The following is a 40,721-nucleotide window of genomic DNA, read 5'->3' as shown; positions in this document are numbered from 1 at the left end:
GGCTCAAGCCGATGCCCCGCTACGAGCACGGTGCCGTCGTGCACGCCGCGCCGGGCCGCTCCGATTCGCCGGTCGGAACGCTGTTCATCCAGCCGCACGTGGACACCCGAAACCGGCAGAACGTGTTGCTCGACGACGTACTCGGCGCATGGTTCGCCGTGCTGTGCTGGAACAACAACCCACGCAAAATTCTCGGCGACGTAGCGTTCGCCAACTGGAAAGCGCTGGGCGCCCGATTCTTTGCACTCCGACCGGCGAATCGGAGCGGCCCGGCGCGGCGTGCACGACGGCACCGTGCTCGTAGCGGGGCATCGGCTTGAACCGCATCTCCAGCACATATCGCTTGAGCGACGGCACGATTGACGCCGAGCGAACCAGGAGGTCTCGCGCGCCGGCCACCCGGCGGTTGGTCGGCGAGATCACCCGGCCCACCATGGTGGACAGGTCGATCATTGCGCGGGCGTGCTTGCGACGTTCGACGTCATAGGTGTCCAGCAGCTTGTCGTCGGCGCGGCCGCTCACCACCGCCGCAAGCTTCCAGCCCAAGTTCGCCGCGTCCCGAATCCCGCTGTTGTACCCCTGCCCCTGCCATACCGGCATCAGATGAGCGGCGTCCCCGGCCAACAGCAGCCGGCCTTGGCGGAACGCCCCGGCGATCCGCGAGTGGTGGGTGTACACCCGGCGCCGAATCACGTCGACCCGGTCGGGGTGGGGAACCATCCGGGCCAGCATCTGGGTCAAGAACGCGGGATCTTCCGCCTGCTCATCGGTCTCGTCGGCATGAATCATGAACTCGAAGCGGCGAATTCCGTGGGCGATCGAAATCGAGGCGTACGGGCGTTCGGGGTCCGCGCCGACTTCGCTGTTCGGGTGCCCGAGCGGATCGTTGGCGATGTCGACCACCAGCCAACGCGTCGACGACGTCGTCCCGTCGAACGACACACCCATCGCCCGTCGGGTCATGCTGCGGCCGCCGTCGCACCCGACCACATAGCGTGCGGTCAGTTGTGAGGTGTCGCCGTCGTTGCCGGCCCCGCCGCCCAACTCGACGGTCACCCGGTCGGCGCTCTCCTGACACGAGACCATCGGACGTCCCCACCGAACCTGGACGTGTTCGAATCGATCGAGGCCGGCGAGCAATTCGGCATCGACGAGCGGTTGCACGAAGCCATTTCGCTTCGGCCAACCGAAACGCGCGTCCGGCGGGGCCATTTCGGCGAGCACTCGACGCTTGGCGTCGACGAAGCGCAAGATCTGGTTGGGCACGGTGTGTGGCAGCACCCGGTCGACGAGCCCGATCGACTGAAAGGTGCGCAACGCCTCGTCATCCAGACCCACCCCGCGCGGGTAGTCGATGAGGGTATCCCGCTCGTCGACCACCACCGTGCGAATGCCCTGCAGGCCAAGGATATTGGCCAGGGTCAGGCCGACCGGGCCCGCGCCCACCACGAGAACATCGGTCTCGACGTCAGATACCTCGTGCCCCGATGCGACCATTACCGGCCCAACAGGAAGTCGAGATGGAGGCGATTGAATGTCTTGGCGTCTTCGTACTGCGGCCAGTGGCCACAGCCGGGCATCACTTCGAAACGCGCGTTGGGAATCATCGACGCCATGCGGCGGCCTTCGGTGACATCGGCGGTCGGGTCGTCGCTCGTCCACAGCACCAGCGTCGGTGCGATGATTGCGCCGTATTCGGCCGGCCCGAGAATGTTGCGCGCCCGAATCTCGGGATCCTGCAACGCCATGATGTCGCGCATGGCGCTGACGAATCCTGGTTGGCGATAGACGCGCTGGCGGCTGGCGACCAGGTCGTCGTAGTCCTGGGACTTGTCGGCCATCAGCCATTTGATTCGTGCCTGAACCGTCTCCCAGGTCGGGTTTTCTGCGGCGGCCATGGACAAAGTGATGATCCGTTGCATCACAACGGGATCGGCCTGGGAGCCGCCCGCGGTGTTGAGGACCAGGCGGTCGACCACGTCGGGATGGTCGACGGCGGCGCGCGCGGCCACCCAGCCCCCGAGCGATTCGCCACTGATGCACGCGCGGTCGACGCCGATGGTGCGCAGCACCGCCATCAGGTGCTCGACGTAGTGGCGGACTTCCAGCGGGTGGCCCGGCTTGTCGGTGTAGCCATGGCCCAGCATGTCGATCGACCAGGTCCAGAAGTGATCCGCGTGTGCCGCCAGGTTGCGGACATAGGCCTCGGCGTGGCCGCCGGATCCGTGCAGCAAGACCAGCACCGGCTTTCCGGGGTCCCCGGCGCGCAGATACCGGGTACGTACTCCTCCGGCGTCGAGGTAGCCCTGCTCAAACGCGACGCCTTGGAGATCGCTCCATATGCTCTCGAACTCCGCCACGGTGCTGTCCGGCCTCCAGATCGGGAAATCTCGTTCTCGTTTTCGGCTTACTTGATGTGCTAATATCGCACACTGATGTGCGTTATATATAGAGCTTCGCTCTCGCGGGAAGGTCTGTCAAGGCTGTGAAGGGGACCGGTACCGGTTCGCAGACCCTGGCCAGGGGTCTGACGGCGCTGCAGATGGTGGCCGACTCCCCCAGCGGACTGACCGTGCAACAGCTCGCCGATCAGGTCGGCGTGCATCGCACCATCGCCTACCGATTGCTGACGACGTTGGCCGAGTTTCGGCTGGTCGCCAAGGGCGAAGACGGCCGCTATCGTCCGGCCGCCGGCCTAGCGGTGCTCGGCGCGTCCTTCGACCGCAACGTGCGCCAACTGAGCCTGCCGACGCTGCGGGCGCTCGCCGACGAACTCGGCACCACGGTGTCCTTGTTGATCGCCGAAGGCGACCAGCAGGTGGCGATCGCGGTGATCGTGCCCAGCCATGTCGCCTACCAACTCTCCTTTCACGAAGGCAGCCGATACCCGCTCGACCGCGGCGCCGCCGGGATCGCCCTGCTTGCGTGCATGCCTCCGCGCCCAGGGGAACGAGAGCTGGTTTCCCGTGCGCGCGAACGTGGTTGGGTGACTACCTACGGCGAGATCGAACCAAATACCTACGGCCTGGCGGTGGGGGTTCGCCGCCCGGTGCCGTCTCCACCAACGTGTATCAACCTCATCTCGCACCGAGAAGACGTCGTGATGCGGGGGAAAGACGCGGTCGTCAAGGCCGCCAAGCAGTTGTCGGAGCTACTGAGCTGAAGGGATAGCAGTCCATGCCATGGGACCACGAAGTCGATGTCGTCGTGCTTGGCAGCGGCGGCGCCGGCCTCACCGCCGCACTGACCGCAGCCGTAGCGGGCGCCTCGGTGGAGGTCTACGAAAAGGCCCCGACTGTCGGCGGGACCACCGCCGTGTCCGGCGGCATCGTGTGGATCCCCGCCCATAACCGCTCTCCCGACGGCGAATTGACGCCTGCCGATGCGCTGCGGTACCTGCGTGCCCAGTCGCTTGGGTCGATGGACGACGAGTTGGTCGAAACGTTCGTGCGTACCGGTCCGGCGATGCTCGATTTCATCGAGGCACACAGCGGTCTGCAATTCGAGATTGCAACCGGCTTCCCCGACTACCGTCCCGAATTGCCCGGCGGGCAGCCGGCCGGGGGCAGATCGCTGAGTGCGGCACCGTTCGATCTGGCTCAATTGGGCGAATGGGCAACCCGGATCACATCTTTCCCGGCTGACTGGTCCAACGTCGGATTCGACGCCGAGACCAGAGCACGCCTGCACGCGGCAATCGACGAGCGGACCAGCCACCTGTGCGTCGCGGGCACCGCGCTGATCGCGGGTCTGCTCAAGGGCCTGCTGGATGCCGGGGTAACCCCACACACCAACGCGCGCGCCGAAGGACTCATCGCCGAGGACGGAGAAATCACCGGTGTGCGGGTGGCTCTGCCGGATCGGGCCGTCAGCGTTCGAGCCCGGCACGGGGTCATCCTGGGCACCGGTGGCTTCGAGTGGGATCCCGCTCTGGCACAAGCATTTCTGCGCGGCCCCATGCATGGCGCGGTCTCTCCACCCAATAACACCGGCGACGGTTTGCGCATGGCGATGGCGCACGGAGCCGACCTGGCCAACATGGGCGAAGCGTGGTGGGTGCCGATCGTGCAGATCCCCGGCGACACCATCGAGGGCAAGCCGCGCAGCCGCAGCGTGCGACTGGAAAGAACGCGGCCGCGCAGCATCATCGTCAACTCGGCCGGGCGACGTTTCGTCAACGAGGCGTGCGACTACAACTCGATGGCCGGCGCCTTCCATTACCTGGACCCACGCGGCGGCTACGTGAACGATCGCGGTTGGATGGTATTCGATTCAGTTCACCTGCAGCGCTATGGATTTCTCGGTATCGAACCCGGACAGCCCGTCCCGGACTGGTTCTGCGAGTCGGCTGACCTTGCCGAGTTGGCCGCCAAGACCGGTATCGACGCTGACGGACTGACCCGCACCGTCGAGAGCTGGAACCGTCACGTGGCCGCCGGCGCTGATCCCGACTTCGGGCGCGGCTCCAGCGCCTACGACGGCTACTGGGGTGACGACAGCGCGACCACGCCGGCCGGCAAGACCCTGGGCCCGATCGACACCGCGCCGTTCTATGCGGTGCCGGTAAGCATCGGTGCGATGGGCACCAAGGGCGGCCCGCGCACCGATCACGACGCCCGCGTTCTGCATGTCGGCGGCGAGCCGATACCGGGCCTGTTCGCCGCGGGCAATGCGATGGGCGGGGTAACCGGACGGGCCTACGGTGGTGCCGGCGGAACCCTGGGCCCGGCAATGGTTTTCGGTTACCGGGCCGGCCACGCGGCGGCCACCGGAAAGTCGGTCGACCTGAAGTAGCCAGGGTGGAGCTCGCACCCGCGTCAAACCGCTGCGGGACCAACCAATAGGTGAGTTTCATCCGTGGTAGCGCCGGTGCTAGCGCATTTCAAACTCGCCTTATGCCCGGCTGCCGGTACTGATGGGGAAAGCGTGATTCCGAGGATGACGGTCGCGCTGCGCGTCTGAGGAACCGTCAGTCCGTTTCCGGTGAAGGCGGTGCGATCAGCTGATCGGCGGCCGTATACGGGTCCTGGTCGCCGTCGACGACCGCTTCGGCGAGCCGGTCGAGATCGGGCTGGGTCCGCAGCCGCGATTGCGCCAGCGACAGAATCTGCGCTCGGGCGCGAGCCAGCCGGCGGGCACGACTGTCGCTGCGGCGGTGGTCCTCGATGGCGGCCATCAGGTCCTCGATACCTTCGCCCCGGGCCGCGATCAACGAAACGATGGGGGCGCTGGTTTCGGCCCGAAGATCCCGAACCGTCTGCTCGGCACCGTCCCGGTCCGCCTTGTTGACCGCGACGATGTCGGCGACCTCCAACACGCCCGCCTTGGCAGCCTGAACCGCGTCGCCCGCCCCGGGATTGAGGATGACCACCGTCGGATCGGCAACGGCGGCGATCTCGATCTCGGACTGCCCCACCCCCACCGTCTCCAGCAGCACCACGTCGTAACCGATCGCACCGAGCAACCGGATGGCGGCCGGAACCGCTGCGGCCAGGCCGCCGAGGTGCCCGCGGGTCGCGACCGACCGAATGAGTACATCGGAGTCGTTGATATGCGCGGCCATTCGAATCCGATCGCCCAGCAGCGCACCCCCGCTGAACGGCGAAGACGGGTCTACCGCCAGCACCGCCACCCGGTAGCCGCGCGTTCGGTAGGCGGCGACCAGCGCGGCAACCGTCGTCGACTTCCCGGCGCCCGGCGGTCCGGTGATGCCGACGACCGGCCCCATGGCCTGTGGCGCGGGTCCGAGATTCGCCAACACCTCGTCGCGCTGCTCGCCCTCGACGAGGCTGAGGAGCCGGCCGGCCGCGCGGGGAGATCCGTTGCGCGCACGGGCAATCAGATCAGCGATGATCATGTACGCATTATGGAGCCGCGACCTCGATCACTGTCGCCGAACCCATTCCGCCCCCCGCACACATGGCCGCGACGCCGATGCCGCCGCCGCGGCGGCGCAATTCGTGAACCAGGGTGACCAGCATCCGGGCTCCGGTCGCCGCGACCGGGTGCCCCAGCGAGCAGCCACTGCCACTGACGTTGACCTTGTCGGGGTCCAGCTCGAGCAGTTTGATGGTGGCCACGCACATGGCGGCGAAGGCCTCGTTGATCTCGTAAAGGTCCACGTCGGCGATCGAAAGCCCAGCTCTTCCAAGAGCTTTCGGTATCGCTTCGACCGGCGCCAAGCCGGTGATCGCCGGGTCGACGCCGACGGATGCCCAGGACCGGATGGTGGCCAGTGCGGGCAGCCCGAGCGAATCGCTGGCGATCGTCAGCACCGCGGCGCCGTCGTTGGCGCCGCAGGCATTGCCGGCGGTGATCGAGAAGCCTTCGATTTCTGGGTGTAGCGGCTTGAGTGCGCCGAGCTTCTCCATGCTGGTGTCGCGGCGCGGGTGCTCGTCAACCGAGAACAATCCATGCGGTGTATCCATGGAAACGATCTCTTCTTTGAAGCGGCCTTCGTCAATGGCGGCGATCGCGTTGCGGTGTGACCGCAGCGCCCACGCGTCCATCTCCTCGCGACTCACCCCCGCTTTGACCGCGGCGTTCCATCCCACGGTGATCGACATATCCATGTTCGGCGCGTCCGGCCGGTCCGGGTGGGTCGGAGGGAACCAGTCGACCCACTCGCCGTCCACCTGCATCCGCGACCGCGGCGACGTCGACGCCGAGTTCACGCCGCCGGCGATGATGAGTTGATCCATGCCCGCGCGCACGCTCGCCGCCGCGGACTGCACGGCCGCCTGACCCGCCGCGCAGTGCCGATTGTTCGCCAAGCCGGGCACCTGGGTCAGGCCTGCGGTGACGGCCGCGTGGCGGGCCAGCACACCACCGCCGTAGAGGCCTTCACCCAGGATCACGTCGTCGACCTGCGCCGGATCCAGATCCTTGGCCGCTTCGCTGACCACGTGGTGTGCCAGATCGAACGCACTGGTGTCGCGCAGCGTGCCTTTGCGGGCGGTACCGATGGGGGTGCGCAGGGCGGACACGATGACGGCTTCAGACACGGTGCTTCTCCAGTTCAATAAGCAGATCGTTGAGAGCGACCCGCACATTCATTGAGAACACTATTCTCACAGTAGGAGAGTGCGAGTTGCAAGGAGGAGCCGTCGGCCGCGGTCCCTCTGCCCGGGCCGAAACTGCCTACACTGCTGCTGATGGCGAACGCGACGACTGCGGCGGAGGGGATGATCGACGTCCCCGGCGGACAAATTTGGTTCACCCGGACCGGCGGCGGGCCGGGCCTTCCGCTGCTGGTCATCCACGGCGGGCCGGGCTTACCGCACAACTACTTGCGGTCGCTGGGCCGGCTTGACACCCAACGCGAGGTCATCTTCTGGGATCAGCTTGGTTGCGGTAACTCCAAATGTCCGCCCAATCCCGGGCTTTGGACGATGGATCGCTCGGTAGCCGAGGTGGACGCCGTGGTGCGTGCCCTCGGCCTGGACCGCTTCCATCTGTTCGGCAACTCCTGGGGCGGAATGTTGGCCCAGCAGTACATGCTCGACGCGGCGCCTTCCGGCGTGGCGAGCCTGACGATTTCGAACAGCATCGCGTCCATCCCGGAGTTCGCGAAGATGGTGGCGCGGTTGAAGTCCGCATTGGGTCCGCTTACCCAAGCCGCCATCGACCGTCATGAAGCCGCCGGCACGACGTCCTCCCCCGAATACCAGGCCGCAATCCGGACCTGGAATGAGACTTACCTGTGCCGGGTCCGTCCTTGGCCGCGAGAACTCGAGGATGCGTTTCGTAACATGGGCGCCGAGGTCTTCGAGACCATGTTCGGCCCCAGCGACTTTCACATCGTCGGGACCATCCGGAACTGGGACGTGGTCGACCGGCTCGACGAAATCGCCGTGCCGACACTGGTGCTTGCGGGTAGGTACGACGAATGCGTACCCGAGCACATGTGGGAAATGCACCAGCGCATAGCGGGATCACGATTCGAGCTGTTCGAGTCCAGCGCTCACATGCCCTTCATCGAAGAACCGGACAAGTTCGATTCGGTAATGCGTGACTTCCTGCGCCGGCACGACTGAGGCCGTCGCGCGACGACCACCTCAGTTTTTCTTGGCGGCGTTGAATTTCGCGACGTTGGCGCGGAAGTCCTCGGTCAGGAATGACTGGCTCTCGGCCGACAGCGCATAGTCCAGACTTGCGAGCACCGCCCGCTCCAGATGAATGTTGAGCACCCGCTTGGTGCTCTCGACCGCCTGTTGCGGCAACTCCAGAATCTTCTTGGCGGTGGCGATCGCCTCTGAAACCGGATCGTCCGCAATGTGATTGGCCAATCCCAGTTCGACCGCCCGGTGTGCACTGATGCGGGTGCCGGTGAGAGCGAACTCCTTGGCCAGCAGCAGGCTGATGTGGAGCGGCCAGGTCAGCGGCCCACCGTCGGCGGCCACCAGCCCCACCTGCACGTGCGGGTCGGCCAGATAGGCGTTCTCGGCGATGTAGACGATGTCGCTGAGCGCCACCAGACTGCAGCCCAACCCGACAGCGGGGCCGTTGACCGCCGCCACCACCGGAATTCGGCATCGCGCCATGCCCAGCACGATCTCGCGCCCGTCCCGGATGGTTTTGGCGCGCAACTCGGCATCGTTCGCCAGCTCTTCCAAGTAGGTGAAATCGCCGCCGGCCGAAAACGCCCGGCCGGCGCCGGTGATCACCGCGGCCCTAGCCGTGGGGTCATCGGTCAATCGCTGCCACAACCGGGCGAGCCCGACGTGCAGGTTGTCGTTGACCGAGTTGAGCGAATCCGGCCGGTTGAGCGTGATGATGCGCAGGGCACCGTCGGCCTGGACGTCGATTTCGGTAGGCATGTCGTACACGTCAGACTCCTTCGATGGTCGTGACCCGCTTCACCCGGGCTTCGCCCGCGTTCGCGATCACTCCTACAATCCCAAGATTCGTGAAGCGATGATGTTCTTCTGTATTTGTGAGGTGCCGCCCATCACGCTCTGCGCCCGGCTGTACAGGTAGGCGCTGAGCAGGTCGGGATCGCGCGTTCCCGTCACAGCCAGAGCGGCATGCCCGACGGATTGCTCTACCCAGGTCATCAGCAGTTTGTCCAGCGAGCCTTCCGAGCCGTGCGATACCCCGTCGAGCTGTTCGGACAGCCGCCGCCGCACGTGATGGGTCAGCATATCCGACTGAACTGCAGCCCACGCCAGCTCTTCGGGGACTTCACCGTCGTTGCGCGACAACAACTCTCGAACGAGCTTGCCGTAGCGGGCTGCGTAGCCGAGCGTTGAGGGCTCGCGTTCGTGCCCGACGACGGTCATCGCCACCGCCCAGCCGTCGCCGGGGGCACCGACCATCCGGTCCGCCGGCACCTTCGCGTCATCGAAGAACACCTGACCGAATTCGTTCGTCACCCCGTTGATCATCTGCAGCGGACGTTGTTGCACCCCGGGCTGTTTCATCTCCAGGACAAACGCCGACAGGCCGCGGTGGCGCTTGGCGTCGGGGTCGGTGCGGGCCAACAACAGACACCAGTCGGCAACGTCGGAGTAGCTGGTCCAGATCTTGTGACCGTTCACCACATAGGTGTCGCCTTCGAGGCGAGCGGTCGTGGTCAGCGAAGCCAGATCCGAGCCGGCGCCGGGCTCGCTGAAGCCCTGGCACCAGCGCTCGGTTCCGTTGATGATGCCGGGCAGGAACCGCTTTCGCAGCTCGTCGCTGGCGTGCTCTCCGATGCCGTAGACAAGATAGCCGACGCTGGGGCGTGGCGGCGCGCCGGCCCGCACCAGTTCCTCGTCGACGATGACGTCGTAGACGGGCGCCAGGTCCTGCCCGCCCCAATCGCGTGGCCAGGACAGGCCGAAGAAGCCGTTGTCGTACAGGGCGCGATGCCAGTCGGCCATGCGAACCCAATACTCATCGCCTGAGCCGGAGAACTCTTTGGCATGTGCCGAGAGCCAAGTGCGCAGCCGCTCTCGGAAGGCGGCTTCGTCAGGGGAGTCACGAAAGTCCAAAATTGATCTCCTTCAACGCGACCGGCCACAGCTCGGTCGATGTCAGGGCCCGGCGCAAATAGACATGCGCCACGCATTCCCACGTGTTGCCGATACCGCCGTGCACCTGGATGGCCGTCTCGCACACGGTACGGGTGGCCCGGGCGCAGTAGACCTTTGCGATCTGGGCGGCCCGAATGGCCTCGGCGGGGTCCAGCTCATCGACGGCCCACGCGGCGTGCCGCAACACGCTCACCGAACCTTCAATCAGCGCAAGGCTTTCCGCTAGCAGGTGGGCGATGGCCTGATAGGACCCGATCTGCTTGCCGTACTGTTCCCGAATTTTGGCGTAGTCGCAGGCAACCGCGTGTGCGCCTCGGGAGATGCCGACCAAGTCCGCCGTCGTGGTGACCAGTGCGAGCGCCCGCCACTGCTCGGCAACCTCGGCTGACACCTTCCCCAGCGTGTCCGGGGATCCCACCGTGATCGCGTCCGCGCGGGTCAGATCGACACTCTGTGAGCAAGCCTGCACGTCGACGCCGAGGACGGTGTCACCTGAGAGCAATAGGGCGCGCCGAGCGCCACGGGCGTCGATCACTCGGTCGTCGACGGCCACCGTCGCCGCCGAAACGTCGGCGTCGATGTGGCGGCCCAGATCGTCGGCCAATACCGGACCGAGAAACGGTGTGTCGACCAGCCTGCGGCCGAATTCCTCGGCCACGAGGGCCACTTCCACACCCGAGGCCCCGTCGGAACGCAATGACCGCCAGCCGGTGTTCTGGATCTGCTTGTCCAAACGCGTGATCCGAGTTTGGTCATCGAGATCTTGGACCGCTGCCGGCCCTAGATCGTCGGCCAGCTTGGCGGCGGCATCACGTAATTGCTGTTGTTCAGCTGTCAGACGTACATCCATAGCGCTCCTTCAGCACTCGGCGCAGCACCTTGCCGGAAGGCAGGCGAGGAATGTCGGGGACGAACACCACCCGGCTCAGATGTTTATACGACGCAAGTTTCTCGTCCACCCGGGCGGTCAGTTCGGTGGCAACCGCCTCGGTGTCAAAGGGTTCGGCTGCCGCAACCGCGGCGACGACCGCTTCGCCGTTGAGTCCGTCGGGGATACCGAACACCGCGCAGTCCTTGACGGCCGGATGACCATGCAACACCGTCTCGATTTCGGCGGGCGCGACTTGGAAGCCGCGCACTTTGATCATCTCCTTAAGTCGGTCGGTGATCCGCAGCCAACCGCCGGTGTCGAGCCAGCCGACGTCCCCGGTCCGGTACCAGCCATCGCGGATCGCCTCGCCGGACGCTTCGGCCGGCAGGTAGCCGGCCATGAGCGACGTTGATCGGGCCTGAATCTCACCGACTTCGCCGGGGCCGGCCGGCTCACCGGTGTCCAGTGAGACGATCCGCACGTCCACACCGGGTACCGATCGTCCGACGGTGTCCAGGCGAGCGTTCTCGATCGGATTACACGCTATGACAGGCAATTCCGTCGTCCCGTAGGCCGGAAGCCATCGCACCCCGGTGCGTCGGGTCACCGTCTCAGCGACGTGAGTATTGACCGGTGTGGCTCCCCACATGATGTAGCGCAGCGACGACAGATCATAGGACTCTAGGTCGGGATGTGAGGCGATGGCCAGCGCGATGGGCGCGACCGCCATTTCCACTGTGATGCGGTCACTTTCGATGTGCCGCAGCACCCGGTCGATGTCGAACCGCGGATGCAGCCGCACACTGGCGCCGGTCTTGACGGCGGTCAACAGATTCAGCAGTCCGAGGATGTGTGACGGTGGCGTGGCCACTTGAATCCGATCACGGTTCGTCAGCTGCAACGCTTGGCGCCAGTGCCGCACCGCCTCATCCAGGGAAGCGTGGGTGTGACGGACGGCCTTCGGCAGGCCGGTGGTGCCGGAACTGAACACCAGGGCCGCGTCGGTCGCGGCCGGCGGCGAACCGGCAGTCGGCTCGGCGGGCGGGACCGGCTCGTCCAGGTGCAGCATCGGCATCAGGCCGGCCAGCACCGGGTGGTCGCCGATGGCGTGGTCAGGGTGGGTCAGCGCCAGCGCGTGGTCGACCTCGTAGCGCTTCCACGCGGGACTGATCAGGACCGCCGTGGCCGCCAGCCGCCAGATCGCGAACACCACGGCCAGAAACTCCGGCCGATTGGACGCCATGAGCGCGACCCGCTGACCCGCGGTCACACCGTCTTTCGCCAGGGTGGCGGCCCATCCGTCGGCCAACGCGTCGAGTTCGGGCGCGCTGAGTCGCCGTTCCTCGAACACGAGCGCCGCCGGCTCGGTCACGTCCCGTCCTTCCCTGACAGACCGGGCTGACCCGACTCCATACAGTCTTGAGAAGATGCTATCGCTTCGTGAGAATAGTATTCTCTATACTGAAGAATGCAAGTACGGGAGAGGGGGCGGTCTGCGTGACAGTCACCCGGATCATTGAGGGGACCCCAGGGGTGACAGATCCGGCAACAAACGGCTCCGGCGCCGGCACAGTGACGATCCATCTCAACCGCAAGAAGGTCTCGGTGCCCATCGTTCCCGGCGAGACGTTGCTGGAGAGCGCGCGGCGGGCCGGACTGGAGCCGCCGTTCAGTTGCGAGGCAGGCAACTGCGGTACGTGCATGGCCAAGCTCGAAGAGGGCCATGCCACGATGCGGGTCAACGACGCTCTCGAAGAGGACGAGGTCGCGGAAGGCTACATTCTGACGTGCCAGGGCGTTCCGGATACGGACTCGGTCACGGTGCGCTACGAGTAGCAGCCAGAGAGGTGGCGACGATGGCCAAGGGCATCATCCTCGTGGAGAGCCGACCCAGCTCGCCCGAGCGGGAGCAGGAGTACAACGCCTGGTACGACGAGGTGCACCTCGGCGAACTCTTGGCCCTGGACGGAATCGTCTCCGCACGCCGGCTGCGACCCGTTGACGGCGACGGGCCCTACGTCGCCATCTATGAGATCGAGGGCGACGACCTGCAGGCCATTCTGGACAACATGATCGCCAACGGCCCGCAGCTGCACATGTCCGACGCCCTGCAACTCGACCCGGCGCCGATTCCACGACTGCTCGAGACCACCACGGAGCGCAGCGGCTGACCGAGTTCTCACTCGAGTCGCTACGCCGGAGAGGACCGTTTGATGAATGTCGATGACCTGATCCTGGTGAGCATTGACGACCACGTGGTCGAGCCGCCGGACATGTTCCTGCGGCATGTGCCCGCCAAGTACCGGGACGAAGCACCCATCGTCGTCACCGACGACAAGGGCGTCGACCAGTGGATGTACCAGGGCAGGCCGCAGGGCGTCAGCGGACTCAACGCCGTGGTGTCGTGGCCGGCCGAGGAGTGGGGCCGCGATCCCGCCGGTTTCGCCGAAATGCGCCCGGGCGTCTACGACATCCACGAGCGCGTCCGCGACATGAACCGCAACGGCATCCTCGCGTCGATGTGCTTCCCGACGTTCACCGGGTTTTCGGCCCGGCACCTCAACATGACGCGCGAGGACGTCACCCTGGTGATGGTGTCGGCCTACAACGACTGGCACATCGACGAATGGGCCGGCTCCTACCCGGATCGGTTCATCCCGATCGCGATCCTGCCGACCTGGACTCCTGAGGGCATGTGCGCCGAGATCCGTCGCGTCGCCGCGAAGGGTTGCCGGGCGGTCACCATGCCGGAACTGCCTCACCTGGAAGGACTTCCGAGCTACCACGACGAGGACTACTGGGGTCCGGTGTTCCGCACGTTGTCTGAGGAGAACGTGGTGATGTGTCTGCACATCGGTACCGGCTTCGGGGCGATCAGCATGGCGCCCAACGCGCCGATCGACAACCTGATCATCTTGGCCACCCAGGTCTCGGCGATGTGCGCCCAAGATCTGCTGTGGGGTCCGGCCATGCGCAACTATCCGGACCTGAAATTCGCCTTCTCCGAAGGCGGTATCGGCTGGATCCCGTTCTACCTGGACCGCAGCGACCGTCACTACACCAACCAGAAATGGCTGCGCCGCGACTTCGGCGACAAACTGCCCAGCGACGTTTTTCGTGAGCATTCGCTGGCCTGCTACGTGACCGACAAGACCTCGTTGAAGCTGCGCCACGAGATCGGCATCGACATCATCGCCTGGGAGTGCGACTACCCGCACTCCGACTGCTTCTGGCCCGACGCACCCGAGCAGGTGCTCGCCGAGTTGAACGCCGCCGGTGCCGATGACTCCGACATCAACAAGATCACCTGGGCCAACGCCTGCCAGTTCTTCGGCTGGGATCCGTTTGCCCGGACCCCTCGCGAGCAGGCAAACGTCAAGGCGTTGCGCGCCAAGGGAAGTGACGTGGACGTGTCAATCCGGTCGCGCGCCGAGTGGGCGCGTCGCTACCAGGAAAAGCAGCTGGCCGGGCAGAGGTAGCGCGGCAGGTCAACCCGTCGGCTCAGCCCGTCGGCGGATTGACGAACCACACGTTCTCCTCGCGCAGGCTGCGGCTGCGCCAGCCGTCGGCGGTGCGCGTCAGCTCGTGGTGGTAGTAGCCGCCGCAGTAGCTCGGGTCCGCCATGCCGGGCAGTTGCATCGGGTTGTAGAACATCGCCCGCACCGTCGCTGAATCGCCGTCCAGCGTCAGGACTTCCACGTTGGTGATGTAGTGCATGGACATCGGGATCGCGCCGAAGCCCTGTTCCAACCATGTGGCCACTTCGTCGCGCGGGCCCGCCGCGGCACCCGCGGACGAGTAGTCGATGTGCGCATCGTCGGTGAAGACCGACCGGTACAGCTCCCAGTCTTTGGCGTCGACGGCCCGAGCGTATCTATTGAGTAGCGCGGCGATTTCGAGTTCATCAGCAACCCGCTGTGGATCCATCGTTGCACCCTATATAGGCAGCTACCTCTGGTACAAGTGTGTTGGCCGGCGGTCGCACGGCCGCGGGTCCGAATGTGCGGCTAGCTTCACGCTCGACCGCGAGTGTGCGGCTAGCTTCACATTCGGCGACGCAGGCGCCTACTCCGGAAGCTCTGGCGGCGAGCGGTACTCGGGCTGATAACCGGAGATGTGGATCGGGCTTCCCACCAAACGGAATTCCCCCGCTGTCACAACCACTTCCGGAGTGGCCTCGAGCGCCTCGGGCAGTGTCCTGACGGCGGCTGCCGGAACTCCGAGCGGGCGCAGTCGTTGTTCCCACCCGGCGGCACTGTCGGTGGCCAGCATCGCGGTGACGACCGCCAGCACTTCGTCACGGCGAGCGACCCGCTCGGCCATCGTCTCAAAGCCTCCGATGCCCGCTTCGGCGGCGAACGACTTCCAGAATCCGTCGTGGGTGATGAACAGCGCGAGATATCCGTCGGCGGTCGGGAATAGTTGAGCTGGCACGTAATACGAGTGCGCCCCGTGCGGGCGGCGCTGCGGCTCGACGCCGCTGTTGAGATAGGCCGACGCGTGATAGTTCAGCTGCGACAGCATGACGTCACGCAGCGACACGTCGACCTGTCCGCCGGTGCCGGAGACGATCTTGGCCAAAAGGCCTAGTGCCGCGGTCATTCCGGTGGAGTTGTCGGCTGAGGAGTAACCGGGCAGCGTCGGCGGACCGTCCGGGTCACCCGTCAGCGCAGCTGTGCCGACGCCCGCCTGGACCACATAATCGAAGGCCGGATCGTCGCCGCCATACAGCCCGAAGCCGGTGATCGCCACGCAGACGATCCGCTCGTTGTGGCGGCGCAACTCGTCGTAGGTAAGTCCCAAACGGCGGATCGCCGACGGCTTCAGGTTCACCAGCAGTGCGTGCGACTCGGCGACCAGTTGACCCAAACGTTGCTGTCCCACCTCGGAATTCAGGTCAAGCGTGACGCTGGATTTGTTGCGGTTGAGGCTGGCGAAGTAGGTGGCGCCGACGCTGCGCGAGATCTCGCCGCCGGCGGGTTCGATTTTGGTGACGTCGGCACCCAGATCGGCGAGCAGCATGGTGGCATACGGGCCGGCCAGCATGGTGCCGACCTCAAGGATGCGGATCCCTGCTAGCGGCCCGGTGTTGTTTCCAGTCAACGCAATTCCGCTGCGAGTGAGGCGATCATTTCACGGGTGCGGCGTTTGGACGCGACCAGCTCGTCACGGTTGTCGCCGATGGGCAGCAGTCGCACCGACAGATCGGTCACCCCGGCGTCGGCGAAAGAGCGGAATCGCGAGAGAATCTGATCCGAGTCGCCGGCCGCACATAGGTCACCGACATCGCGGGCATCGCCGCGGTCGAGCAGGCGCTGATAATTGGGCGACACCTCGGCCTCACCCAGGATGCGGTTGGCCCTCTCCTTGGCTTCGTCGACTTGTGCGGGCGCACACAGGCATACCGGAATACCCGCGACGATCCGCGGTGCCGGACGCCCGGCATCAGCGGCGGCCTTGGTGATCTTCGGCGCGATGTGATCACCGATCGCGCGCTCGTCAGCCATCCATAACACGGTGCCGTCGGCGAGTTCACCGGCAATCTGCAACATCACCGGCCCCAGCGCCGCAACCAGCACCGGCATCGGGGTGTCGGCCCCGATCGCCAACGGGTTGTGCACCGTGAACGAATCATTCTCGACGTCAACCGATCCCGGCCCGGCAACGGCGGCGTTGAGCACTTCCAGATAATCACGGGTGTAAGCAGCCGGCTTCTCGTACGGCAAGCCGAGCATGTCCCGGATAATCCAATGGTGCGACGGTCCGAGCCCCAGCGCCAACCGTCCACCGGCCACTGCATGCGTCGAGAGCGCTTGCCGGGCAAGGGCGATCGGGTGCTGAGCCTGCAACGGCACCACGGCAGTGCCCAGCTCGATGCGCGAGCTGTGCGCGGCCATCAGCGACACCATCGTCAGGCAGTCGAAGTCGTTGGGCACCTGCGGCATCCACGCGGTGTCCAACCCCGCGGATTCGGCCCATTCGATATCGGCGGCCAGCTTGTCCACCTTGCGCGCCATGTCGCCGCGCTCGGCGCCGATCATTACTCCGACGCGCATGGTTCCTCCGTGGCGGGTTCGTTCGAGTCAGTGTCCGCCGTGCCGGTCAGGGCGCGGATGTCGCGCACCAGGTTCTCCAGCGGTGTGCCGGTGGGGAATACCGCAGCAGCGCCGGCGGACAGCAGCTTGGGGACGTCGGCGTGCGGGATGGTGCCCCCGACGACGACGGCGATGTCGGCGGCATCCGCGGAGCGTAGTGCTTCCACGGTCCGCGCGGTGAGCGCCAGATGCGCACCCGACAGGATGCTCAGGCCCACTACCGCCACGTCTTCCTGGACAGCGATCGAGGCGATGTCTTCGATGCGCTGGCGAATGCCGGTGTAGATGACTTCGAATCCGGCGTCACGCAGGGTGCGGGCGACGATTTTTGCGCCACGGTCATGCCCGTCCAACCCTGGCTTGGCAACGAGAACGCGTACGGCCATTTAGAACACCACCGGTTGCCGGAATTCGCCCCACACCGCTTTGAGCGCGGAGACCATCTCTCCGACCGTGCAGTATGCGTTGGCGCAGTCGATCAACTTGTGCATCAGATTGTCGGTTCCCTCGGCAGCGCGCGAGAGCGCCGCAAGGCTGGACTGCACTGCGGCCGAGTCTCTTTCGGCCTTCACCTTGGACAACCGCTTGAGCTGGAGGTCGCGTCCTTCGGCGTCGAGCTCATAGGTGACGACATCGTGTTCGGGCTCCTCGGTCACAAACCGGTTGACCCCGACGACGGGGCGAGCGCCGGATTCGATGTCCTGGTGGATCTTGAAGGCCTCGTCGGCGATCAGGCCCTGTAGGTAGCCGTCCTCGATGGCTTGGACCATTCCGCCGTGTCGCTCGAGGTCGGACATGATCTCGATGATGCGCTCCTCGGTCGCGTCGGTCAGCGCCTCGACGAAGTACGAACCGCCCAGCGGGTCAGCGACGCTGGCCACGCCGGTTTCGTGGGCGAGGATCTGCTGGGTGCGTAGCGCCAGTGTGGTGGTTTCCTCGGTGGGCAGAGCGAACGGCTCGTCCCAGGCCGCGGTGAACATCGACTGCACACCGCCCAGTACGGCGGCCATGGCCTCGTAGGCAACCCGGACGATGTTGTTGTGGGCCTGCGGCGCATACAGCGATGCGCCGCCACAGACGCAGCCGAAGCGGAACATCGCCGCCTTGTCCTTGGTCGCCCCGTAACGCTCCCGCACGATCGTCGCCCAACGCCGCCGTCCGGCACGGTATTTGGCGATCTCCTCGAAGAAGTCACCGTGGGTGTAGAAGAAGAACGAGATCTGCGGCGCGAATTGGTCGATCGTCATCCGGCCGCGTTCCACCACGGTGTCGCAGTAGGTCACCCCGTCGGCCAGGGTGAACGCCATCTCCTGCACCGCGTTGGCGCCGGCGTCGCGGAAGTGGGCCCCTGCCACTGAAATCGCGTTGAACCTGGGAACCTCGGCCGCGCAGAACTCGATGGTGTCGGCGATCAGCCGCAGCGACGGCTCCGGTGGCCAGATCCAGGTCCCGCGCGAGGCGTACTCCTTGAGGATGTCGTTCTGGATGGTCCCGGTGAGTTTCTCTCGCGGTATCCCTTTTTTCTCGGCGGCGGCGACGTAGAACGCCAGCAGGATGGCCGCCGTCCCGTTGATCGTCATGCTCGTGCTGAGCTTGTCCAACGGGATGCCGTCGAACAGGATCTCGAAGTCGGCCAGGGTGTCCACCGCCACGCCGACCCGGCCGACCTCCTCGCCGAACTCGGGATCGTCGGAGTCGTATCCGCACTGGGTAGGCAGGTCGAGCGCCACCGACAGCCCGGTCCCGCCCTGCTCCAGCAGATAGCGGTAGCGGCGATTGGATTCTTCGGCGGTGCCGAATCCCGAGTACTGGCGGAATGTCCAGAGCTTGCCGCGATAGCCGGACGCGAAGTTACCCCGGGTGAAGGGGAACTCTCCCGGCTGCGGAGGCTCGGCGGTTCTCTCCGCCGGCCCGTATACGGGCCGCAGCGGGATACCGGACGGAGTGTGGGCCGTATTATCCATCGGTGAATAACGTACTTGCAAAAAAAGAGAATGCCAATACCACAGGTGTGACCAGGTAAAAGGAGTCTTTCATGCCGCACGGTTCACTCGTCGACCGCACCGTCGTCATTTCCGGTGGCAGCCGCGGAATCGGGCTCGCGATCGGCATCGGCGCGGCCCGGCAGGGCGCCAACGTGGTGCTGCTGGCCAAGACGGACACCCCACACCCCCGCCTACCGGGCACGGTGCACTCCGCGGCCGCCGAGGTGGAGGCTGCCGGCGGCAAGGCGCTGGCGGTCGTCGGCGACGTGCGCCGCGAAGAGGACGTGCAGCGGGTGGTCGATGCGGCGGTGCAGCGGTTCGGCGGCATCGACGTCTGTGTCAACAACGCCAGTGCCATCGCGACCGAACCGACCGCCGTGCTGTCGGCCAAGAAGTACGACCTGATGCAGGAGATAAACCTCCGTGGCACCTTCCTGCTGACCAAGGCGTGCGTGCCGCACCTGGAGAAATCGGCCAACCCGCACGTGCTCACCATCTCGCCACCGGTGAACATGAACCCGCACTGGCTGGGCGCGCACCCGGCCTACACGCTGTCAAAGTACGGGATGACGCTGCTGTCACTGGGCTGGGCGGCGGAATTCGCCGACGCCGGGATTGGAGTGAATTGCCTTTGGCCGCAAACGTATATCGCCACTGCCGCGGTGGCGAACATGGCCGACGGGGAGAAGTTGGCCCAGTCGTCGCGCAGCCCCGAGATCATGGCCGACGCCGCCGTCGAAATCATCTCGAGCCCCAGCCGCGAAGCAACCGGCAACTGCTACATCGACGCTGAGGTGCTGCATTCCGCCGGAGTCGCGGACCTGTCCCGGTACGGCGGTGGCGACAAACCGATTCCGGATCTCTTCCTGGACTGAAGGCTATGCGCGGCAGATGATCTCGCCGTGCGGTACGGCGATCCAGCCATCCGGGGCGGCGGCCCATTCTCGCCAGCCGGCCGAGATCTCCTCGAGCTGCGCCGTGGTCGCCAGCTCGAGGCTCACCAGGTCACGCGTCACGGTTGAGTGCAGAATTCGGTCGGCCCACATTCCGCCCCACCAGTCGCGCGTGGCGGCGGTGGCATAACACCACAGGCTGCCGGTCGGGGTGATGTCGCCGAATCCCGCCTGCTGCGCCCACGACAGCAGTCGCCGGCCCGCATCCGGTTCGCCGCGGTTGGCGCGCGTGACGCGTTGGTAGAGGTCTCGCCACAAGTCGAGCGCCGGGGGCTGCGGGTGCCAGATGAAACCCGCGTAGTCGGCGTCGCGGGCCGCTACGATGCCGTCCGGCGCACACACCCGCCGCATCTCCCGCAGGGCCGCAACCGGATCGGCGACATGTTGTAACACCTGATGCGCGTGGACGACATCGAAAGTGTCGTCGGCAAACTCGAGGTGGTGCACGTCGGCGGTAGCGAAGGAGACGTTGGACAGATCGCGTTGCTCGACTTCGGTGCGGGCAACATCGAGCACGTCGGCGGCCTGGTCGACGGCGGTGACCGGTCCGGGCGCCACCCGGGCGGCCAGATCGGCGGTGATGGTGCCGGGACCACACCCGACGTCGAGCACCGACATCCCCGGTTTCAGGTACGGCAACAGATACGCCGCGGAGTCCTCCGCGGTGCGCCGCTGATGTGAGCGCAACACCGACTCGTGGTGCCCATGCGTGTAAATCGCTCGATGTTCCTCGTTCACCATGCCCCTCGGTTGCCGCGCCCCGTTCGCAGCCTACGCCGGCCTTATCATATTCTGAAATCTCTGTCTCAGATTTTGAGATGGCTAGTCGACAGGAACATCGAGGATGGGACGATCAACACCGGCTCCCGGGCCGTCGAAATGCCACCACTCGCCCGAATAGACCTTCAAACCGCCATAGTTCATCGCATCCCGCAGTGCGGCTCGATTCGCCACGGCGTCAGGGCTGAGGCCCTGAGTGTTGAAAGCCGTTGCCCGAGAAGTGAAGTCGTCGAAGTCGGTACCCATGTCGGCCAGACAAAGGCCGCTCGCGTGCAACCCGGACGAGCACGGCTGCTGGGTCGTGCTGAAGGTCACATCGACTGACCGCCCCGATTCGTGACTACGCGCGAACTGGCCCGGGCGCGCCACCCAAGCGGGGTTGGGTACCAGGTTGAACATCTTGACCTGAACGTCGTGTGGCCGATAGCAGTCCCAAAACACCAGCAGATGACCCTGCGGGCGTAACGCGCCGGCCGCGGCGGCGAGCCCGGGGGCCATCGATTCGTGCACAAGGCATCTGGCGTCGGAGGGATACAGCTGGGTATGAGTGAAATTGTTCGTCGTTGCGTAGCGCAGATCGAGCACCGCGTCGGGCACGACGGTGCGGATGTCGACGAAACCGGCCGCTCGCGCGGCGTCGCTGACCGGTGGGACGTCGGGGACGGCCGACGCCCGCGAAGTGACCAAGACGCCATTGCTTACCACGGCCAGTCCCGCAGCGAGCACCATCCTGAACACCCACGCCTGACGCATTCGACCATTCTGGCGGTTGATCGGCCCGCGGCGGGTCAAGTTCGCGGCGATGTCGGCGGAGAAGTGCCGGCCATTGATGAACGCCGATCGGCGAGTCTCTGGCCGCCGACGTGCACAGTGCGGTGTGCGCCGCGGCCGGAGTCGGCCCACAGGGCTCAGGGGCGATTCATGTATGGACGCTGATCCACAAGATGCCCGAAGGGGATTGGGCCGGCGGCGGCAACATCGTCTACTACCAACAGGTGAAGGGCCTTTCGGCGCAGGACTAAATTCTGTTAATCGACCGGGCTGAACTCGATGTGCAGCTCCGTGAGCCCGCGCAGCAAGAAGGTGGACTCGTAGCCGTACTCGCGGTTGACAGGCGTTCCGTGCTTGGCTTCGTTGATCCTGATCTCGCGGGTTCGGTCCAGCAGGCGGTTGATGGTGACCTGGCCTTCCACCCGTGCAAGCGGTGCGCCCGCGCAGGTGTGGATGCCGCGACCGAAGGCGATGTGCTCACGAACATTCTTGCGGTCCACCTGAAATTCGCTGGGATTATCGAACTTTCGTGGATCACGGTTGGCCGCTCCCAGGCACAGCATGATGACGGTGCCGGCCGGGATGTGCACTCCGCCCAGACTGGTGGTTTTACGCGCCAGCCGGAAGTCGACCTTCGTCGGGCTCTGCATGCGCAGCGACTCTTCGATGAACGACCCGACCAGGCTGCGGTCGGCGCGCAGCCGCGCTTGAAGCTCGGGCTGGTCACCCAGAACCTGGACAGCAGCGCTCAGCAACTTGGTCACGGTCTCCTGTCCGGCCGCGAACAAGAAGGTGGCCGGTCTGACTACCTCCAACAGGGGCGGGGTCGAGCCGTCCGGATACGTGGCGGTGGCCAGGCCGGTCAGGACATCTTCGCGGGGCCGTTCCCGCCGGTCGGCGATGTACGCGCTGAACAGATCGTCGAGGTACTGCAACGGGTTGCTGCCCACCGGTTCGTGATCCAGTGCACCCACCCTGGCGCCCGGCGCGTTACCTGCGCCGAGGTTGCGGCGGATCTCCGGCCGATCCTCGTCGGGAACCCCGAGCAGATCGGCGATCGCCAGCGTCGCGAACGGCTTCGCGTACTCGCCGAGGAACTCACACTGACCGTTGGCGATGAACTCGTCGAACTGCCGATCGGCCAATTGCCAGATGTAGTCCTTGTTTTCCTGCAGCCGCCGCGGCGTGAGCAGCCGCCCCAGCAGCGAGCGCGCCTTCTCGTGTTCGGGCGGGTCCATGACGACCATGTGCTCGAAAATCGGAAACTCGTGGCGATGTGCCTCGATCTGGTCGCTGATGTCGTCGCCCTCGGGAGTGAACGGCAACGGCGGGAACGGACCGCCGATCGCGTTGACCGCGGAGAACGAATCGACGTCTTTGAACGCGGCCTGGACTTCCTGATAACCGGTCACGGCCACCACCCCGTAATGCGGCTCGCGGAACACTGGACCCTGCGTGCGCAGATAGTCCCAATAGGCATAGGGATCTTGCGCGACCTCCGCGTCGGTGAAGTAGTCGACGTCGGCGAGTTCAGTCATGAGTTGGCTTCCTCTTCTTCAGGCATCCCCACATCGCGGTCGACTCGCGCTCAAGCTGTCAAGAAACTGATCGATCGACCAATTGCTAGGATGCGGTATGCCTACCACGGATCGCGCGGGCCGGTCAAGCAAAGCTGGTGCCGCCAGCGCGCCGAGGACTCGCCCCAACAAGAGGGGCGCCGACGCGGGAGCACGCGGCAAGCTGATCGAGGCCACCGCCCGAATCATGCGCAATGAGGGCTATGCCGCGGCCACGTCGCGGCGGGTGGCCGCCGAGGCCGGCGTCAAGCAGGCTCTGGTTTATTACTACTTCCCCACCATGGATGATCTGTTCATAGAGGTGTTGCGCGCCGGCGCCGAGGCCGCACTCGCGCGCATGCGGTCCCTGCTCACCAAGGATGACCCACTGCAAGCGCTGTGGGTGATGAACAGCGATTCCGCTGTAACGACGCTGAATGCCGAGTTCATGGCACTTGCTAATCACCGCAAGGCAATTGGTGCCGAACTCAAGGCCTACGCCGAGCGGGTGCGTGACATCGAGACAGCGGCCGTGACGATGGTGCTGCGCGCGAACCACGTCGACCTCACGGAGTACCCGCCGGTGGCGATCTCGATGCTGATCGCGCAGGTGGCCCGCAGCCTGTGCAACGAGAGCGCCGTCGGCGTCACCCAGGGCCACGACGAGTTACGTGCGTTCGTTGAACGCCAGATGAACCTGCTGAAAACACCTGCGGCGGCGCCGACGCCGACCGGCTAGGACTGACCGGCTCTCCGACGACAGCGGCTACTGCGCTTTTGCGGTCGAGCATCCATTTCGCCAGACCGCTGACCGTTCGGTTGACACCGCAGCCAAATGGTGCCACCCTTCCTGATCGATCGACAAAATAACTGAGGTCGGACCACGTGGGTGCCGAGCCGTCGTCATCCCGGCCTCTCGGATCAGTGAGGTGCAGCCATGGGCGGAAGAGTCGAGGGCAAGGTCGCGTTGATCACCGGCGCCGCGCGAGGTCAGGGCCGCAGCCATGCGGTACGACTGGCGCAGGAGGGTGCCGACATCATCGCCGTCGACATCTGCACGCCGATCAGCACCAACAGCGAGATACCGCCATCGACGCCGGATGACCTGGCCGAAACCGCCGACCTGATCAAGGGCCTGAACCGGCGCATCGTGACCGCCGAAGTCGACGTACGCGACTACGACGCCCTGAAAGCGGCGGTGGACAGCGGAGTCGAACAGCTCGGCCGCTTGGACATCATTTGCGCGAACGCCGGAATCGGCAACGGCGGACAGACTCTGCACAAAACCCGGGAAGACGACTGGCGAGACATGATCGACGTCAACCTGTCGGGCGTCTGGAAGACCGTCAAAACTGGTGTGCCGCATTTGATTTCTCAGGGACAGGGTGGATCGATCATCTTGACCAGCTCGGTCGGCGGTCTCAAGGCCTACCCGCACACCGGTCACTACATCGCGGCCAAGCACGGTGTGGTGGGCTTGATGCGCGCCTTCGCCGTGGAACTCGGACAACATTTCATTCGGGTGAATTCCGTTCACCCGACGAACGTGAACACCCCGATGTTCATGAACGAGGGAACGATGAAGCTGTTCCGGCCAGACCTGGAGAATCCCGGCCCTGACGACCTCAAGGTCGCCGCACAATTCATGCACGTGCTGCCGATCGGCTGGGTCGAGCCGGTGGACATCAGCAACGCGGTGCTGTTCCTGGCCTCCGATGAATCGCGTTACATCACAGGTCTCCCGGTCACCGTCGATGCGGGAAGCATGCTCAAATAGCAGCGACCACCAGTTGGAATTTCGCCTGAAGCCGGTTCAAACGGTCATTGCCGCCGAATTACTTTGTCGGCCGAAAGACTTCCTTGACCTCACGCAGTGCGTACAACACGAGCACATAGCCGGCGACGGGATCAGCCCACCACCACCCGGCAAGGCTGTTGAGCAGTAGCCCGAGTAGCACCGCGATGGCCAACAGGCCATCGATGAGAGTGACCCGACCTTCTGTGGTGAGCACCGGATTGCTGAGGGCGGCACCGGTTCGGGCCTTGCCAGCCGCGAGCGCGAACATCGCCGCCGCGGTGATGGCAGTCCATGTGATGCCAAGGGGCGAGTGCCGGGGGTGAAAGCCGGTAACGAGGACTAGCGTCGACTGCACCGCCAGATAGATCGCCAGCGCTCCGAAGGCGACCCCGATGAGCCGCAGTGCGAACCGCTGACGGGCTTCTCCGGTTCCGGACAGCTCCCAGACAACGACCACCGAGGCGCCGATCTCGACGAGCGAGTCCAGACCAAACCCGGCCAACGCCACCGATTTGGCCCCGATCGCTGCCACCGTGAGGACGACGATGCCGACTACGTTCCAGGTCAGAGTGGCGTATTCGAGCATGAATCCGCGCCGCATCAAGGATCGACGAACGGCCTCGTCGAGGTGACTCATGCCAGCCAGTCTCGCATTCGGGTCGCTCGCCCGGCGCGCCGCCGGACGGCTTGGCGCAGTACTCGAAGCCGATTGAGTGAAGGCGGAGCCGTCGCACTCGTCAACACCGATACCAACCCAAACAGTGAATCGCTTGGGCCACTATGGCGCCATCGATATCGTGGACTGCGTGAGCCAATCTGTGCGGTTGAGTTGGGTTTTGGCACTCAATCTGGCGCTGATCGCCGGGCTTATCATCGCGGGCATCGCCGCCCGATCACTGGGCGTGCTGGGCGCCGCAGGAGACACCGCGGCCGACTCCTCCGCAATAGCTTTGGGACTGGCGGCAATCCACCTGCGTGACCGCTACGGAAGAGCCGCGGCACCCACCTACATCGCCGGTATCAACGCCACACTGCTCCTGCTCATCGTCACCGCCGTGATCGTCGCAGCCATCCAGCGACTCACCAAAAGCGATACGACGGTGCACGGCCTCCCCGCCCTCATCGCCGCGGGAGTCGCGATGATCGTCATGTTGGCCAGCGCCTTCATCCTGGGTCGCGGCGCCGCCCATGAAGACCTGCACATGCGATCTGTCCTACTCGACACCCTCGCCGATGCACTGGCCGCCGCCGGCGTCGCCGTAGTCGGAGGTGTCATCCTGATCACCGGCCACTACTATTGGCTCGATCCAGTCATCGCCATCATCATCAGCACCATCATCGCCGCGAATGCCGGCCTGCTCTTACGCGATGTCATTTCCGCCCTGCGCCACGGCTCACAGACCCGTATCGGCACCGATTGAGAACCACCTCGTATCTCACGAAAGGCACCGCACCACACGCATGTAAGCAGAATCTCCAACTCCTCCGCTGTGAACGTCGCTTCGACGTCCCAGGGCGCCCTCATCCCACCCGGTCGTCACAACGCAACGCCCCCCAGCTTTGGCGGGCCCCAGCCGGGTAATTTGTGAACGAAAAGTGTTCTGTCCCAATCGAAGAAAATTCCTACCTCTGAACGTGCTAGTGTAAGCGGGGATGTCCATCGGCATCTGTTCAGAATGAGAGAAGTTGAAAGTATGGCACAGGGAACTGTGAAATGGTTTAACAGCGAAAAAGGCTTCGGTTTTATCGCTCCGGACGGCGGCGCAGCAGATGTGTTCGTCCACTACACAGAAATACAGGGAAGCGGCTACAGGTCGCTCGAGGACAACCAGCGAGTTGAGTTCAATATCGAGCAGGGCGCCAAGGGTCCGCAAGCAGTTGGGGTAACTGCCGTCTAGTGCGAGAGCTCTACCGTGTGGGCTGGTGGGTGATTTCCTGCCAGCCCACAGCGCGTTAAGAGGGTTTCCGCGCCTCAGAGCCGGATGGCGCGCGATCGATTCCACCAGGCCCGTCCGATGCGGTTTGCCTCTGGAGCGTTCATACACAACACCTTTGACTGGTTTCGATCATTCTTCGCTCGACAGACCAAGTTTGAGCCGAAGCCAAACCAAATTTGAGGATTCCGCATACATGAAACCGTCCGACTTGTTTTCACACTGCTACCAGCCCGAGGTCGTGTCCCCCCTCGCCGGCGATTCAGAACCGGTGCAACTTCCTGCTTTCTCCGACCGCCCCAAGAGCGATCCAGCCACTAGAGGCCACCGTCGTGGAGCTTGAGCGGGTGTCCGTGACAGCGCCACTGAGTGAGCCGCTGGCCGCGACCGAGGCCTGACCGTGAGGCGACAGGAGGCGACAGATGAGAAGAGAGGTCGCCGCTGAACTCGAGGTCGAGATCGCCGCAGCGACGACCTTGGAGTTTCAGATCGCTGTCGCACCGCATCCCAACACCGAGATATCCGAGTCGTTGTCATTCGTGTTGGATGGAAAGCCACTGCAGCCCTTGGAGATCAGCGGCCCACACGGTAACCGCATCCACAAGTTGGACGCGCCGATGGGAAACCTCAAGGTTGACTACGCCGCGACGATCGTGGGCCAAACCGATCCGGCACCAGTGACCGACTACGACCTATCGGTGTACCTTCGTCCAAGCCGCTACGCTGAGTCCGACAAGTTCTTCGGCTTCGCCGCAACCGAATTCGGGAGCTATCTCGATTCGACGGCTCTGTTGGAGAGGGTCTCCCTTTGGGTCGGCAGCCGGCTGAACTACGTACCGGGCTCGAGTGATTCCATCGATGGAGCAGTGGACACCTTGCTCTCCGGTGCCGGCGTCTGTCGAGACTTCGCGCACCTTGCGGTGGCGCTGTTGCGGGCCGTCAAGGTGCCTGCCCGTGTTGTCTCGGTGTATGCGCCCGGCTTGTACCCGATGGACTTTCATGCGGTAGCCGAGGCATTCGTAGCGGGGCACTGGCGGGTCGTCGACGGCACGCTCTTGGCGCCGAGGCAAACCCTGGTGCGCATTGCCACCGGGCGCGATGCCGCCGACACCGCTTTCCTCGACAACCACAACGGCGCGATCACACTGGAAAAACTGGTGGTGACGGCTGTCGTCGACGGGGACCTGCCCAGGGATTCGATCGACCAGCTGGCATCGATCAGGTGAAACCCGCCGCGCGCGACGAGTTTGACATAAGCGCCGAGTCGGACCCCGAGCCATAGGCAAAGGAGGTCCGCGGCCAAACCCGACGCGCGATCCTGCTGAAATACGCCGGTGGATGGCCGACTTCGCTTGGTATCGTCGCGGGGTAACTAGAGTCTGTGCGAAACCTGTTGCGCTTCAACACTTCTTGTATAACCCCCTGGCCTTACGCCCCGGTGTCCAACGCTGTGCGCTAGATGTAGCCACACGCTTGACGCACCGCGCCGTCAGAGCGCCGAAACACTCGCTTTGCGCCGGGGCGACCGATTCAGCCGACGAGGCCCAGCGCGTGGGCGCGCCGCAGCTTGCCCGACGGGGTTTTCGGGATCATCCCGGGCGCAAGCACCACCACGTTGCGGGGCCGGACATCGACCTCGGCGAACACCTCGTGTGCCACCTGGTGCTCGATGCGTCGCACCTGCGTCGGGTCGTCGTACTCTTTGGATTCCACCGCCACTGCGAACGTCTCCCGCGCGTGCCCCGCGTCGAGTCGCACCGCGACCGAACAGCCCGGCCGCACCCCGGCCACGCGGCAGGCGGCCCGCTCGATGTCGGTTGGGTAGATGTTGCGGCCCGCCATGATGATGACGTCCTTGACCCGCCCGCACACCACGACATTGCCGGCCTCGGTGAGATAGCCCAGGTCACCCGTGTCATACCAACCACGTTCGTTTTGCGCCGCGACGAACCCGGCCACGGTGATATAGCCATTGGTCACCGGTTCACCGCGCACCTCGATGACGCCAACGCCACGTGGCGGCAGCACGCACCCTTCCTCGTCGATGACGCGCAGCTCCAGGCCATCCAACGGCCGGCCTAGTGAGACCAGCCGCCGGGTATGGCCCTTCCTCGCGGGGACGGCCCGTTGCAAGAGGGCCAGCAGGTCGGCGTCCACCTCGTCGACAAGCATCCCTCCGCCGCACGCGGAGAAAGACACCGCCACCGTCGTCTCGGCCATGCCATAGGCGGGGATAATCGCCTCGGGCTTCAGCCCAAACGGCGCCCCCGCCTCGCAGAGGTCCTCGACGTCGACCGAGTCCACCTGCTCGGCACCCGAGAGCGCCCACCGCAGCGAGGACAGATCGAAGTCCCCGGGTGTGGCTTGTGTGCGCAACCGCTTAGCGAACAAGTTGTAGGCGAAGTTCGGCGCGGCCGTCATCGTCCCCTTATATTTGTCAATCAGCTTCGCCCACAACAACGTATCGCGCAGGAAGTCCATCGGCGTGATCTTCACTAGCTCGGCACCGACGTACATCGGCACCGTCAGGTAGCCGGTCATGCCCATGTCGTGGAAGCACGGTAGCCAGCTCACGATCACGTCCGTGTCGAGGTCAAAGTTACAGCCGACCATCATGGCTTCGGCGTTGGCGACGATGTTGGCGTGGGTGATCTGGACGGCCTTGGGCGATCCTGTCGAGCCTGATGTCAGCTGCATCAGCGCCACGTCGTCATCGCGGGTGTCCACCGGCCCGATCGGGGTGTTGGCGAGCAGCGTCTCCGCGGTCAGCACCGTCATCCCGAGCGCCGAGAGCACCGGCGCGGCGGCCAGGAACGGTTCGGATACGACGACGGCTTTCGCTGAGATCATGTTGATGACGCCGGTGGTCTCGCTGGCCCAACGCTGCATGTCGGTGCGCGCAGTGGGCTGGTGCAACATGGTCAGGCTCGCGCCGCGCATCCAGATGCCTTGGGCGATCGGCGCGATCTCGACCGGTGCGCCGGCCAGCACCGCGACAGCGTCGCCGCACCCGATGCGGGCGGCGGCCAGCCCGCCGGCCACCCGGCCAGCCCGCTCGTGCACCTGAGCCCAGGTGTGCCGCGTCGGCGCGTGCGGCTCCCCGGTCACCATGCCTTTGAGGCTGCACCGGGCGTTGTCATACATCGTCTCGGTAAATCGGCTCACGGCAATCCCCTTGGCCTACGCGAAATTACGATGCGCGTTCGATGTGCGTCGCCGGCGCGTATAGGAAGTGCCGGGAACTTCGGAGCCGCTCGGGTTCGATCGTCGAGCACTGTGGCGTCGACGATGACTGCGGACGTGCGTAAACCGTTCGTACTCGCCCCAGATGATTCGTCGCTCCGGCCGAAGCAACACGTCTCATGGCATGTCAGGACAGCCTGACTGTACAGACTCGATGCGCTGCGAGCACCCAAGCGCGCCGAACTCGGCATGGATCGTGACAGTTGCCGCCGAACCTGATGCGGGGTCCGAGATCTAGGACGTGGTCACGATGCTTTGGCGTACCTGCGGACGAAGTCGTGCTCTGCGAAGGTATTCGTGTGCTGTAGGCCGTTGTCGTCGCGGCCAAAAAATGTCCACCGCCGCGGAGTTGTCTGCGGCTCACTGATCATCTTGACAGTCAGGCGCGTTTGAGTGGGAAGCAGCGTGCCGATGATGTCACCGACGCGGATCTGCGACGGGTGGACCTCGGGTGCATCGCACCAATTTTGCATACCCATGCGCCCATCCTCACGTCGTTGCGCTCACCCTACCCGCAATTCCGGGCTGTGCGGTGAGGGCGTGGGCCGGGCACGCTGCGACGCGCGTACCGGCTGCTGCTTGTCACTTCATCGCCTACGGGCCGCCGGTGGCGTAGCGTCAACTGTGAGCTGTTTCGTTGTCAGCGGAGGTCCACTACGCGGTCGGCGCGGAATGACACCTACGGGCAATGTGATTCCTCCCTCGCTTCCCGCATCCGCGGGTCGAGGATGCCGACCGTGGAGGAACCACATGAATTGTGCCGCCTCAGCTATCGCCCAACCACAACACATTCCGAGCCCGGCTTGCGCGCGCGTGTACGCCGCTGCGATCAGCGGGTGTGCCGAGCGCCGAGGGCGGCACTCGAAATGATTTATCCGCTCGGGAGCCGACGCCACACCAATCCCATTCGGCTGTCGGTGGCCCACAACCTCGGCCGCGACATCGATGGCGCGTGGTGGCCGCGCGCCGACCGCATCACCAATGAATTGCCCGAGCTTGTCGGGATCCTGACTCCGTTGCTTGGAGAAGTCGCCTCCATCAACGTCAACTGGTCATCGCTGCAACGACCACCCGATCTCAACTGGCCGGGGTGGGAAGGCAAACGCCAGCACGTAATGACCGTTAGCGGCACGCGTGCCTGCGCTAACCTGCTGATCATCTCGTATACGACCCACAGCGGTCTGGCGCTAATGGTGCTGCGCTGCGCCGCCAACCTACCCATTGAGGCTGCGGATCGCGACAAACCCGCCTTCCTTACCGCGGGCTCGATCCTGCGCGCCGCCCAACAACAACGCGGCCCCGGCTTATTTTCGGCGAGCGCCCGGACTGCCCGGCTGCACCCTTAGAGCGCAATGATTGCAGGGCGCGGCCCGCGAGCCGCATCGGAATGGCTCGGGTCAATCATACTGCGGTGCAACGGATCTCGAATCGACGCACAGGGGAAAGTTATCTCAAACCCGCGCCGGGACTGATCATGTGCTACCGCCAACCGAACGGTGGTCCCGGTGCCAACGGGGTGCGCCACTTGCCGAGCATCGTTTCGCCGATGGCGCGGGGGGTAGAGACAGGTCTAGGCGCGCGGCGGACCCGGGGTCGCCGAGGCGCTTAGCTCCCGGCGGTCATGAAGCGGCTGCCGGGGGCGCTTCATCTCGGTCGCCGATACGGTCTTAAGGCCGGCTGGATCCGCCGCTGGCGGGCAGATGTCGATGTGTGGCCATCAGCGCGTGGTCGACCGCGGCCGTGAACTTTCGAGCACGTGGCCACGAACCTCGATCGGCTCCACGACGTCGCCAAAAGCAAGGCGAACGGGTAGGAACCGGACAGCACCAGCTGCTTACAGAGTGGTGTCACTGCGTCCGAGCAGCTCAAGACTGGTGGCCAGGGGCGGGATCGAACCGCCGACCTTCCGCTTTTCAGGTGGGAAGAATAGCCGCTGACCTGCGGTTTATCTGCTCCTATGCGTCGTATGCACCGCATTGAGCAGGGCTGACGTACCCAGCCTGTCCGGCGAACGGACATAAACCGGACACGGTGTTTGCACTCCCGACCAGGAGCTCCGGGTTGCCGCGCGCGTTGGCGGCGACCTTGGCGGCTCCGGGGAGCAGGCACCCCGATGCCCAGCATCGCGCCATCAGCCACCGGACCTCCTGGCTAACAAGTCATTTCGCCGTCCGGGTCAGACCCAGACGAACCCGTGGTTCAAGTATCACCGGTGTCTGAGCGACGTCAGTGCACTATTTTCTCCCTTCGCGCGTGCACGATGTACGAGCGCCTGTGGCCCTAGAACGGATTTACAGTCCGCAGGATGTTGCTAAGGGACTCGAACCCCCGCCCTTTCCTGCAAAAACGCTTTGTGAAATGCGCATTGTCGATCTGAGTGTTGTTACGCGGGCCGGCTCTGTCCTGGGGATATGCGTCGGCGCGTTACGCGACGTAACGGTGCTGTCCCCGATCGAAGAAGAGTCGCTGGGTTATGAGCTAGGGGCCAGGATTTTCGTTTGTCCGTTGAGTCTCAAACGCGCAGGTCAGCAAGGGTGACGTATCGACTGGTTGCGCCTCATTGCATTGATTTTCGGTGGTTTCGCAGAGTTTTTGTTCCCAAATTTCTTCCCAAATCCTTGCCTAAGGGCCAGCTCAGTACCGGTCTCTTCCACGTCTCGGGCTTGCTGCCCGACGCGGGGCGAACGCGCGGCAACCACCTGACCCCAAGGAAGACCTGCTGGAGTGACACAGGCTCGCCATTTTCGGATTGCCGGATAGCCAGCCGCTCGCGCAGGACTATGGATGTTGCCGAGCGATAATCAGATCGCTGACTACGGCCGCGCCCGTCAGTCCGGGCGGCGTTGGACGGCCTAACCGCTCCATCTCGTCCTGGCTTTTGATCGAATCCACCTGCCAGCCGTGTTGGGCGAGCAAGCTTTCGGCGCTGGCGCGGTCTGCTTCGTTGTACAGCATCCCCGCGACACCGGTTGCGCCGGCGCCCATCTGCTCGCGCACCCGCTTCTGGCTTTCGCGCCCATGCTGTGCCGTGAGGCTGCCACCGCCGAGTTCGAATGCCTCGACAGCGATCCAGCTGCCCGGCGCACTCAGTTCGGTGATCACGTCGAATAGACGCTCCTCCGCGTGGGCGGGCAGATAAGGCAGCAGCCCCTCAGCCAGCCAGGCGGTGGGGTGATCCTGTTCGAAGCCCGCGGCCACCAGAGCAGCCGCCCAATCTTCACGCAGGTCAATGCCGACCGGGCGATAGGTAGTCCTCGGTACCGCGGCGTGCGCTGCAAGAGTTGCGGCCTTGTAGCTGAGCACTTCAGGCCGGTCGATTTCGAAGACCACGCTGTCCGAGGGCCAGTCCAGTCGGAAAGCACGGGAGTCCAGGCCCGCCGCCAAGATGACCGTCTGTGTGATGCCCGCCTCGGCGGCAGCTGTGAAATACGTGTCGAAGAAATGGGTGCGGACAGCTTGATAGTCAACGGCAGATTGGAACTCGCGTCGGCTGAGTACATCGTCTGGCTGCCAGCCCAAGTTTCCGGTGGCCATCTGTGCCCATTGCGGACCGGCCGCCGACACCAGCACCAGTGCGAATTCGTCGCAAATCAACGCGTCGGCGCGGTTGGTCTCGATCGCGCGACAGGCCGCCACACCGAGCGCGGTGATTCCCACGCTTTCCGTGATGTTCCAGCCATCTTTGTCGGCACGTACGGATGACGCCTTGCTCATGTCAGACATATTGAATTCGCTAACTGTTGAACTGCGCGCCCGAGACGAAAATTCTTTGTTCCCATGGATTGCCCCGCCCCGTGGCGGGAAGCCTGGACGTTCCCGATCTTGTTGTTCAGCAATGGTTTAGCGGTGACGCTGTCAGCAATTTTCATCGGTGATGAGCGCTGAGTGCGATCATCAGGCTCTTGGCTTCGGCTAGCACGGTGTGTCCGTCGGCAGCGACGATGTTTGCCGCCGTGTGGCTTTTCCGCCCGTCGACACTGGTGACCTCGCCGTGGGCGATGAGATCCATGTCAATCGATATCGGTGCACGGTACTCGACGTTGAGATAGGCGGTGCGACTCAATGGGCGCCCAGCGGCGGTGGTCGTGACTGCAAGCAGCCAGTCGAACAGCAGTGGCACGACGCCTCCGAGCACGATGCCGTTGGCGCCCAGGTAGTAGCGGCTGAACCGACCTTCGACAGTGGTGCCTTCGGGTCCGGCGGCGGTGATCCGAAACGGCGGCAGGAGCGGGTTGCCCATGCCTGGCAGATCAATTGCCCGACCTGCTGGTGGTTCCCCTTCCCCGGCACGGTGCGGTTGCAGCAGCGTCGTCAACGCATCGAGGTGTGCTGTGGCCGAACGCCAGGTGGCTTCATCGGGAGCGACGGAGCTCACCAGGTCTTGCAGCGTGCGCATCCCGGCCACGAAAGTCGCGAAATCGGGCCTCCCACTTATGGGCACGTAGCTGGGGAACCTGGCGCTGTCGGTATGGGCCGGCGGCAGCATCACCGTCGCGGAGCTGGGCTGTGTAGAGGTCATGAGGTTTCCATCGGGTCGTCGGCCGGGGCGCCAGCCACACCTGTCATCCCTCGGCGCGGCAGAACCACTGTTCTTATTTGCAGAACTAATGTCGCCAGAATAGCTCACCAGTTCTGCCGCCTGGAGTCTGCCCGCCCCAGGTTGTTGGGTCCTCTTCGTCTCGGATGAGACCAGAATCGTAACCACCGATCGTATAGTCGGAAACATCATTCTGTTCGCAAATGGGGTCTGCGGTGGATCGCGTGGCGAGCATCGGCGTGAGCTGACAACAGTGCCCCGGCATCGATGACGACATACAGCATCGACGACGTCGAATTCCCGTCGTCGGGCGAGCTGTGCCCCGGCTGGCGACTGGTCTCGCAGAACGACAGACTCCGCAGTTCCGCCGGGAGGCCGATCGTCGTCATGGCACACGGCGTCGGGGGAACGATCGACACCGGGCTGCAGCCCTTCGCCGAAAAGTTCTGTGCGACAGGGGCCGACGTGCTCGCCGTCGATTACCGTGGATTCGGCGCCTCGTCCGGTGCAGCTCGGCAGTCGGTGTCGATGCGCCGCCAGAGGTCGAGGACCTGCACACCGCGGTGGAAGTGGCCCGCGCACTCCCAGGAGTGGAGCCGAATCGGGTCATCCTTTGGGGCATCTCCCTGGGGGGCGGGCATGTCATCACTGTCGCTGCGCAACGTCGTGATCTCGCGGCGGTCATTGCGTTGACACCGCTCGTGGACGGCTGGCGGCCGCAGCGCTGGCACTACGGCACTGCAGCGCGGCGTCGGTGGCTCGCTGCGCATGGGCCGGTCTGCATAGCCAACTGTCGACCTTGCGCGGTGGCGACCCGGTCACCATCCCGATCGTCGCGCCGCCGGGTAGCGACGGGGCCATCAATCTCAGCGGCGCCTTCGACCGTTACACGTCGCTGGCCGGACCTACGTGGTGCAACCGGATCGACGCGGCAATCGGATTCGAACTCTTGCGCTACCGTCCTACCCGCGGCGCCCGGCGCATCACGTGCCCGACACTGGTGCAAATCGGCGACGACGATCGCAGCGCACCGCCGCGCGCCGCGGCCGTCGCCGCGACCAAAGCCCGTGCGACGGCGCGGTACTACGGTGGCGATCACTTCGACGCATGGCCCGGCGGCCCGAATTTCACCGAGGTTGCCGAGCAGCATGTGCATTCCTCGCCACGCTGTTCGCGCGGCGCCGCTAGTCGGCGAAGCTAACGATCTAATTCGCACCGTGCGGCGAGGCCGTCGCCTCGGCGCGCCCGGACGGCAGCGCGCCGGCCGTCGCCAGCGCCCGCTGTAGGTGCGCGACGAGGTCATCGGCCACCTCCTGAGCAGGACGGTCGGATCCAGAGTTGACCCAATCGGTCAACCAGACCTGCAGCGCAGAGACCGCCAGCCCGGCCACCACGTTCGGGCGTAACGTGATGATCTCGCCTGCCGCGATGGCGTCCTCTGCCAGTCGCGTCACAATGCCGAGGCCCGTGCGCCATGCGTCGCGCTGACCGCCGCGCCACAGTTCGAGCCCCGCGGTAGCCCAGCTCCACCCCTCCCGAATGTGAAGCTCCAGGAAGTTGGGATGCTCGGCAAAGAACATGACCTGGGCCCGAGCGAGGCACAACAACCGCTCCAGCGGTGAGGTCAGGCCGTAGGTTGCACGTTCGCCGGCAGCGATGAACCCATCCATACGCTGCCGATTGAGTGCCTCCCAAATGTCATTCTTGCCGCCGAAATTCTTGTACACCGTGTCCACCGACACGTCAGCCGTGCGGGCGATGTCGGCAACCTTCGTCTTCTCGAAGCCGCTCCTGGCGAATTCCAGTTCTGCTGCGGCGATAATCAGCTGTCGGTACATCTCTCGACGTGCCTGGCGGACGCTTGAGCCCCTTGTCATAGGTCAGCGGCTCCTTCAGTCGGCGTTCGCGACAATTCTAGATTCAGCCTTGGCGACGCGGCCCGCTGACCGGGTTTGGCTGCCAGACCGAACCCCGGGACCCAGACGCACACTAACTCAGCAGCCATTGCCTCAGTCACGAGAGCAATGCTAGATTTCAGAATGCAGATTCTGCAAACCGGATGCCGGTTTGGGCGAGCAGGCCGTTCCGGTTGGATTCATACGAGCGGACCGGAGGGACCTGCGATGACAACCCACGCCCTACACCACGACTTCACCAAACCGTGGGCCAAACAGCGCGTCAGCATCTACAAATGGTGCGCAGCGATAACGGCGACGGCCGCCGTCGCCGTCATCCTCGGTGTGGGCTTCGGTTGGATTCCCATGGTGCCGTTGACCGGCACCATCACGTGCTTCGTGTTCATGACACCGGTTTTCGTCATGTTCGCCACGGCGTGGTTCGACACCCCGGGTGAAACGCGAACGACGTTGGAGAAGGCCAACGAGTTCTCGATGCTGTGGTTCTGCATCGCCGGTGCGGCAAGCGAACTGTGGTGGGAATTGATCTGGCTCGTGGGTGATCTCATGGGCTGGATGCACATCAACGACCACCAACGATGGGGATGGGTCATCTGGTACTACGGCATCAACGACGTCCGGTACCTCAACAGCGACGGACCCTTGTGGGCCATGGAGTTGACCGTGGTGATCGGTGCCGCCGTCCTGCTGTACTCGTGGTGGAAGCTGCGCAGGGCAGGCAACGATCCCGACAAGCGCATCCGGCCGCTGTGGTGGACTTTCGCCACGATGGCGGCGATGTTGACCGTCTTCTTCATCTACTTCGTCGCCGAAGCTCGCCACGGATTCCCCAACTTCCCACGTCATGGATTCTGGGACGTCGCGATCGTGCTGATCTATGAGAATCTGCCCTGGATGATCGCGCCGATCGTGAGCATGCCGTTTGTCGCCAAGCAACTGGGCTACCTCTACGGAATCAAGGCCTTGAATGCAGCCACGCCAGCGAACCGAACGACCGCTCAGCCCGCCGTTGCCGTTGCTGCACATACCAACTGACAGGTAGAGACGGCCCATCCCGGCTCGCGTGCTGCTCCCGCCGGTGAACACGACACCAGCCACGGAACTGGCCCGTGTGCCGGGATGGGCCTCGCGCGGGCTCTGCCGGATAAAGACAGGAGAGTCGGATGCCCGAGCGAGTACTTGTGACCGGTGCATGCGGCTTGGTCGGGTCGGCGACCGTTGCCCGATTACGCAAAGCCGGCATCCCGGTCGTCGCCACCGACCTGGACACGGCGGCAAATCGACGAATCGCCACACGGTTTGGCGACGCCAGCACGCGATGGTGTGACCTCACTCAGCGCTCCCAGGTCCAGACACTACTCGCGGCCGTTCGTCCGGCGGCGATCATCCACCTGGCGGCCGTGATACCCCCCTTCTGCTACAAACAACCGGCCAGCGCACACAGAGTCAACGTCGAGGCAACCGCACTTCTGATAAGCGAAGCCTCAGGTCTGACTGCGCCACCGCGGTTCGTGCAAGCGTCAAGCGTGAGCGTGTACGGGCCGCGCAATCCACACATGGAAAGCGAGATATTAACTTCAGACACCCGGCTCGCGCCGTTCGACGTGTACGGAGCACAGAAAGTTGCCGCCGAAGGCGTTGTCCGACAGTCCCATCTGGATTGGGTGATACTGCGCCTCGGCGGTGTGATCGCCCACCGGAAAACTGTTGCGATCCAACAATTGGCGCCGACACACGCACTGGAACAAAGTCCTAAAGAAAACGCACCTCGCCCCGCTGACGATTCACGACTTACGCCACACCTACGCCAGCCTGGCCCGGAAATCAGGTGCCGACCTTCGCTACGTGCAAAAGACCATGGGCCACTCGACCCCGACCGTCACCGCCAACATCTATAGCGACCTCTACGCCGACGAGCTGGACCAAGTCGCAACCAACCTCGATCAGCTACATGCGGCTGAGATTCAGACACTCAAGACCGGACAAGAACCGGACGAATCAAACCAACCATCGAGTGCATAACCCGTGTCGTTACAGGTAGAACGTGGTGGCCAGGGGCGGGATCGAACCGCCGACCTTCCGCTTTTCAGGCGGACGCTCGTACCGACTGAGCTACCTGGCCGGAAGGCAGCGAATGCATCGCCGCGCTGGCGACCCTGACGGGACTCGAACCCGCGACCTCCGCCGTGACAGGGCGGCGCGCTAACCAACTGCGCCACAGGGCCTTGCTGTACTGCTCGCTCCAACGTTACCGCCGTTGCGCGTACCCCCAACGGGATTCGAACCCGTGCTACCGCCGTGAAAGGGCGGCGTCCTAGGCCACTAGACGATGGGGGCCAGAACCGAATCACTCCGGGGTACTCACAACGTGGTTTCGCTGGGAGCCACGTCAGCTTAGGTCACGGTGTGCCCAATCCTCAAACGAGCCTCGTTTTCGGTCCAAGTATCCTGAATCTCCGCGGCCCCTATAGCTCAGTTGGTAGAGCTACGGACTTTTAATCCGCAGGTCCTAGGTTCGAGTCCTAGTGGGGGCACCACAACGCGCATCGCCCCGGCTGTGCGCACTGAAATGACGGCTCATTGCCCGAGCACCGCGCTGGTGTAGGTGACGTCGGCGAAGGCCGCGGCGACGTCGTCGTCGGCGTAAACAAACCCGTTGGCCGCATGCAACTCCGCGATGGTCTTGGAGCTGGTCTGCCAGCCGCGCTGGCTCAGGCGGTCGACGATGTGGCCGCGCCGGCCGTGATAGACGAGATCGTTGAAGTCGATCTCAAACCCGAGTTCGCTCATCCGGTCGTGGTGCGCGCGCCACCGCGGGTCGGCGAAAACCGCAGTGTCAGGCACGAATTCAAATGCGAGACGGCTGCCGGGGGCACTCAGTGTGGTGATGTTGTCGAACAGCGCGTCTTGGGCTTCGTCGGGCAGGTAGACGACCAGGCCTTCGGCACTCCACGCCGAGGGCGCCTGCGGATCGAATCCGGCCACCTGCAGGGCCGCGGCCCAATCGTCGCGCAGGTCGATGGCGACGGTGCGCCGCTCGGTGGTCGGCTCGGCCCCTAGGCCGCGCAGCGTCAGCGTCTTGAATTCGATGACCTCTGGCATATCGACCTCGTAGACGACTGCCCCGGCCGGCCACGGCAACCGATAGGCACGGGAATCGAGGCCCGACGCGAGAATCACCGCCTGACGGATGCCACTGCGGGTCGCCTCCAGAAAGAATTCGCCGTAGAACCGGGTCCGGCAGGCCATCCCCCGCGCCATGCGCTGCGGATCGAACTCCGTGTTCCCACCGGCCCCGATTTCGCCGTTGACCAGCCGGACGTAGACGTCGATCCCAACCGCGCGCACCAGTGGCGCGGCATACGGGTCGTCGATCAACTTCGCGTCGGAAGAAAGCGCCCGCTGGGCGGCCACCATCGTCGCCGTTGCCCCCACACTCGTCGCCAGATCCCAGCGATCACGATCAGCGCGCGCCATGGTGCCCCCTTAACCGGACCAAAAAAACATAGACAATCTAGTTAACATCACGGGGTCGTATCTCCGCCCGCGGGACTAGTCTCCGAGATATCTGCTCCCGTTTTACGCCGGAGGACCCGTGACCGATTTCGCCCAGCGGACGATCGAGTTGGCTCGCCGAAACGTGAAAGAAGGCGGCCGCCCATTCGCGACGGTGATCGTCCAGGATGGCGAGGTTCTCGCCGAGAGCGCCAACAAAGTGGCCCAGACCAACGACCCGACCGCCCACGCGGAGATCCTGGCCATCCGCGAGGCCTGCATGAAGCTGGGCACCGAGCACCTCGTCGACACCACCATCTATGTGCTGGCTCATCCCTGCCCGATGTGCCTAGGTTCGCTGTACTACTGCTCACCCAAGGAAGTCGTCTTTCTGACGACTCGGGAAAGCTACGAGCAGTACTACCTGGATGACCGCAAATACTTCGAGTTGTCCACCTTCTACGACGAATTCGCCAAGGAATGGAACCAGCGGCGCCTGCCCATGCGCTACGAGCCCAACGAGGACGCGGTGGAGGTTTACCGGTTCTGGAACGAGCGCAACGGCGGCCGTCGGTCGACGACCGTCCCGTGCACCTGAACTAGGCCCTTGGCACCCGGACGGGCCTTCGCTAGTATTTGCGTATGCATGCAGATAATGGCAACGGGCGGCTGCCTGACGATCAGGCCAATCTGGTCGTCGAGGTGTTCCGGATGCTGGCCGACGCCACTCGTGTGCAGGTGCTCTGGTCGTTGACCGACATCTCGCGGTCG

40 protein-coding genes, 5 tRNA genes and 5 pseudogenes are annotated in these 40,721 nt (G+C 64.6%); 23 read left to right on the top strand and 27 right to left on the bottom strand.

The genetic code is table 11. The features are described from left to right. Window positions 1-254: pseudogene (locus tag A5625_RS28775) on the top strand (3-(3-hydroxyphenyl)propionate hydroxylase); the annotation flags it as partial. Here A5625_RS28775 and A5625_RS27175 read toward each other — a convergent pair. Beyond that, window positions 247-1,497 (bottom strand): annotated as a pseudogene (locus A5625_RS27175) (bifunctional 3-(3-hydroxy-phenyl)propionate/3-hydroxycinnamic acid hydroxylase); the annotation flags it as partial. The pseudogenes A5625_RS28775 and A5625_RS27175 overlap by 8 nt on opposite strands. Next, the gene (locus tag A5625_RS27170; protein ID WP_067001787.1) at window positions 1,497-2,360 is read right to left on the bottom strand and encodes an alpha/beta fold hydrolase; all 864 of its coding nucleotides are present in this window, start codon (window positions 2,358-2,360) and stop codon (window positions 1,497-1,499) included. The gene A5625_RS27170 and the pseudogene A5625_RS27175, both read right to left, overlap by 1 nt. A 125-nt stretch (window positions 2,361-2,485) precedes the next feature. Here A5625_RS27170 and A5625_RS27165 point away from each other — a divergent pair, with 125 nt between their 5' ends. Beyond that, the gene (locus tag A5625_RS27165; RefSeq protein WP_067001784.1) at window positions 2,486-3,163 is read left to right on the top strand and encodes an IclR family transcriptional regulator; all 678 of its coding nucleotides are present in this window, start codon (window positions 2,486-2,488) and stop codon (window positions 3,161-3,163) included. 14 nt (window positions 3,164-3,177) lie between these two features. Next, on the top strand, window positions 3,178-4,794 hold the full coding sequence (locus A5625_RS27160; protein ID WP_067001782.1) for an FAD-dependent oxidoreductase: 1,617 nt from the start codon (window positions 3,178-3,180) through the stop codon (window positions 4,792-4,794). Window positions 4,795-4,969: 175 nt separating this feature from the next. Here the strand turns inward: A5625_RS27160 and meaB are convergent, their stop codons facing one another. Continuing rightward, window positions 4,970-5,857: a methylmalonyl Co-A mutase-associated GTPase MeaB gene (gene meaB / locus A5625_RS27155; RefSeq protein ID WP_067001779.1), complete on the bottom strand. Its 888-nt coding sequence runs from the start codon at window positions 5,855-5,857 to the stop codon at window positions 4,970-4,972. Between the two features lie 7 nt (window positions 5,858-5,864). After that, window positions 5,865-7,004 carry a thiolase family protein gene (locus A5625_RS27150; RefSeq protein WP_067001777.1) on the bottom strand — a complete coding sequence of 380 codons (1,140 nt, stop codon included), beginning with the start codon at window positions 7,002-7,004 and terminating at the stop codon, window positions 5,865-5,867. A gap of 180 nt (window positions 7,005-7,184) precedes the next feature. Here A5625_RS27150 and A5625_RS27145 point away from each other — a divergent pair, with 180 nt between their 5' ends. Beyond that, a complete protein-coding gene (locus A5625_RS27145; protein ID WP_067001774.1) occupies window positions 7,185-8,036 on the top strand; it encodes a proline iminopeptidase-family hydrolase in 852 nt (283 codons plus the stop codon). Between the two features lie 21 nt (window positions 8,037-8,057). Here the strand turns inward: A5625_RS27145 and A5625_RS27140 are convergent, their stop codons facing one another. From A5625_RS27140 to A5625_RS27125, 4 genes are all read right to left on the bottom strand, one after another. Continuing rightward, window positions 8,058-8,828: an enoyl-CoA hydratase/isomerase family protein gene (locus A5625_RS27140; RefSeq protein WP_067001771.1), complete on the bottom strand. Its 771-nt coding sequence runs from the start codon at window positions 8,826-8,828 to the stop codon at window positions 8,058-8,060. 63 nt (window positions 8,829-8,891) lie between these two features. Further along, window positions 8,892-9,974: an acyl-CoA dehydrogenase family protein gene (locus A5625_RS27135; protein ID WP_067001769.1), complete on the bottom strand. Its 1,083-nt coding sequence runs from the start codon at window positions 9,972-9,974 to the stop codon at window positions 8,892-8,894. Beyond that, window positions 9,961-10,866, bottom strand: coding sequence for an acyl-CoA dehydrogenase family protein (locus tag A5625_RS27130; RefSeq protein ID WP_067001766.1), 906 nt, complete (start codon window positions 10,864-10,866; stop codon window positions 9,961-9,963). The genes A5625_RS27135 and A5625_RS27130 overlap by 14 nt, the downstream gene beginning before the upstream one ends. Continuing rightward, window positions 10,844-12,259, bottom strand: coding sequence for a class I adenylate-forming enzyme family protein (locus A5625_RS27125; protein WP_067001763.1), 1,416 nt, complete (start codon window positions 12,257-12,259; stop codon window positions 10,844-10,846). The genes A5625_RS27130 and A5625_RS27125 overlap by 23 nt, the downstream gene beginning before the upstream one ends. A gap of 125 nt (window positions 12,260-12,384) precedes the next feature. Between A5625_RS27125 and A5625_RS27120 the strand changes: the two genes are divergently transcribed. The 3 genes from A5625_RS27120 to A5625_RS27110 are packed head-to-tail and all read left to right on the top strand — an operon-like array spanning window position 12,385 to window position 14,366. Further along, window positions 12,385-12,723, top strand: a complete 339-nt coding sequence (locus A5625_RS27120; protein ID WP_067001760.1) for a 2Fe-2S iron-sulfur cluster-binding protein — start codon at window positions 12,385-12,387, stop codon at window positions 12,721-12,723. Window positions 12,724-12,743: 20 nt separating this feature from the next. Beyond that, entirely contained in the window at window positions 12,744-13,058 is a 315-nt protein-coding gene (locus tag A5625_RS27115; RefSeq protein WP_067001803.1) for a DUF4286 family protein, read from the top strand. Between the two features lie 42 nt (window positions 13,059-13,100). Beyond that, window positions 13,101-14,366 (top strand): amidohydrolase family protein, encoded by a 1,266-nt coding sequence (locus tag A5625_RS27110; RefSeq protein WP_067001757.1) that lies wholly within the window; start codon window positions 13,101-13,103, stop codon window positions 14,364-14,366. Window positions 14,367-14,388: 22 nt separating this feature from the next. On the opposite strand, the gene A5625_RS27105 is transcribed toward A5625_RS27110, so the two are convergent. The 5 genes from A5625_RS27105 to A5625_RS27085 form a co-directional block, all read right to left on the bottom strand. Then, entirely contained in the window at window positions 14,389-14,814 is a 426-nt protein-coding gene (locus A5625_RS27105; RefSeq protein ID WP_067001747.1) for a nuclear transport factor 2 family protein, read from the bottom strand. Between the two features lie 138 nt (window positions 14,815-14,952). Further along, a complete protein-coding gene (locus A5625_RS27100) occupies window positions 14,953-15,990 on the bottom strand; it encodes a CaiB/BaiF CoA-transferase family protein (protein WP_067001744.1) in 1,038 nt (345 codons plus the stop codon). Then, window positions 15,987-16,943, bottom strand: a complete 957-nt coding sequence (locus A5625_RS27095) for an LLM class F420-dependent oxidoreductase (protein WP_067001741.1) — start codon at window positions 16,941-16,943, stop codon at window positions 15,987-15,989. The genes A5625_RS27100 and A5625_RS27095 overlap by 4 nt, the downstream gene beginning before the upstream one ends. After that, on the bottom strand, window positions 16,928-17,368 hold the full coding sequence (locus A5625_RS27090; RefSeq protein WP_067001738.1) for a cobalamin B12-binding domain-containing protein: 441 nt from the start codon (window positions 17,366-17,368) through the stop codon (window positions 16,928-16,930). Before A5625_RS27090 ends, A5625_RS27095 begins: the two co-directional genes overlap by 16 nt. After that, entirely contained in the window at window positions 17,369-18,946 is a 1,578-nt protein-coding gene (locus A5625_RS27085; RefSeq protein WP_067001735.1) for a methylmalonyl-CoA mutase family protein, read from the bottom strand. A 71-nt stretch (window positions 18,947-19,017) separates the two neighbouring features. Here A5625_RS27085 and A5625_RS27080 point away from each other — a divergent pair, with 71 nt between their 5' ends. After that, entirely contained in the window at window positions 19,018-19,842 is an 825-nt protein-coding gene (locus A5625_RS27080; protein WP_067001732.1) for an NAD(P)-dependent oxidoreductase, read from the top strand. A gap of 3 nt (window positions 19,843-19,845) precedes the next feature. Here the strand turns inward: A5625_RS27080 and A5625_RS27075 are convergent, their stop codons facing one another. After that, on the bottom strand, window positions 19,846-20,661 hold the full coding sequence (locus tag A5625_RS27075) for a methyltransferase domain-containing protein (protein WP_369830056.1): 816 nt from the start codon (window positions 20,659-20,661) through the stop codon (window positions 19,846-19,848). Window positions 20,662-20,742: 81 nt separating this feature from the next. Then, on the bottom strand, window positions 20,743-21,453 hold the full coding sequence (locus tag A5625_RS27070; protein ID WP_067001729.1) for a M15 family metallopeptidase: 711 nt from the start codon (window positions 21,451-21,453) through the stop codon (window positions 20,743-20,745). A 110-nt stretch (window positions 21,454-21,563) separates the two neighbouring features. Here A5625_RS27070 and A5625_RS29395 point away from each other — a divergent pair, with 110 nt between their 5' ends. Then, the gene (locus A5625_RS29395; RefSeq protein ID WP_156748621.1) at window positions 21,564-21,722 is read left to right on the top strand and encodes a hypothetical protein; all 159 of its coding nucleotides are present in this window, start codon (window positions 21,564-21,566) and stop codon (window positions 21,720-21,722) included. Window positions 21,723-21,728: 6 nt separating this feature from the next. On the opposite strand, the gene A5625_RS27065 is transcribed toward A5625_RS29395, so the two are convergent. Then, window positions 21,729-23,009, bottom strand: coding sequence for a cytochrome P450 (locus A5625_RS27065; RefSeq protein WP_067001726.1), 1,281 nt, complete (start codon window positions 23,007-23,009; stop codon window positions 21,729-21,731). A gap of 202 nt (window positions 23,010-23,211) precedes the next feature. Here A5625_RS27065 and A5625_RS27060 point away from each other — a divergent pair, with 202 nt between their 5' ends. Together A5625_RS27060 and A5625_RS27055 are read left to right on the top strand one after the other, a co-directional pair. Continuing rightward, on the top strand, window positions 23,212-23,766 hold the full coding sequence (locus A5625_RS27060; RefSeq protein ID WP_067001797.1) for a TetR/AcrR family transcriptional regulator: 555 nt from the start codon (window positions 23,212-23,214) through the stop codon (window positions 23,764-23,766). A gap of 198 nt (window positions 23,767-23,964) precedes the next feature. Next, window positions 23,965-24,804: a mycofactocin-coupled SDR family oxidoreductase gene (locus A5625_RS27055; RefSeq protein WP_067001723.1), complete on the top strand. Its 840-nt coding sequence runs from the start codon at window positions 23,965-23,967 to the stop codon at window positions 24,802-24,804. A gap of 58 nt (window positions 24,805-24,862) precedes the next feature. Here A5625_RS27055 and A5625_RS27050 read toward each other — a convergent pair whose 3' ends face one another. Beyond that, complete coding sequence (locus A5625_RS27050) at window positions 24,863-25,462, bottom strand: cation transporter (RefSeq protein WP_067001720.1); 600 nt, start codon at window positions 25,460-25,462, stop codon at window positions 24,863-24,865. A gap of 169 nt (window positions 25,463-25,631) precedes the next feature. Here A5625_RS27050 and A5625_RS27045 point away from each other — a divergent pair, with 169 nt between their 5' ends. From A5625_RS27045 to A5625_RS27035, 3 genes are all read left to right on the top strand, one after another. Next, window positions 25,632-26,246, top strand: coding sequence for a cation diffusion facilitator family transporter (locus A5625_RS27045; RefSeq protein ID WP_197516252.1), 615 nt, complete (start codon window positions 25,632-25,634; stop codon window positions 26,244-26,246). Between the two features lie 273 nt (window positions 26,247-26,519). Then, entirely contained in the window at window positions 26,520-26,723 is a 204-nt protein-coding gene (locus A5625_RS27040; RefSeq protein ID WP_067001714.1) for a cold-shock protein, read from the top strand. A 458-nt stretch (window positions 26,724-27,181) separates the two neighbouring features. Then, complete coding sequence (locus A5625_RS27035; RefSeq protein ID WP_067001711.1) at window positions 27,182-27,985, top strand: transglutaminase family protein; 804 nt, start codon at window positions 27,182-27,184, stop codon at window positions 27,983-27,985. Between the two features lie 304 nt (window positions 27,986-28,289). On the opposite strand, the gene A5625_RS27030 is transcribed toward A5625_RS27035, so the two are convergent. Together A5625_RS27030 and A5625_RS27025 are read right to left on the bottom strand one after the other, a co-directional pair. Further along, complete coding sequence (locus A5625_RS27030; RefSeq protein ID WP_067001708.1) at window positions 28,290-29,924, bottom strand: fatty acyl-AMP ligase; 1,635 nt, start codon at window positions 29,922-29,924, stop codon at window positions 28,290-28,292. A gap of 323 nt (window positions 29,925-30,247) precedes the next feature. Next, window positions 30,248-30,481, bottom strand: coding sequence for a hypothetical protein (locus A5625_RS27025; RefSeq protein WP_067001705.1), 234 nt, complete (start codon window positions 30,479-30,481; stop codon window positions 30,248-30,250). 387 nt (window positions 30,482-30,868) lie between these two features. Here A5625_RS27025 and A5625_RS27020 point away from each other — a divergent pair, with 387 nt between their 5' ends. After that, a complete protein-coding gene (locus A5625_RS27020) occupies window positions 30,869-31,348 on the top strand; it encodes a DUF5994 family protein (protein WP_156748625.1) in 480 nt (159 codons plus the stop codon). Between the two features lie 526 nt (window positions 31,349-31,874). On the opposite strand, the gene A5625_RS27015 is transcribed toward A5625_RS27020, so the two are convergent. The 3 genes from A5625_RS27015 to A5625_RS27005 form a co-directional block, all read right to left on the bottom strand. Continuing rightward, window positions 31,875-31,942, bottom strand: a tRNA-Phe gene (locus A5625_RS27015). 838 nt (window positions 31,943-32,780) lie between these two features. After that, the gene (locus tag A5625_RS27010) at window positions 32,781-33,725 is read right to left on the bottom strand and encodes an SAM-dependent methyltransferase (protein WP_067001702.1); all 945 of its coding nucleotides are present in this window, start codon (window positions 33,723-33,725) and stop codon (window positions 32,781-32,783) included. Window positions 33,726-33,867: 142 nt separating this feature from the next. Continuing rightward, the gene (locus A5625_RS27005) at window positions 33,868-34,521 is read right to left on the bottom strand and encodes a PaaI family thioesterase (RefSeq protein WP_197516251.1); all 654 of its coding nucleotides are present in this window, start codon (window positions 34,519-34,521) and stop codon (window positions 33,868-33,870) included. A gap of 285 nt (window positions 34,522-34,806) precedes the next feature. Between A5625_RS27005 and A5625_RS29765 the strand changes: the two genes are divergently transcribed. Together A5625_RS29765 and A5625_RS30835 are read left to right on the top strand one after the other, a co-directional pair. Beyond that, the gene (locus A5625_RS29765; protein WP_067001699.1) at window positions 34,807-35,232 is read left to right on the top strand and encodes a serine aminopeptidase domain-containing protein; all 426 of its coding nucleotides are present in this window, start codon (window positions 34,807-34,809) and stop codon (window positions 35,230-35,232) included. Continuing rightward, a complete protein-coding gene (locus A5625_RS30835; protein ID WP_369830055.1) occupies window positions 35,130-35,825 on the top strand; it encodes a hypothetical protein in 696 nt (231 codons plus the stop codon). Before A5625_RS29765 ends, A5625_RS30835 begins: the two co-directional genes overlap by 103 nt. Here A5625_RS30835 and A5625_RS26990 read toward each other — a convergent pair. Continuing rightward, complete coding sequence (locus A5625_RS26990; protein ID WP_067001693.1) at window positions 35,745-36,377, bottom strand: TetR/AcrR family transcriptional regulator; 633 nt, start codon at window positions 36,375-36,377, stop codon at window positions 35,745-35,747. The two genes, A5625_RS30835 and A5625_RS26990, sit on opposite strands and share 81 nt — an antisense overlap. Before the next feature lie 285 nt (window positions 36,378-36,662). Here A5625_RS26990 and A5625_RS26985 point away from each other — a divergent pair, with 285 nt between their 5' ends. The 3 genes and pseudogenes from A5625_RS26985 to A5625_RS30405 form a co-directional block, all read left to right on the top strand. Further along, the gene (locus A5625_RS26985; protein WP_232003838.1) at window positions 36,663-37,490 is read left to right on the top strand and encodes an Emopamil-binding protein; all 828 of its coding nucleotides are present in this window, start codon (window positions 36,663-36,665) and stop codon (window positions 37,488-37,490) included. A 128-nt stretch (window positions 37,491-37,618) separates the two neighbouring features. Then, window positions 37,619-38,122: pseudogene (locus A5625_RS30830) on the top strand (NAD-dependent epimerase/dehydratase family protein); the annotation flags it as partial. Between the two features lie 22 nt (window positions 38,123-38,144). Next, window positions 38,145-38,477, top strand: a pseudogene (locus tag A5625_RS30405) (tyrosine-type recombinase/integrase); the annotation flags it as partial. Window positions 38,478-38,500: 23 nt separating this feature from the next. Here the strand turns inward: A5625_RS30405 and A5625_RS26975 are convergent. From A5625_RS26975 to A5625_RS26965, 3 genes are all read right to left on the bottom strand, one after another. Then, a tRNA-Phe gene (locus A5625_RS26975) sits at window positions 38,501-38,577 on the bottom strand. Window positions 38,578-38,603: 26 nt separating this feature from the next. After that, window positions 38,604-38,680, bottom strand: a tRNA-Asp gene (locus tag A5625_RS26970). Window positions 38,681-38,719: 39 nt separating this feature from the next. Beyond that, a tRNA-Glu gene (locus tag A5625_RS26965) sits at window positions 38,720-38,792 on the bottom strand. 124 nt (window positions 38,793-38,916) lie between these two features. On the opposite strand from A5625_RS26965, the gene A5625_RS26960 reads away from it, so the two are divergent. Then, a tRNA-Lys gene (locus tag A5625_RS26960) sits at window positions 38,917-38,992 on the top strand. A gap of 40 nt (window positions 38,993-39,032) precedes the next feature. On the opposite strand, the gene A5625_RS26955 is transcribed toward A5625_RS26960, so the two are convergent. Continuing rightward, window positions 39,033-39,932, bottom strand: coding sequence for a class I SAM-dependent methyltransferase (locus tag A5625_RS26955; protein WP_067001686.1), 900 nt, complete (start codon window positions 39,930-39,932; stop codon window positions 39,033-39,035). 118 nt (window positions 39,933-40,050) lie between these two features. Here A5625_RS26955 and A5625_RS26950 point away from each other — a divergent pair, with 118 nt between their 5' ends. Together A5625_RS26950 and A5625_RS26945 are read left to right on the top strand one after the other, a co-directional pair. Beyond that, complete coding sequence (locus A5625_RS26950; protein ID WP_067001682.1) at window positions 40,051-40,548, top strand: nucleoside deaminase; 498 nt, start codon at window positions 40,051-40,053, stop codon at window positions 40,546-40,548. 44 nt (window positions 40,549-40,592) lie between these two features. Then, a pseudogene (locus A5625_RS26945) lies at window positions 40,593-40,721 on the top strand (ArsR family transcriptional regulator); the annotation flags it as partial.

It is taken from the genome of Mycobacterium sp. 1465703.0, assembly GCF_001672975.1.
GTDB lineage: Bacteria > Actinomycetota > Actinomycetes > Mycobacteriales > Mycobacteriaceae > Mycobacterium.
Note: the sequence above shows the minus strand (reverse complement) of the source record. Positions and strands in the feature narration are given on the sequence as shown.

What these genes read in the sequence shown, in the direction of transcription:
- A5625_RS27160 (WP_067001782.1), top strand. Translation starts at nt 3,178, where the DNA reads ATGCCATGGGACCACGAAGTCGATGTCGTCGTGCTTGGCAGCGGCGGC.
- meaB (WP_067001779.1), bottom strand. Translation starts at nt 5,857, where the DNA reads ATGATCATCGCTGATCTGATTGCCCGTGCGCGCAACGGATCTCCCCGC.
- A5625_RS27145 (WP_067001774.1), top strand. Translation starts at nt 7,185, where the DNA reads ATGATCGACGTCCCCGGCGGACAAATTTGGTTCACCCGGACCGGCGGC.
- A5625_RS27130 (WP_067001766.1), bottom strand. Translation starts at nt 10,866, where the DNA reads ATGGATGTACGTCTGACAGCTGAACAACAGCAATTACGTGATGCCGCC.
- A5625_RS27115 (WP_067001803.1), top strand. Translation starts at nt 12,744, where the DNA reads ATGGCCAAGGGCATCATCCTCGTGGAGAGCCGACCCAGCTCGCCCGAG.
- A5625_RS27110 (WP_067001757.1), top strand. Translation starts at nt 13,101, where the DNA reads ATGAATGTCGATGACCTGATCCTGGTGAGCATTGACGACCACGTGGTC.
- A5625_RS27105 (WP_067001747.1), bottom strand. Translation starts at nt 14,814, where the DNA reads ATGGATCCACAGCGGGTTGCTGATGAACTCGAAATCGCCGCGCTACTC.
- A5625_RS27095 (WP_067001741.1), bottom strand. Translation starts at nt 16,943, where the DNA reads ATGCGCGTCGGAGTAATGATCGGCGCCGAGCGCGGCGACATGGCGCGC.
- A5625_RS27090 (WP_067001738.1), bottom strand. Translation starts at nt 17,368, where the DNA reads ATGGCCGTACGCGTTCTCGTTGCCAAGCCAGGGTTGGACGGGCATGAC.
- A5625_RS27085 (WP_067001735.1), bottom strand. Translation starts at nt 18,946, where the DNA reads ATGGATAATACGGCCCACACTCCGTCCGGTATCCCGCTGCGGCCCGTA.
- A5625_RS27080 (WP_067001732.1), top strand. Translation starts at nt 19,018, where the DNA reads ATGCCGCACGGTTCACTCGTCGACCGCACCGTCGTCATTTCCGGTGGC.
- A5625_RS27075 (WP_369830056.1), bottom strand. Translation starts at nt 20,661, where the DNA reads ATGGTGAACGAGGAACATCGAGCGATTTACACGCATGGGCACCACGAG.
- A5625_RS27070 (WP_067001729.1), bottom strand. Translation starts at nt 21,453, where the DNA reads ATGCGTCAGGCGTGGGTGTTCAGGATGGTGCTCGCTGCGGGACTGGCC.
- A5625_RS27065 (WP_067001726.1), bottom strand. Translation starts at nt 23,009, where the DNA reads ATGACTGAACTCGCCGACGTCGACTACTTCACCGACGCGGAGGTCGCG.
- A5625_RS27055 (WP_067001723.1), top strand. Translation starts at nt 23,965, where the DNA reads ATGGGCGGAAGAGTCGAGGGCAAGGTCGCGTTGATCACCGGCGCCGCG.
- A5625_RS27050 (WP_067001720.1), bottom strand. Translation starts at nt 25,462, where the DNA reads ATGAGTCACCTCGACGAGGCCGTTCGTCGATCCTTGATGCGGCGCGGA.
- A5625_RS27040 (WP_067001714.1), top strand. Translation starts at nt 26,520, where the DNA reads ATGGCACAGGGAACTGTGAAATGGTTTAACAGCGAAAAAGGCTTCGGT.
- A5625_RS27035 (WP_067001711.1), top strand. Translation starts at nt 27,182, where the DNA reads ATGAGAAGAGAGGTCGCCGCTGAACTCGAGGTCGAGATCGCCGCAGCG.
- A5625_RS27025 (WP_067001705.1), bottom strand. Translation starts at nt 30,481, where the DNA reads ATGGGTATGCAAAATTGGTGCGATGCACCCGAGGTCCACCCGTCGCAG.
- A5625_RS27020 (WP_156748625.1), top strand. Translation starts at nt 30,869, where the DNA reads ATGATTTATCCGCTCGGGAGCCGACGCCACACCAATCCCATTCGGCTG.
- A5625_RS27010 (WP_067001702.1), bottom strand. Translation starts at nt 33,725, where the DNA reads ATGTCTGACATGAGCAAGGCGTCATCCGTACGTGCCGACAAAGATGGC.
- A5625_RS27005 (WP_197516251.1), bottom strand. Translation starts at nt 34,521, where the DNA reads ATGACCTCTACACAGCCCAGCTCCGCGACGGTGATGCTGCCGCCGGCC.
- A5625_RS29765 (WP_067001699.1), top strand. Translation starts at nt 34,807, where the DNA reads ATGACGACATACAGCATCGACGACGTCGAATTCCCGTCGTCGGGCGAG.
- A5625_RS26990 (WP_067001693.1), bottom strand. Translation starts at nt 36,377, where the DNA reads ATGTACCGACAGCTGATTATCGCCGCAGCAGAACTGGAATTCGCCAGG.
- A5625_RS26985 (WP_232003838.1), top strand. Translation starts at nt 36,663, where the DNA reads ATGACAACCCACGCCCTACACCACGACTTCACCAAACCGTGGGCCAAA.
- A5625_RS26955 (WP_067001686.1), bottom strand. Translation starts at nt 39,932, where the DNA reads ATGGCGCGCGCTGATCGTGATCGCTGGGATCTGGCGACGAGTGTGGGG.